Genomic DNA, 48,926 nt, shown 5'->3' with positions numbered 1-48,926 from the left:
GCCTGGAAGTCGCGCACCGAGCCGGGGTCGGTGGCCAGCACCTTCAGCACGTCGCCGCTGGCCATCTCGGACAGCGCCTTCTTCGCTTTCAGGATGGGCAGCGGGCAGTTCAGGCCACGCGTGTCGATTTCCTTCTGGGCTTGCATCGTCGGTCCGTGATCGGTAGAGAGAGTCAGGAGCGCTTCGGCCATTCCATGAAGCGCGGTTCATGGCCGCGTGAGCGCAGCCAGTCGGCCAGCGCATAGCCGGTGCCGGCAGGCCAGCACATCACATCGGCGGGCGCGTAGAGCTTGTATTCGGCCAGCTCGGGCGACAGGCGGATCTCGCCGCGCGCCAACACATGGTAGGCGATGATCACCTGGTTCATGCGCTGGAAGTCGTAGACGCCGATCAGCTTCGTCGTCACCGCTTCGAGCGCGGTTTCTTCGGCCACCTCACGTATCAGGCCTTCTTCGGGCGTTTCGCCGGCCTCCATGAAGCCGGTGATCAGGCCGAACAAACGCGCCGACCACGCCGCATTGCGCGCCAGCAAGAGCTGCCCGTCACGGTCGCCGCATTCGATCACCGCGGCGAGCACCGGCGTTGGGTTGTTCCAGTGGGTCCAGTCGCAGGCCGGGCAGCGCAGCCGGGTCTTCAGGCCACCGTCTTCGAGTGATTCGACTTCGGCGAGTGCCGTGGCGCAGTTGGGGCAGAAGCGGAATTGGTAGGCCATGCTGCAGCGGGCTCAGGCGGGGAAGACGCCGGTGGACAGGTATCGCTCGCCGCGGTCGCAGACCACGAAGACGATCGTCGCATGGCTGAGCGTCTGCGCCATGCGCAGCGCGACCCACGCAGCACCGGCAGCCGAGATGCCAACGAACAGGCCTTCTTCGCGGGCCAGCCGGCGCGCCATGTCCTCGGCATCGGACTGGCTGACCAGCACCAGTTCGTCCACCTGCGCCGGGTCGTAGATCTTCGGCAGATACGCCTCGGGCCATTTGCGGATGCCGGGGATGCGCGAACCTTCGGCTGGCTGCGCTCCGATGATGCGCACCGCGGCATTCTTCGACTTCAGGTAGCGCCCGACGCCGGTGATGGTGCCGGTGGTGCCCATCGCACTGACGAAATGCGTGACCCGGCCCTCGGTGTCGTGCCAGATCTCGGGGCCGGTGGTCTCGAAGTGAACGCGCGGGTTGTCGTCATTGGCGAACTGGTCGAGCACACGGCCCTTGCCATCCCGCTGCATCTGCTCGGCCAGGTCGCGCGCGTACTCCATGCCGCCCGAGCGCGGCGTCAGGATCAGTTCGGCACCGTAGGCCTTCATGGTCTGCGCACGCTCGATCGACAGATCCTCCGGCATGATCAGCACCATGCGGTAGCCGCGGATGGCGGCCGCCATCGCCAGCGCGATGCCGGTATTGCCCGAGGTCGCCTCGATCAGCGTGTCGCCGGGCTTGATGTCGCCCCGCTCTTCGGCGCGGCGGATCATGCTCATCGCCGGCCGGTCTTTCACCGAGCCGGCCGGGTTGTTGCCTTCGAGCTTGCCGAGGATGACGTTGCCGCGCGCTTCGGTCGCCGCGCCGGGCAGGCGCTGCAGGCGAACGAGCGGCGTGCGGCCGATCACATCCTCAATGGTCTGATAACTGGACATGGAACGCGGTACCTCCGAGGACCATTGTGTCAGCGCCCCGCGAACGCCGCAGAACCCCCATGCCATAATCCGCGCCCACGCTGCCTCTGGCGTGCGATCACGGCCCTCGTGACGAAATCGGTAGACGTAGCGGATTCAAAATCCGCCGCCGCAAGGCGTGCCAGTTCGAGTCTGGCCGAGGGCACCACTCCCCATCCGCTCCATGCCCCCCCTGCCACCGGTCACCCAGGCGCTGATGTTGATCTGCACGGCGATGTTCTGCCTGCAGCTGGTGCTGGCCCGCGTGCTGGACACCTTTCTGGCGCTCTGGCCCTTCAGCAGCGGCCTCTTCTGGCCCTGGCAGGTCCTCAGCTATGCCTTCTTGCATGGCGACTTCACGCACCTGCTCTTCAACATGTTCGGCCTGTGGATGTTCGGCGGCGAACTGGAGCGGCTGTGGGGCACCAAGCGCTACCTCCAGATGCTGCTGGCCAGCGTGCTCGCGGCGGCGGCGGCGCAACTGCTGGTCACCTGGCTGATGGGTTCGCGCGCCCCCACCGTGGGGGCCTCCGGCGCGCTGTTCGGCCTGCTGCTGTCGTTCGGCATGCTGTTCCCGAACCGGGTGATCATGCTGATCATCCCGCCGATCCCGATGAAGGCACGCACCTTCGTGGCGGTGTTCGGCGCGCTCGAACTGCTGCTGGGCCTGTTCGGCCCCGCGGGCGTCGCCCACTTCGCGCACCTGGGCGGCATGCTCGGTGCGTGGCTGATGATCAGCTACTGGCGCGGCCGCCTGCCCTTCGGCCCATCGCGGCGGCGCTGAGCCACCACCCCTAGTCCGAAATAACCCCGCGCTCGCCTTCGCGGCGGGAACGGATCATGCTGCGTTCATCCCATCACTTCGGGAGCGCAGTGATGAAACCTCGACTTCCCCGTGTCTCCGCGGTCGCCTGGACGGCGCTGCTGGCCGTCCTGGCGGCCTTCGTCCTGACTTGGTCGCAAGCGGCTCTGGCCGCCGACTCAGCCGACGCGACGGCCGATCTCAGCGACCGCTCGCGAGCGCTGCAGCGAGCCCAGAACGCCGTGGTCGGCGTGCAGGCGATGGCGGTGGAAGGTGCACGCTCGACCGCCACGCTGGGCCCGGTGCGCAACGGCTCGGGCGTCGTCATCGGCCCGGATGGGCTGGTGCTGACCATCGGCTACCTGGTGCTCGAAGCCGATCAGGTGCAGATCGTCACCGACGATGAGCGCACCATTCCCGCACGGGTGATCGGCTACGACGTGGCCACCGGTTTCGGCCTGGTGCAGGCGCTGGCGCCGCTGCGCATCGAGGCCGCGCCGCTGGGCCGCTCGGCCGCGCTCGCACCGCGCGAGGTGATGATGATCGCCAGCGGCGGCGAAGACGGCGCGGTGAGCCCGGCCTGGCTGGTGTCGCGACGAGCCTTCTCCGGCTATTGGGAGTACCACATCACCGGCGCGCTGTTCACCACGCCGCCGCGCCGCGATCACAGCGGCGCGGGCTTGTTCAACGCACAGGGTGAGCTGGTCGGCATCGGCTCGCTGGTGCTGGCCGATGCTGCGCCGCCGGAAGACCCGGACCGGGTGCCGGGCAACATGTTCGTGCCGGTGGACCTGCTGTCGCCGATCCTCGACGAACTGCGCCGCGTCGGCAGCAGCGCGTCGAGCCGGCGGGCCTGGCTGGGTGTCAACTGCGTCGAACAGAACGGTGATGTGCGCGTGGTGCGCGTCAACGACGACAGCCCGGCCGACGTGGCGGGCCTGAAGGCCGGCGACCAGATCCTGCGCGTCGATGGCACCGAGGTGCATGCGCTGGAGGCGCTGTGGACGACGCTGTGGTCCGGCGGTGCGCCTGAACGCGAGGTGGTGCTGGACATCCGCCGCGACGGCACGTCGCAGACGGTGAAGGTGTTCAGCGTGGACCGGATGAAGACGCTGAAGCGGCCGCGGGGGATTTGATGCCGGGCGAGCGCAAGCCCTGCTCGGCCCACAGCCCTTCGTGCACGGTCGGGTAACGCAGCCTGAGCTTCAACTCCTGCTTCAGGCGCCGGTTCTGCAAGCGGCGTGATTCGCTCATGAAGCTCAGCTGCACCGGCGACAACTGCTGCTGCGCCTGCTCACGCGAGATGCGGGGCGGTCGCGGCAGGCCGCCCAGATCGGCCGCCAGGTCGAAGTAGTCGCCCATCGTCAGCGTGCTGTCGTCGCTGGCGTGCACCACGCGCTGCGGCAGGCCGCGGTGCAGTGCCGCCACGCAGGCCCGCGCCAGGTCGTCGGCATGGATGTGATTGGTGTACACATCGTCTTCGGGGCGCAGCACCGGCGTGCCGCGCAACAGCCGCTCCCGCGGGTGGCCACCGGGCCGGTCCAGCGCATAGATGCCCGGAATGCGCAGCACCGTCACCGCCACGCCGAAGCCGCGTCCATACCAGCGCACACGCGCCTCGGCGTCGACACGCCGCAGCGCCCGCTCGGTGGCCGGCCGCACGGCACGCGTCTCGTCGAAGCAGGCACCGCCGGCATCGCCATACACCCCGGTGGTGCTGGCGTACACCAGACGCCGCACGCGCCCACTGCGGGCCAGCGCTTGCAGCAGCGCCTGGGTGCGTGAGTCGCTGCTGCCGCTGCCCGGGGGTGGCGCCAGGTGCAGCACGGCATCGGCCAGGCCGGCGAGCCGGGCCAGCGTGCGCGGTTCATCCAGGTTGCCTTGCAACGGCACGGCGCCCGCCGCGCGCAGTTCGCCCACACGCTCGACCGAAGAGCTCAGCACCAGCAGCCGCCAGCGCCCGCGCAGCAGGCGCAGCACGCGCAGGCCGATGTCGCCACAGCCCACCACCAGCAGGGTCGGGCGCCGCAGGGCGGATGGAGTCAAAGGCATGATGTCGCGGGTGCAGGAAAGCGAGGCCCTCTCGCGGGCATGGGCCGCCAGCCCCTGGCGGGCACAATGGCGGCAGAGTGTAGTGGCCCCATCATGACCTTCCGAGTGACCTTGCAGCCCGCCGACCGGCAATTCAATGTGGCGCGCGACGAACCGATCCTCGCCGCCGCAATCCGCCAGGGCATCGGCATGCCCTACGGTTGCCGCGATGGGGCCTGCGGATCCTGCAAGAGCCGGCTGATCGAGGGCCGCGTGCTGCATGGCGCCCACCAGGCCAAGGCCTTGTCGGCTGCCGAAGAAGACGCAGGGCTGATCCTGCCCTGCTGCGCCACGCCGCAGACCGATTGCATCGTCGAAGCGCGCAGCGTGCCCGGCGCCGGTGACTTTCCGATCCTGAAGATGCCCAGCCGCGTGATCAGCATCGAACGCGCGGCCCCGGATGTGGCGGTGCTGACGCTGCAGTTGCCGGCCAACCAGAGCTTCCAGTACCACGCTGGCCAGTACATCGAATTCCTGCTGCGCGACGGCGCGCGGCGCAGCTACTCGATGGCCAATGCGCCGGGCCGGCTGAACGACCCGCCGGCCATCGAACTGCACCTGCGGCACATGCCCGGCGGGCTGTTCACCGACCATGTGTTCGGTGCGATGAAGGCGAAGGAGATCCTGCGCATCGAAGGCCCGTTCGGCAGCTTCTACCTGCGGGAGGAGAGCCGCAAGCCCATCGTGCTGCTGGCCTCGGGCACCGGCTTCGCGCCGATCAAGGCCATCGTCGAACGCATGCAGGACCTGGGCCTCACGCGGCCCACGGCGCTGTACTGGGGCTGCCGCAGCAAGATCGATCTCTACCAGCAGGCCTGGGCTGAACAGGCCGCCGCCAGCCTGCCGTCGCTGCGCTACGTCCCGGTGCTGTCGGAGCCGCGGCGGGAAGACGACTGGCGCGGCCGGACCGGTTTCGTGCACGAAGCGGTGATGGCCGACCTGCCCGACCTGTCCGGTCACCAGGTGTATGCCTGCGGCGCGCCGGTGATGGTGGATGCCGCACAGCGCGATTTCGTCAGCCGCTGCGGCCTGCCGGCGGACGAGTTCTACGCCGACGCGTTCACCTCGGAACTCGACAAGCACTGAAGCGCATCGCGCTGCCAGCGGCATCGGCTCAGGCAGGTCCGCAGGACTGGCCTGCAGGCGCTGCACTATGCTGCGCGCATGTCCACACGTCGCACCACCCTGCTCTCCCTGGCCACCATCGCCGCCGGTGCCTTGATGGCACCATCGGCACGGGCGCAACCCGCCGCACGCCCCATCCGCCTGATCGTGCCCTACCCGCCCGGCGGTCCGCTGGACATCGTGGCCCGCGCGCTGGCCGCGGCGGTGAAGGATTCACTGGGCACCGTGGTGGTCGAGAACAAGCCAGGCGCCGGCGGCAATCTCGGCGCCGACCTGGTGGCCAAGTCGCCGCCGGATGGCCTGAGTCTGGTGATGGGTGCCGTCGCCACGCATGCGATCAATCCGTGGCTGTTCTCGAAGATGCCCTACGACCCGATCCGCGACTTCACGCCGATCACCCGCGTCGCCCAGGTGCCGAACGTGCTGGTGATGAACAGCGACACCGCGCAGCGGCTGGGCATCGGCAGCGTGCATGACCTGGTCGCCTATGCGCGCAAGAACCCCGGCAAGCTGAACTACGGCTCCGGCGGCAACGGCAGCGCGGGCCACCTGGCCGGCGAAATGTTCAAGGCGCAGGCACGGGTGTTCATGGTGCACATCCCCTATGCCGGCGGCAACCCGGCGCAGCTGGCCCTGCTGTCCGGCCAGGTGGACCTGAACTTCGACAACCTGGCCGCGGCGGCAGCGAACATCAAGTCCGGCAAGCTGCGGGCGATCGCGGTGAGCACGCCGCAGCGCGCCAGCGCGATGCCCGAACTGCCGACGATCGCCGACAGCGGCAAGGGCGACGGCCTGGGCCAGTTCGATGTCAGCACCTGGTTCGGCCTGTTCGGGCCGGCCAGGCTGCCAGCCGAGGTGTTAGCCCGCTTGAACAAGGCCTTTGTCGACGCGCTGGCCAGCGCCGAACTCAAGGCCCGCATGGCCACGCTGCTGGCCGAGCCGGCGCCCAGTACGCCGGAACAGTTCGCAGCCTTCGTGAAAACCGAACTGGCCAAGTACGAAACCGTCGTCAAGGCCTCGGGCGCCAAGGTCGACTGAAGCCTGCGGTCACACGAAAGAAAGGGCATCGCCGAACGGCTTCGTGCAATGACGGGCTGACGGCATGCCGTGGAGCGCCGTGTGGCCATGCCCCGCGCATCAGGCCGCGCTGGCCAGCGTGGACGTCTGGGTGAGGTTCGCCGCGAACTCGCCATAGGCCTTGAGCAACAGCTTGCTCAGCGATTCCACGCTGACCCCGCCGGCCGAATCGACCTGGCTCTTGAAGCTGCCGATCTCGCTGGCACTGACGGCGGCGTCTCCGTCGCTGTCCATCGCCGAGGCCAGCTCCTTCATCAGATCCGCGAGCTCGCCGGCGGCACGTTCGGCCGCCGAGACACTGCCGTCGCCGTTCGTGTCCAGCGGATCGGTGCTCGCCGAACCGTCGCTTGCCTCGCTGCCCGCCGGCGGTGGCGGGGGTGGCGGCATGCCGCCCGCACGCTGCTGCGCAAAATCCACCGTCGACGACGGCGGCGGCATCAGGCTCTTCATGCCGGCATCCAGCTCGTCCTTGCTGAGGCTGCCGTCGGCGTCACTGTCCATCTTGCTCAGCAACTCGTCCGCGCTGCCCAGCGAGGGGCCGCCCGTGCTGCTGATGTGGTCGAGCATGCCCTGCAGCTCGGTGGTGTCCACGGTGCCGCTGCTGTCGCTGTCGACCTTGGCGAACATCCTGTCCTTCATGGCGCTGGCGCGCGAACTGCTGACGTCGGACCATGCGCCGCTGGCGCCGCCGACTGCACTGATCATGCTCATCGTGCTTCCTTTCAATCGATGGGTTGAGAACAAACCGTGCCGCCTCCACAAGGCCGCTGACGGTCCTTCGATTCTTCGAACCCGCCGTCTCGTCGGCGTCTCCGCTTTGTATCGAACCGGACATGAAAGCCTGTTCGAGCCGATGAACAAAGGCGCAAAAACCCCGCTGCTCGACGGATCCGCGATGGCGCAATCGTGCCTCGACCAGCTGCTTGCGCCGGTTGATCCGGGCCTCGTCATCGGGCCGCACACTTTGTGCGATAGCGCCGGCACTGAACCTCGGCGCCGATGACGTCGATCAAGCGCTGGCGTTGTTGGAGCTGTCGCTCACGGCCCTTCCTTGCGGCGGATGAAGCCGGCGCGCTTGTCGTCTTCGGCGTACTGGAAGCGGATCTCACCCTTGCGCCACACGCCGAGCCAGATCATGTTGGTCGAAATGGCGTCGTGGTCATTCGCCGAAAACGGATGTTCGTAGGTGGTGACGACGCCGACATAGGGCTTGTCCAGCTGCTCCAGCGCCTGCTTCAGCTTCACCGCCGAGGTGTCGCCACGGGTCTGGAACAGCGCGCGCAGCATCAGGTGCAGCGCGTCGTAGGTTTGCGCGGCAGCCATCAGCGAGGCCACCGGCTCCTTGCCGGCGTGGCGCTTCAGGCGCGCGATGAACGAACTGCGGCGTTCGTTGGCCAGGTTCGGGATGATGGACTGCACCATCATCGCGCCCTCGGCGCCGCCATTCGAGCGTTCCCACACGGTGCGGAACGACATCGGCCACGGCCCGTACAGCAGGCCGTCGTAGCGGGCCTCGTTGCGGGCGCGCGCCAGCACCGCGAGTTCGGGGCCCACGGTGTAGCCGATCACGGCCTGCGCGCCGGTGGCCTTGGCTTGCTGCACCTCGGCGAGGAGGCTCGTCACGCCCAGGTCGAAGCGGCTCACCAGCACCGGTTCGACGCCGCGCTCGGCCAGGAAGCGCAGCACGTCCTTCAAGCCGCCCTCGCCGTAGCCGGTGCGGTCGGCAAACACGGCCACCTTGGTGAGCCCGCGTTTGACCAGGATGTCGTTGACGATGAAGCCGGCCTGCAGCGTGTCGCGCGGCGACATGCGGAAGATGAAGCTCTGCGCCGCCGGGTACTTGGCCGTCACCGCCGAGCCGGTGGACACCGGCACCATCAGCAGGTGCTGGTTGTCCTGGAACACGTCCAGCGCCTTCATCGCCACGCCGGTGTTGCAGAAGCCGATCGTGAAGGCCACTTTCTCCTTCAGCACCAGGCCCTCGGCCACCTGCCGCCCACGATCCGGGTTGGCCTGATCGTCGCGCTGCACCAGCTCGATCTTGCGGCCGAGGAAGCCACCGACCTCGTTGATTTCACGCGCCGCCAGTTCGGCGCCCAGCCGCGCGCTGTTGCCGAAATCGGCCGAGCCGCCGGTAGTCGGGCAGATGAAGCCCACGCGCAATGGCCCGCCATCCTGTGCTGCCGCACCCCCGCCTGCAGCGCAGCCCAGCGCAACAAGGGCGGCGCGGAACGCCAAGGTTCGCAGGCCGAGGAGTCGATACAGCATGGTCCATCTCCCGCGCCACCCCGGCGCGTGGCCGCGACGGTAACGGGCCGGACCTTAAAGCTGCCTTGCAGTTCGACCATGCCCAGGGTAAGCCCCAGGCCGGTGCGGGAGCCGGATGTCAGATCCGTCGCGGAAGGCGCCAGGCCGAAGTCAGGCGCCAGGCCTCATTCACCGAGGTAGGCTGCGCGCACTTTCGGGTCGTTGAGCAGCGCCTTGGCGTCGCCGCTCATCGTCACCTCGCCGGACTCCATCACGTAGCCGCGGTTGGCCAGCTGCAGCGCGCGGCTGGCGTTCTGCTCGACGAGCAGCACGGTGGTGCCGCGGCTGTGGATGTCGGCCACCACCTCGAAAATCTTGTCGACCATGATCGGCGACAGCCCCATCGACGGCTCATCCAGCAGCAGTACCTTGGGCCGCGCCATCAGCGCCCGGCCCATCGCCAGCATCTGCTGCTCACCGCCGGACATCGTGCCAGCCAGCTGCGCCGCGCGTTCCTTGAGCCGCGGGAAGATGGCAAAGACCTTGTCGATGTCGGCCTGGATCTCGGCGTCGTTGCGCACGTAGGCGCCCATCTGCAGGTTCTCGACGATGGTCATGCGGGCGAAGGTGCCGCGCCCTTCGGGCACCATCACCAGCCCCTGCTTGACCAGGTCCCAGGGGCCTTGGCCGGCGATGCTGCGGCCCATGAATTCGATCGTGCCGCCAGCCACCGCCTGCGTGCAGGTGATGGCCTTCAGCGTGGTGGTCTTGCCGGCACCGTTGGCACCGATCAGGCTGACCAGTTCACCCTGGCGCACTTCGAAGCTCACGCCCTTGACGGCCTGGATGCCGCCGTAGGCCACCTTCAGGCCGCTCACCTTGAGAAGTATGTCGCTCATCTGCTCGGTCCTGGCTCAGTGCGGTTTGTGGCCGGCGCCGAGGTAGGCCTCGATCACCTTCTCGTTCTTCTGCACGTCAGCCGGCGTGCCTTCGGCGATCTGCTTGCCGTAGTCGAGCACCGTGACGCGGTCGCACAGGCCCATCACCAGCTTGACGTCGTGCTCGATCAGCAGGATCGTGCGGCCGTCGTTGCGGATGCGGTCGATCAGTTCGCGCAGCACCACCTTCTCGGTGGCGTTCATGCCGGCGGCGGGTTCGTCCAGCGCAATCAGTTTCGGGTCGGTGGCCAATGCGCGTGCGATTTCGAGGCGGCGTTGATCACCGTAGCTCAGCGTGCGCGCCTTGTACTCGGCGTAGCGACCGATGCCGACATAGTCCAGCAACTCCTGCGCACGCTTGGCGATGGCCGCTTCTTCGGCCTTGAACTTGGCGGTGCGGAAGATCGCGCCCATCAGCCCGGAGCCGGAACGCACATGGCGGCCGACCATCACGTTCTCCAGTGCCGTCATCTCGGAGAAAAGCCGGATGTTCTGGAACGTGCGCGCGATGCCCGCCTTGGCCACTTCGTGCACCGCGCTGGGCTTGTAGGGCATGCCGCCCAACTCGAAGCTGCCGGAATCTGGTGTGTACAGCCCGGTGATGACGTTGAAGAAGGTGGTCTTGCCGGCGCCGTTCGGGCCGATCAGGCCATAGACCATGCCGGCGTTGATCGTGATGCCGACATCGGACAGCGCCTGCAAACCGCCGAAGCGCTTGGAGACATTGCCGACCTTGAGGACTGCTGCGCTCATGTTCCGTGATCCCTCAACTCTTGGTCGGCGTGGCCGCCGCCTTGCCGTGTTCGGGCGAAGGCCACAGCCCACGCGGCCGCGCCAGCATGATCGCGATCATCGCCAGGGCGATCAGCAGCTGGCGCAGGATGGCGGCGTCCAGCCGTCCGTCGGTCAGGCGTTGCAGGTCCAGCTCACCGGCCACCCATCGCAAGGCTTCGGGCAAGGCCGCCAGCAGCACGGCGCCCAGCACCACGCCCGGGATGTGGCCGATGCCGCCCAGTACCACCATCGCGACGATCATCACCGACTCCTGCAGCGAGAACGACTCCGGCGAGACGAAGCCCTGGAAGGTGGCGAACATCACGCCCGAGACACCGCCGAAGGTGGCGCCCATGCCGAAGGCCAGCAGCTTCAGGTTGCGGGTGTTGATGCCCATGGCCTTGGCGGCGATCTCGTCTTCGCGGATGGCCATCCAGGCGCGGCCGACGCGTGAACGCTCGAGCCGGTAGCAGATCACCACGCTGACGATCACCAGCAACAGGAACAGGTAGTAGTACTTGGTGACCGAGGACATCTCCAGCCCGAACAGCGAGCCCGGCTTGCCGAGGTCGATGCCGACGAAAGGAATCTTGATGCTGTCGATCTGCTGCAAGCCCTTCGGGCCGTTGGTGATGTTCAGCGGCCGGTCCAGGTTGTTCATGAACACGCGGATGATCTCGCCGAAGCCCAGCGTGACGATGGCCAGGTAGTCGCCGCGCAGCTTCAGCGTCGGCGCGCCCAGCAGCACGCCCGCGAGTCCCGCGATCGCCGCCCCCAGCGGAATCACCAACCAAACCGGCGAATGCAGGCCGCCGGGAAAGAGCCCCTTGATGCCCTCGAAGGTGTCGGTCAGGTGCGGCGATGCGAGCAGGCCGAACATGTAGGCGCCGACCGCGTAGAACGCGACATAGCCCAGGTCCAGCAGCCCGGCATAACCGACGACGATGTTCAGCCCCAGCGCCAGCAGCACGTAGAGCAGCGCGAAGTCGATCATGCGCACCCAGAAATTGCCGGCAGCCTGAGCGATGAAGGGCAGCACCAGCAGTGCGATGCCGGCGAGCAGGAAGACGACCAGTTTGTTCTTCATGAGGTGTGCTCCCCGGTGTCAGGCGCGATCGGCCACACGCTCGCCCAGCAGGCCCTGCGGCCGCACCGTGAGCACGAGGATCAGCACGATGAAAGCAAAGATGTCCTGGTACTGGCTGCCTAGCACACCGCCGGTGAGCGCGCCGATGTAGCCCGCGCCCAGGGCCTCGATCAAGCCCAGCAGCACACCGCCCACCACCGCACCGGCGAGGTTGCCGATGCCGCCGAACACCGCCGCGGTGAAGGCCTTCAACCCGGGCAGGAAGCCCATGGTGTGCTGCACCGAGCCGTAGTTGGCCGCATACATCACGCCGGCCAGCGCCGCCAGCGCGGCGCCGATGATGAAGGTGGCCGAGATCACCATGTCCGGCCGCACGCCCATCAGCGCGGCGACGCGCGGGTTCTCGGCCGTCGCGCGCATGGCCCGGCCGAGCTTGGTGTGGTTGACCAGGTACATCAGCCCGGCCAGCGTGACCGCGGTGACCGCCAGAATCAGGATCTGCGTCACGTTGATCACCGCGCCGCCGATCTCGAACGGTTCGGACGGCAGCAGGATCGGGTAGGACTTGGTGCTGGGCTTCCAGATCATCATCGCCAGCGTCTGCAGCAGCAGGCTCATGCCCATCGCGGTGATCAGCGGCGCCAGCCGCGGCGCGCTGCGCAGCGGGCGGTAGGCGATCTTCTCGATCGCGAAATTCAGCACCGAGCAGACGACGATGGCCGCCACCAGCGAGATCAGCAGCAGCAGCCAGCCGGGCAGGCCCAGCCCCTGCAGCGTGGTGACGATGGTCCAGCTGGTCAGCGCGCCCACCATCAGCACTTCGCCATGCGCGAAGTTGATCAGGTTGATGATCCCGTAGACCATCGTGTAGCCCAGGGCCACGAGCGCATACATGCTGCCCAGCACCAGACCGTTGATGATCTGCTGCAGAAAAGTATCCATCAGTGGGTCTCCGTCCGTCACCGCCTTGAATGGCGGCGCTTCTTCTGGCTGGTAGCAAGAACCCGGCCGCTCAAGCCTGAAACAGGCTGCGGCAGCGGGCTGGGCGGGATTGTAGGAGGGGGTCCCCAGCGCAAATGGGGGGAGATTCCCGCTGGGCGGCCGAACAATCGTCGGATTCGATGGCGATTCAGCGCGGGTTCTGCGGCGCGTCGTCCGGCGCGCTCGGCGCCTGCTCGTTCAGCCGGCGCAGCTCGGCCAGGCGGTCGGCGATGCGCTGTTCCAGGCCACGCCCCGCGGGCTGGTAGAAACGCTGAGGCCCCATGCCTTCTGGCCAATAGCTTTCGCCGGCCGCGAAGCCGCCGGCTTCGTCGTGCGCATAGCGATAGTCGCGGCCGAAGCCCAGGTTCTTCATCAACCGCGTCGGCGCATTGCGCAGGTGCAGCGGCACGGGCCGCGTGCCATCGGCCTTGACGAACTCGCGCACCGCACCCCAGGCTTTGTAGACGGCGTTCGACTTCGGCGCCACCGCCAGGTAGACCACCGCTTGGGCCAGCGCCAGTTCACCTTCTGGCGAGCCCAGGCGCTCGTAGACTTCGGCGGCTTGCAGCGCCAGCTGCTGGCCACGCGGATCGGCCAGGCCGATGTCCTCGCTGGCCATGCGGATCACGCGGCGGGCCACATAGCGCGGGTCGACCCCGCCATCGAGCATGCGCGCCAGCCAGTACAGCGCCGCATCGGGGTCGGAGCCGCGCACCGACTTGTGCAGCGCCGAGATCGCGTCGTAGAACTGGTCGCCGCCCTTGTCGTAGCGGCGCAGCATCTCGCCCAGCGCCTGCTCCAGCAGGGCTTCGTCGATCGGCTCGCTGCGCTCGGTGCCGGCCAGTTCGGCGAGCGTTTCGTAGGCGTTGAGCAGCCGGCGGGCGTCGCCATCGGCATAGCCGATCAGCCTGTCGCGTGCAGCGTCGGTGAGCGGCGGCGCCTGCATGGTGACCTGCGCGCGGGCGATCAGCTGCACCAGGTCGTCGGCCTCCAAAGGCTTGAGCACATGCACGGTGGCGCGGGACAGCAGCGCCGAGTTCACTTCGAACGAGGGGTTCTCGGTGGTCGCGCCGATGAAGGTGAACAGGCCCGACTCGACATGCGGCAGGAACGCATCCTGCTGGGCCTTGTTGAAGCGGTGCACCTCATCGACGAAGACCACCGTGCCGCGGCCGTTCTTGCGCTCGGCCTTGGCCTGCTCGACCGCATCGCGGATGTCCTTGACGCCGGCCAGCACGGCCGACAGCACGATGAAACGCGAGCGCACGGCGCCGGCCACCAGTCGCGCCAGCGTGGTCTTGCCGACGCCCGGTGGGCCCCACAGGATCATCGAATGCAAGCGGCCGGTCTCGAAGGCCACGCGCAGCGGCTTGCCCGGGCCCAGCAGGTGGATCTGGCCGATCACTTCGTCCAGCGTGCGAGGGCGCAGGCGTTCGGCCAATGGAGCGTCGGGCGCCACCGGGGCCGCAACGCCGGCGGCCGGTTCGTCATCGTCGAACAGCGAGTCCTGGGCGGTCATGCGCCCGATTGTCTCAGCCGTGTCGGCACTCCCGAAATGCAGCACCCGCACCGGCCTTTTTGCCCGATCGGTGCGGCAGGGGCTGCCGGACACTGGCTGCGCTGCCATCCCGACAGCCCCTTCCGAACCGCAGGACACAGCCATGAGCGCCACCCCGACGATCGACTCCTCACCGGCCCTGATGAATCCCGCCGTGGCGGCGGCTGCCGTGCATGGCACGCCGCGCGAAGTGCTCTCGTTCAAGCTTGGCGCCGAGGAATACGGCATCGACATCCTGAAGGTGCAGGAGATCCGCGGCTACGAACAGCCGACGCGCATCGCCAACGCACCCGGCTTCATGAAGGGCGTGGTCAACCTGCGCGGCGTGATCGTGCCGATCGTCGACATGCGCATGCGCTTTGCGCTCGAGGACGTCAAGTACGACGCCTTCACCGTCGTGATCATCCTCAACGTGGTCGGCCGCACCGTCGGCATCGTGGTCGATTCGGTCAGCGATGTGCTGGAGTTGCGCACCGACCAGATCAAGCCGGCGCCGGAGTTCAATGGCCAGGTCGATTCGACCTACATCACCGGCCTGGGCACCGTGAAGTCCGGCGACACCGAGCGCATGCTGATCCTGATGGACATCGAACAGATGATGAGCAGTGCCGAGATGGGCCTGATGGACATGGTGATGCACTGAGCGCGCAGCGCCAGCACAGCTGCCCCCACGCGATGAAAACCCTGCATTGGCGGATGGCCGCGGCCGGCTGCGCCCTGTTGGCCTGCGCCTGCGGCCGCGCGGCCGAGCCAGCGCCGGCTGCACTGCAGCTGAGCATCGCCATGCCCAGCACCACGCTCAGCGGCAGCGCCGCGCCGGGGCTGCGGCACTACGCCGCGAGCGCCAGCGCGGAACTGGCGCCGCGCTGGCGCAGCTTTGCGACCGTGGCTGGCCAGCGCAGCGGCGACACCAGCGGCATGCCCGGCAGCACCGACCTGCAGGCCCGCGTGCAAACCGGGCTGGCCTGGGACGGTGACAACGGCGGCACGCTCAGCGTCGCCGTTCAGCGCGGCCTGACGCGCGCCGAACCCGCGCGTGCGCTGGTGCTCGGCTGGACGATGAAGTACTGAACGCCCCCAAACCTGCCGCTTCGCGTCAGGCCCCCCGAGGGGGTATGAGTCAAGTGGCAGAGCCACATTGACTCATGAGCGCGTCCTTCAGGGCTGCTCGATCACGTCGACGCCCTTGGGCACGACGAACCTGAAGGTGTCCTCGGGCAGCTTCGGGTTCACCACCACGTCCTTGAACTGCAGCAGCGATTTCGTGCCGAAGGCATCGACGATCTCCAGCGCCGCGAGCGTCTTGCCACGGAAGCCGACTTGCAGCTGCTTCACAGTGCTTTCCTTCGCACGCGGCATGGCCTGCACCCAGTCCAGCCCATCACGGGCCGGCTGAGCGCTCAGCTCGAAGTCCTTGTCCAGCTCGGCACCCGCCAGCAAGGCCGCCGGCGTCGCGCCCAGCGCCTGGGCCGCAGGCCGCACCGAGACCTGGTTCAGGTCAACATCGTGCAACCAGACCTTACGGCCGTCGGAGACGATGGTCTGCTCGAAGGGCTTGGCATAGGTGAAGCGAAAGCGCTCGGGCCGCGCGAACTCGAAGCTGCCATGCGAACTCTTCTTCTTCGCACCATCGGGCGAGGTGACGGTCTGCGTGAAGGCCGCGCGGCCGCTCTTGGCGTCGCGGGCGAATTCGCGCAGCGCATCGACGGCATCGGCCCGCGCGGTCGCTGCAGCCAGCAGCAGCATGGTGCTCAGCGCGGCAAGCGCGGCGGTGTGGGGTGTCCAGCGCATCATTCGTCCCGTCGCGGCACCAGCAGGTCGCGGTTTCCGTTGGTGGCCATGGCCGATACGAGCCCGGTCTTTTCCATTTGTTCCAGCAGCCGCGCCGCCCGGTTGTAACCAATGCGCAGATGGCGCTGCACCAGCGAGATCGAGGCCTTCTTGTGCTGCAGCACGATGGCCACGGCCTGGTCGTACATCGGGTCGTCTTCGGCGTCAGCGCCACCGCCGCCAGCCCCGGGCGCGCCATCGGCATCGCCATCGAGCACCCCGCCTTCGAGAATGCCTTCGATGTAGTTCGGGTCGCCCTGTGACTTCAGGTACTCGACGACGCGGTGCACCTCGTCGTCGCTGACGAAAGCGCCATGCACGCGAACCGGGATGCCGCCGCCCGGCGTCAGGTAGAGCATGTCGCCCTGGCCCAGCAGCGCTTCGGCGCCCATCTGGTCGAGGATGGTGCGGCTGTCGATCTTGCTCGACACCTGGAACGACAGGCGGGTCGGGATGTTGGCCTTGATCAAGCCGGTGATCACGTCGACGCTGGGCCGCTGCGTGGCCAGCACCAGGTGGATGCCGGCGGCGCGCGCCTTCTGCGCCAGGCGGGCGATCAGTTCCTCGATCTTCTTGCCGACCACCATCATCAGGTCGGCCAATTCGTCGATCACGACGACGACGAAGGGCAGGCGCTCCAGCGGCTCCGGCGCCTCGGGCGTCAGGCTGAAGGGGTTGGGCAGCTTCTGCCCGGCTTCAGCCGCTTCGGCGATCTTCTTGTTGTAGCCGGCCAGGTTGCGCACGCCCAGCTTGCTCATCAGCTTGTAGCGCCGCTCCATTTCGCCGACACACCAGTTCAGCGCGTTGGCGGCCTGCTTCATGTCGGTGACCACCGGGCACAGCAGGTGCGGGATGCCTTCGTAGACGCTCATCTCGAGCATCTTCGGGTCGATCAGGATCAGCCGCACATCACGCGCCTCGGCCTTGTAGAGCAGGCTCAGGATCATCGCGTTGATGCCCACCGACTTGCCCGCGCCGGTGGTGCCGGCGACCAGGCAGTGCGGCATCTTCGCCAGGTCGGCGACCACCGGCGCGCCGATGATGTCCTTGCCCAGGCCCATGGTCAGTTGCGACGCGGCATCGGCATAGATCTGCGAGCCCAGGATCTCGGCCAGGCGGATCATCTGGCGCTTGGCGTTCGGCAACTCCAGCGCCATCGTCGTCTTGCCAGGGATCGTCTCGACGACGCGGATGCTCACCAGCGACAGCGAACGCGCCAGGTCCTTGGCCAGGTTCACCACCTGCGCGCCCTTGACGCCGGTGGCCGGCTCGATCTCGTAGCGGGTGATCACCGGGCCGGGCGAAGCGGCGACCACACGTACTTCGACACCGAAGTCGCGAAGCTTCTTCTCGATCAGCCGCGAGGTCATCTCCAGCGATTCGGGCGTGACGCTCTCGACGCGGTTGGTCGGCGCCGCATCGAGCAGGTCGACCTGCGGCAGCTTGGTGTCGGAGAGTTCGACGAACAGCGGCTTCTGCCGCTCCTTCGCGACCCGGGTGGACTTGGGCACCTCGACCATCGGCACCTCGATGACGATCGGCGCGTGGTCTTCGACCCCGGCCCGCTCGACCTCGACGACCTTCTCGCGCTCGCGCACGGCCTGCTCGCCGATGCGTTGGTCTTCCATGCGCTCACGCGCTTGCACGCGGCGTGCACCGATGCCTTCGATGGCGGCGCCCAGCGTCTCAGCGACACGCGCCCAGGAGAAGCGCAGGGCCAGCGACAGGCCCAGCACCATGCCGGCAATCCACAGCACGCCGGAGCCGGCGAAGCCCAGCCATTTCATCGACAGGCCGCCGAGCAGCGTGCCCAGCACACCGCCGGCCTGCCCGCCCGGCAGTGCCGTATCGAATCGGTACAGCCTCGTCCATTCCAGCGAACAGCTGGCCACCATCAACAACAGTAGGCCAAGCCAGAACACCCAGCGCGGGGGCAGGTCACTGTCGGCCGGCGTGCCGCGCAACCAGTGCGCCAACGCGGCCAGCCAGGCCCGCAAAGCCACCAGCATCAACCACCAGGCCGAGTAGCCGAAGGCAAACAGCAGCAGATCCGACAACCAGGCGCCCAGCAAGCCGGCGCGGTTGTGGATGGCAGCGCCCTGGCCGGAGGTCGAAAAGCCGGGATCAACAGCGCTGTGCGTGGCCAGCGCCAGCAGCACCAGCAGCCACAGCACCGCGGCCGCTGCCAACACCACCTGCCGCGGCCAGCGCCACGCCGGAGATGCGGCAGAGGCCGGCGGCGACCGGCGGCGCGACCGGGGCACGCCGGCCGTACCGGCCGCACCGTCTGCACGCAATGAACCGAGCGGAAAGGTCATGCGGGTGATTGTGGCGCATCGGTTCGGCGCCGATGCCGGCACGCCGCCCGGAGGATCACTCGGGCTGCGGTGCGCGCTCCTTGATGATCACCGAGCCGTTTTCCTGCGTCTCGATGACGCCGCGCTCTTCCAGGTCCTTCATCACGCGGCTGACCATCTCGCGCGAGGCGCCAACGACCTTGGCCATGTCCTGGCGCGAGACCTTGCCGCGGATGATCTTCACGCCGTTCACTTCCTCGGCCATCTCCAGCAAGGTGCGCGCGACCCGGCCATACACATCGAGCAAGGCCAGCGATTCGATCTGGCGGTCGGCATGGCGCAGCCGGCGCACCAGGCCGCGCAGGATGGCGTAGGACAGCGTGGAGTTCTCCGGCAGGCAGCGCGCAAAGTCGGCGCGGCCGAGGATCAGCATGTCGGTCTGGATCTCGCAGCGCACGGTGGCCGAATGCGCTTCGTTGTCGATCAGGCTCATCTCGCCAACGTAGTCACCCGACTCCAGCACTGCCAGGATCACCTCGCGGCCGCGTGTATCGGAGGTCAGCACGCGGGCGCGGCCATTGAGCAGGATGAACAGGGCGTTGCTCTTGCGGCCTTGTTCGACCACCAACTCGCCGCGGCGAAAGCGGCGCTTGACCACGCTGTCGGCAATCGACTGGGCCTGCTCGTTGGTGAGCATCGAGAACAGCGGTACACGGCGAATCAAGTCGAGATTCGTCAGCATCGACATCGTGGGATCCCCTTTACTTCATCGATTTGTTGTTCGGCGCCGAACAACCCGGCCTGGCACCCGAAAGTGCCAGAGGGCCCACCCGGCACCCGTCGGCAATATGCCGCATTTCTGATCAATTTCACTATTGTGCCGATTGACAGGCTTACGGGTATACCCAACGACCCCCATGTGACAATCTCCCGTCACCGCGGCGCGACACTGCGCGCCCACTGAAACACCACCCTCCCATGAGCTCCACACCCCTGCATGCCCGCGTCCTGATTCTCGGCTCCGGCCCCGCCGGCTATTCCGCGGCGATCTACGCTGCCCGTGCCAACTTGAAGCCGGTGCTGGTGACCGGCATGGCCCAGGGCGGCCAGCTGATGACCACCACCGATGTCGACAACTGGCCGGCCGATGTGATGGGCGTGCAAGGGCCCGAGCTGATGCAGCGTTTCCAGGAGCATGCCGAACGCTTCCAGACGCAGATGGTGTTCGACCACATCAACGAGGTCGACGTGTCGAAACGGCCGTTCCACCTGAAGGGCGACAGCGGCGAATACACCTGCGATGCGCTGATCATCGCCACCGGCGCCAGCGCCAAGTACCTGGGCCTGCCTTCGGAAGAGACCTTCATGGGCCGTGGTGTCAGCGGCTGCGCCACCTGCGACGGCTTCTTCTACAAGAACGAAACCGTGGCCGTGGTCGGCGGTGGCAATACCGCGGTCGAAGAAGCGCTGTACCTGTCGAACATCGCCAGCAAGGTGCATTTGGTGCACCGGCGCGACAAGTTCCGCGCCGAAGCGATCCTGATCGACAAGCTGCACGAGAAGGTGGCCGCGGGCAAGCTGGTGCTGGAGCTGTACGAAACCTTGGACGAAGTGCTGGGCGACGCCTCGGGCGTCACCGGCATCCGGCTGAAGCATGCCCAGACCGGCGCCACCCGCGAGCTGACGCTGAAAGGCTGCTTCATCGCCATCGGCCACCAGCCGAACACTGACATCTTCAAGGGCCAGCTCGAGATGAAGGACGGCTACATCGTCACCCGCTCGGGCCTGAGCGGCATGGCGACGATGACCAGCGTGCCCGGTGTGTTTGCCGCCGGCGATGTGCAGGACCACGTCTACCGCCAGGCCATCACCTCGGCCGGCACGGGCTGCATGGCGGCGCTGGATGCACAGCGCTTCCTCGAGCAGCAAAGCTGAGCGACCGGACGCGGGCAAAGTCTGGCTATAATCGCGGTCTTTGCCGAAAGCGGCTAAAGCGCTGACGTGCCAAGCACGCGGCGCACGCGCTGCGGAAACTTCGAAGGGCAGCCATCAGGCGGCGTATCAAATCCGAGGAGTTGATCTCATCGGATTCAGACACCAACCCCCTGCTCTGGTTGCCGAGCCTGCAACAGTCAAGAGTCTGGAGAAGCGTCATGGCACGCGTCTGTCAAGTCACGGGTAAGCGCCCGATGGTGGGAAACAATGTCTCCCACGCCAACAACAAGACCAAGCGCCGCTGGTTGCCCAACCTGCAATACCGCCGGTTCTGGGTCGAGAGCGAAAACCGCTGGGTTCGTCTGCGTGTCACCAGCGCCGCGCTGCGCCTGATCGACAAGGTGGGCATCGACAAGATCGTTGCCGACCTGCGCGCCAAGGGCGAGCTCTAATCACCCCGCACATCAGGAGCACTGACCATGGCAGCCAAAGGCGGACGCGAAAAGATCAAGCTGGAATCCTCTGCAGGAACCGGCCATTTCTACACCACCAACAAGAACAAGAAGACCACGCCCGGGAAGCTCGAATTCATGAAATTCGACCCGAAGGCGCGCAAGCATGTGCTGTACAAGGAAACCAAGCTAAAGTGATCGGCTGAGGTTTCAGTACCCGACGAAGCCCGCCCTGTGCGGGCTTTTTGCCGTCTGCGCGCGCACCACTCATTCATGGTCAACATCGACCGACATGAAAACGGGCCCCGCAGGGCCCGTTCGTTCAGCGTGGCCGTGCAGGCAGGCGGCTCAGATCGCGCGCGCAGCCCGCAACTTCAGCGAGAACTGTTCCAGCGAGACGATGCCGCTGGCCTCGGCCTTCTTGCACCAGGCCTGCAGGTCCGACACCAACTGCTCGGCCGACACATTGGTGCGCGTCCAGAGCTGGCGCAGTTCTTCGCGCATGGCCACCAGCTTCGCGAGCTGGGGGCTGTCGCTGATCGCGCTGGCCAGTTGCGGCTTCACGGCGGTGGGAATCTTCTCGTCGTCGCGGTGCAGCCAGCGCTTGGCCAGTTGCAGATCGGCCAGACGGGCCGAGTTCTTGGCACCCTGGCTTTTCAGGTGCTGCAGTTCGGCGGCACAGGCCGCGCGCAGGTCCTTGGCGTACTTGGCCATCACCTCGTAGCGGTTGGCGATGATGGCTTCCAGTGTCTTGGCATCCGCCTGCGGCTTGATCGGGCCCAGTTGCAGTTGCGGCGCGGTCTTGCGCACCTTGGCCAGGCCCAGGATCTCGAGCGCGCGGATGTAACCCCAGGCGATGTCGAACTCGAAAGGCTTGACCGACAGCTTGGCCGATGTCGGATAGGTGTGGTGGTTGTTGTGCAACTCTTCGCCACCGATGATGATGCCCCAGGGCAGCACATTGGTCGACGCATCGGTGGCTTCAAAATTGCGGTAGCCCCAATAGTGGCCGATGCCGTTGATGATGCCGGCCGCGGTGATCGGGATCCACAGCATCTGCACTGCCCACACCGTGGCGCCGATGGCGCCGAACAAGGCCAGGTTGATGATCAGCATCAGACCCACGCCCTGCCAGCTGTAACGCGTGTACAGGTTGCGCTCGATCCAGTCGTCCGGCGTGTTGTGGCCGAACTTCTGGATGGTTTCCTGGTTCTTGGCCTCGCCGCGATACAACTCGCTGCCGGTCAGCAGCACCGTCTTGATGCCCTTGACCACCGGGCTGTGCGGATCGTCAACGGTTTCGCACTTGGCGTGGTGCTTGCGGTGGATGGCGACCCATTCCTTGGTCACCATGCCGGTGGTCAACCACAGCCAGAGGCGGAAGAAGTGCGAGGGGATGGCGTGCAGTTCGAGCGCACGGTGCGCCTGGGCCCGGTGCAGGAAGATCGTGACCGATGCGATCGTGATGTGGGTCATGCCCAGGGTGACCAGCAGGATCTGCCACCACGACGCCTGGGACCACAGGCCGTTGGCCAGCCAGTTGATCAGCGCATCCCACAAGGTCATCATCACAGTCATTGTTCAGCCTTCCCGCGTGAAAACAGCGGGTTAGGGATTGTAGGTGACACCCCTTCGCTGTCTGTTGTGGAAACTGCCTAACAAAAGCAGCACTTTCGAACAGATGGGGCCGACAAGCTCGCTGGCAAGCGGCGCGCCCGGCGGGCTAGCTGAATACCCGCATCAGGTCCGCTGCCAGACGGCGGCGAAGAAGCCGTCGGTGGCATGCCGGTGCGGCCACAGGCGCATGAAGCCTTCTTCGGTGGTCAGCGTCGCGGCATCGACCACGTGAGCACCGGCCAGCACCTCGGCGGCCGGCAGCAGCACGAAGTCCTTGTGCGCTTCAGAGAATTCCTTAGCGATGTCCTCGTTCTCAGCACGCAGCAGGCTGCAGGTGGCATAGACGAGGCGGCCACCGGACTTCACCAGCCGCGACGCGCTGGCCAGGATGGCCTGCTGCTTCGCGCGCAGCTCCTGAACCGCCTGCGGCGACTGGCGCCACTTCAAGTCAGGGTTGCGACGCAAGGTCCCCAGGCCGGAACATGGCGCATCGATCAGCACGCGGTCGATCTTCCCGCTCAGCCGCTTGACGCGGTCGTCGCGCTCATGCGCGATGTGCGCCGGATGCACATTCGACAAGCCGCTGCGCTTGAGCCGCGGTTTCAGCGCTTCGAGCCGGTGGCCCGACACGTCGAAGGCATACAAGCGCCCGGTGCTGCGCATGGCCGCCCCCAGCGCCAGCGTCTTGCCGCCGGCGCCGGCACAGAAATCGACCACCATCTCGCCGCGCTTGGGATCGACCAGTAAGGCCAGCAGCTGGCTGCCTTCGTCCTGCACCTCGACGCCGCCGTGCGTGTACAGATCCAGCTTGTTCAGTGCCGGTTTGCCGTGCACCCGCAGGCCCCAGGGCGAATACGGCGTGGTCAGCGCTTCGATGCCGGCTTCGGCCAAGGTACGCTGCATGTCCTCGCGCCGGCCCTTCAGCGTGTTGACGCGCAGGTCCAGCGGCGCCACCTGTTCTAGCGTGGCCACCAGCGCCCAGAACTCGTCGTCCGGCAATTGCGCGCGCAGCGCGCCGGACAGCCAATCCGGCAGGTTGTGGCGCAATTTCTCCGAAAACCCGGCGCGGTCGATCGAATTGACCTGGTTGCGCCACTGCAACTCATGGGCGCCCATTGCGCCGCGCAGCAAAGCGTCAGGCCCCTGCCAGCCCAGGATGGCCAGCCGGCGCTCCAGTGCACCACTGCCACTTTGCGACAGGTGCATCAGCATCGTGCGCCGCCGCAGCACGTGGTAGGCCGTTTCGGCCAGCGTGTGCCGCTCGCGGGGACCAAGTTCGCGGTGCTTGCGGAAATAGGCCGAGACGATGGCGTCGGCCGGCATGTCGAGCTTCAGAACGGACTTCAGCAGTTCGGTGACCAGGTCCAGCAAGGCGGTAGGGTGCATGCAGCGATTATCCCCGCCACGTCCCGCGGGGCCTTGGCGGCCTCAGCCGATCAACAGCTGGGCTGCGCCGTCTCGTTGAAGAACCCGCCCTTCGGTGAACTGCAGCGCGCCCTCGACGAACCAGCGCACCGCCTGCGGATAGATCACATGCTCGGTGGCCAGCACCCGCGCCGACAGCGCCGCTTCATCGTCACCCGGCAGCACCGGCACGGCCGACTGCATGACGATAGGCCCATGGTCAAGTTGCGGGGTCACGAAATGCACCGTCGCACCGGCCAGCTTGCAGCCCGCCAGGATGGCCTGCCGATGCGTGTGCAGGCCCGGAAAGGCCGGCAGCAGCGACGGGTGGATGTTGAGCATGCGGCCTTCGTAGCGCTGCACGAACGCATCGCCGAGGATGCGCATGAAACCGGCCAGCACCACCAGATCGGGCGCAAAACCATCGATCACCCGCGCCAGTTCGTCGTCGAACGCTGCGCGCGAGGCCTGCTGCTTGTGATCGACCACTGCGGTGGCAATGCCCTGCGCCGCCGCAAAGGCCAGGCCCTTGGCGTCCGGCCGGTTGGCGATGACCGCCGCCACCGTGGCCGGCCAGCCTTCAGCGGCGCAGCGCTGCACGATGGCCTCCATGTTGGAGCCGCGGCCGGAAATCAGGATGACGATGCGCTTCATGACGGGGGCGGAGTTTACGTCTTGGCACTGAGCGAGAATGGCCGACCCCGCAACCGAAACCACCCGCCATGCGACCCCGCGTACTTTCCGGCATGCGCCCCACCGGCGCCTTGCACCTCGGCCATTACCACGGCGCGCTGAAGAACTGGGTGCGCTTGCAGGAACAGTACGACTGCTTCTACTTCGTCGCCGATTGGCACGCGCTGACCACGCACTACGAAGACCGCGAAGTCATTGAGCGCAATGTCTACGACATGGTGATCGACTGGATCGCCGCCGGCCTGGATCCCGAGAAGGCCACGATCTTCATCCAGAGCCGCCTGCCCGAGCATGCCGAGTTGTTCACGCTGTTGGCCATGGGCACGCCGCTGGGCTGGCTGGAGCGCGTGCCGACCTACAAGGACCAGATCGAGAAGCTGAAGGACCGCGACCTCGCGACCTACGGCTTCCTGGGCTACCCCTTGCTGCAGGCGGCCGACATCCTGATCTACAAGGCGGCCTACGTGCCGGTGGGCGAAGACCAGGCCTCGCATGTGGAGCTGACGCGCGAAGTGGCCCGCCGCTTCAACCACCTGTACGGCCGCGGCGCCGGCTTCGAAGCGCAAATCGCTGCGGCACTGACCAAGCTGGGCAAGGACGATGCGCGCTACTTCGAGAAGCAGCGTAAGGAGTTCGGCCAGAACGGCACGCCTGAGGCCCTGGCGAAGGGGGAATCGGTGGTACGCAAGGCCGCCGCCGTGCTGACGCCCGAAGAGACCGAGCAGCTGCTGGGCCACCTGAAGGGCAGCGGCCGCACCATCCTGCCCGAGCCGCAGGCACTGCACACCGAGGTGACCAAGCTGCCCGGCTTGGACGGCGCGAAGATGAGCAAGAGCTACGGCAATACCATTGCAATGCGGGAGGAGCCGGCGATGGTTGAGCAGAAGCTTCGACGCATGCCCACCGACCCGGCACGCGTGCACCGCAGCGACCCCGGCAATCCGGAACGCTGCCCGGTGTGGCAGTTCCATCAGGTGTATTCGGATGCCGCGACCAAGGACTGGGTCGTCAAGGGCTGCACCACCGCCGGCATCGGCTGCCTCGAATGCAAGCAGCCGGTGGTCGATGCAGTGCTGAAGGAGCAACAACCCTGGCGCGAACGCGCCGAGGCCTACCTCGCCAATCCGAAGCAGGTGCACTGGATCGTCGAGATGGGCACCGAGCGGGCGCGCACCGTCGCGCGCCAGACCATGAAGGACGTGCGCGACGCGATGGGCCTGAACTACTGACCGCCCTCAGCCGCCCTCGCTGAGGCGGCCTCTCCAGCGTGTAGAAGGTCTCGCCGCCGCGTCACCGGCATCAGCCGGAGCGCTTGGCCTTGGCCCGCATGGCGCCCTCGCGGCCGCGCGCCTTCCACACGGCCAGTTGCTCGCGACGCTCCAGCACCGTCATCGCATCGCGGCGGGCTTCGCGCAGCAGCTTCTGGAAGTTGCGCAGTCGCTCCGGCGGCACCGCCTCGCGCACTGCGCAACCCGGCTCGTCCTGGTGCCGGCAATCACGGAAGCGGCATGACGCGGCCCACCGCGCCACATCGCCGAAGACCTCGGACAGCTGCTCCTCGTCGCCGACATCCAGGCGCAACGCACGCAGGCCCGGTGTGTCGATGATGCAGGCACCGGCCGCTGTGCGCCGCAAGGTGCGCACCGTCGTCGTGTGCCGCCCGCGGCTGTCATCGGCGCGCACGGCCCCGGTGAACTGGCCGCCCTGGCCGCTCTGCAGCCCGGTCAAGGTGTTGGTCAGCGTGCTCTTGCCGGCGCCGCTGGAGCCCAGCAGCACCAGCGTCTGCCCGGCCCCGACCCAGGGCTGCAGCGCTGAGGCGGCCCGGGCATCGCGGCTGTCCAGCGCCAGCAGGCTCATCGCGGCCGGCAGGCAGTCGCGCGCCTGGGCCGTGCGCCGCGCCAACTGGGCCACGTCCACCGTGTCAGCCTTGGTCAGCACCAGCAGCGCGTCAACGCCGGCCAGCCGCACCAGTGCCAGGTAGCGCTCCAGCCGCCGCAGGTTGAAGTCATGGTCCAGGCCCATGACCAGCAAGGCCGTGTCGACGTTGCTGACAAGCACTTGCCGCCGCGGGCTGCCGCGACCGTCGTTGACGCGGCGGGCCAGTTGCGTCAGCGGCGCCAGGCGCTCGGTGATGTGGCCGCCGCCCTGGCCATCGGGTCGAACCAGCACCCAATCGCCGACGGCCACCGCGTCGTCATCCTGCTGCAGCCGATCCACCAGCGCCGTGGCCAGGCGGCCGCGCTGCTCGGCCTGGCCATCGTGCAGCAGCAGGTGTTCACGTTGCACTTCCACCACGCGCAGCAAGCGCGTGTTCTCGTCGAGGTCCAGCGAAGGCAGTTGCTGGCGCATGGGCGTCGTCAGCCCGATGCTGCGCAACGCCTCGAAATCAAGCGAATCCATCATGTCGGATCAATCCGTTCCAAACCCGGAAGGGGCCGGCCGGCAGAGCGGCCAAGCCCGAGCACCGGCGCGGCCCTGCGGCAGCACCAGCGGCAATCAGCGGTGTCGGCACGCGCCGCGAGGGCGCGCTATCGGGGGTCCGTCCAGGAACGGCGGCCAATCACCAGGGATCGGCCAGCCGGGCAGCAACGCTGGATCAGCGTGCGCGGGCCGACGAAGGGGTGGTGACAAGGGCAGTCATGGCAGTCCTCCTTCGACAGTCGGGTTGAGACAAGGCCGCGAGTGTGATCGGCTGCGGCCGCAGCGTCAATCTCCTTTGCAGCCGGCCGAGAGGGCCATGTGCCGAGGCCGAGTGTGTGCGCTAGTCCACAGTCCCCAGCACGGCTTACCCCTAGGGTTTACCCGTTGATTGGTATAAACCCTATACTGCACTGCACAAACACGAATCCAAACCGGGTTCGGTTCTTTTCGATTGGAGTACACACATGTCCGCATCCATGACATTCGGCCGCGCTACCCGCACGACCATTCCGCGTGGTTCCCGCATGTTCGCCAATGGCGCCGCCGTGATCATCGGCCTGCTGCGCCGCATGGACACCTGGCAACTCAAGCAAGCCAAGACCGAGCCGCAAACGGCCCAACAAGTGCTGGACTGGGCGCGTCGCATCGAGACCACGGACCCCGGCTTTGCCGCCGACCTGCGCGCCGCGGTCTACCGTTCGCAAGAACAGCAGTGAGTCCCGGGGCCCGGTTGAGCCGCTCCAGACGGAGCGGAAACAACCGATAACATGCTGGTCGAGGCCGCGGCCCGGTGCATCGCGCCGGTTGCCGGGGCCCGTATCTGGCAAGGATGTTGTGCATGGCCCCGCTGCTTTCCGACCGGCTCGTTGGCATGGATGCCCCCGTTGAACGCCGGGCCTGCCTGCGGCAGTTGCTGGGATTGGGCGCGATCGGCCTGAGCGGTTGCGCCAGCCCGCGCATCCAGGGACCGGCAGATTCCAGCGAAGGGGTGCCTGCGTTCTCCGCATCCCCCATGGGCAGCACGCAGCCGACCGGCTGGCTGCCTTATGTGATCCGGCGCGACAAGGCCGCCACGCAGTACACCATCGTTCCCGGCAACGATCGCCCGGTGCTGCATGCGCGGTCCAGCGCCGCGGCCAGTGGCATGCGCTGCGCCGTGCGCATCGACCCGCACCGTGCGGCGCAGCTGCGCTTCAGCTGGCGGGTGCAACAGATCTCGTCGCCGCCCGCGGTCGACACGCCGGAGCGCGACGACTCGCCCGCCCGCGTGATCCTGGCTTTCGACGGCGACCACGCGAAGCTGTCGCTGCGTGACCGGCTGCTGTTCGATCAGGTCGAACTGTTCACCGGGCATCGTGTGCCCTACGCCACGCTGATGTACGTGTGGGACGGCACGCTGCCGCCGGAGACGGTGGTGCACAACCACCGCACATCCCGCGTGCGCTACCTGACGGTGGAAAGCGGCGCCGGCCGCTGGTTGCACTATGAACGGAACGTGGTGGCCGATTTCCAGCGCGCATTCGGCGAAGCGCCCGGCCTGATCACCAGCGTGGGCGTGCTGACCGACAGCGATGCGACGAAGCACGACTTCCAGACCTGGTACGGCGATATCAGCCTCAGCCGGCGACGCGGCGCTTGAGCCACCGCCTCAAACACCGGCGGCCGCCGGCGCGCCCGGCAGCGGCAAACGCAGCGTGACCTCCAGCCCCGGCTGCGCGTTGCGGAAGCGCAGCTCGCCGCCGTGCGATTGCGCCACCAGCCGGCACAGGTACAGCCCCAGCCCCACGCCACCGCTGCTGCGAGTGCGCGCCGTGTCCGGCCGGTAGAACGGCTGGGCCAGCCGCGCCAGATCGGCGTCGGCCACGCCTGGTCCATGGTCCCGCACCACCAGGCTCAGCGCCTGCGCGTCCGCACTGCTCAGTACCTGCACAGGCCGCGTCGATCCAGCGCTATGCCGCAGCGCATTGTCGAGCAGGTTGCGCAGCAGCATCTGCATGCGGGCCCGGTCCAGCGGCAGGCGCGGGAGCGCGGGATCCAGGCGCAACGCAAAGGCCTGGCCGGAAAAATGCTGTGCAACCACCTCCCGCAGCAAGGCCTGCAGGTCGCTGTCCTCGCGCTGCAACGCGGCATGGCCGCCGGCCAGGCGCTCACTTTCCAGCAGGTCGCTGACCATGTCGCGCATCAGCGCCAGGTCACGCAGCAGCGCATCCCGCGCCTCGCCCTCGGCCACCAGTTCGGCATTCAGCCGGGCTCGCGTCAGCGGCGATCGCAGTTCGTGGCTGATCGCCAGCAGCAAGCCGCGCTGGCCTTCCAGCAGCTGCTGCAGACCACTGGCCATGCCGTTGACCTGGGCCGCCAGGTCCCCGAGCTCGTCGTTGCGCCGCAGTGGGATCGGCTGCGAAAAGTCGCCGCCGCCGTAGCGCAGCGCGCCGGCGCGAATGTCATCGAGCGGCCGGAACAGGTGGCGCACATAGGCAAAGGCCAGGCCCAGCAGCAGCAGCAAACCGGTGAGCGCGACGCCCACCACGACATGGCGCCGGTCGTCGGTGTGCCACTCGCCCAGGCCGAAGCGGACCACATGGCCGTCGGCGGTAGTTCGGCTCAGAAACGTCTGCACGGCGGGGTCGTAACCGCTGCGCACGCGTACATGCGAGGCCCAGTTCACCGTGGGCCCTTCGATGCGCACGGCAATCGGCAGGCGTTGCACCAGCGCCTGCGCGCGCACGATGTCGGGCGGGCTGCCGATCTCGGCGGCCAGCCGATCGACGTAGTCCTTGAACAGCGGTTGCACCAGCTCGCGCCAGCCAGTGGCAATGACCTGGCGGGTGCCGCCGATGAAGACCAGCGTGGTGCCCAGCGCCAGCAGCAGGAACAGCGCCACCAGCCGCCAGCGCAGCGAATGGCGGAAGCGGCGATGCCATTCGCGGTGACGGTGGCGGTGCCAGGGCGGCAAGCAGGGCTCCGGCTCGCGGCTCAAATGCTGCGCGCCAGCGCGAACGTGTAGCCGGCGTTGCGCAAGGTCTTGATGCAGGCCACCGGCTCCAGCTTGCGCCGCAAGCGGCTGACCAGGATGTCGACCGCGCGGGTGTACAGATCGGCATCACGGCCGCGCAGGCGGTTCAGGATGTCGTCGCGGCTCCACACCTTGTGCGGCTCGCGCGCCAGCAGCAGCAACAGCTCGAATTCAGTGCCGGTGAGCTCGATGGCCTCGCCCTGGCGCCGCACTTCGCGACGCTCGGTGTCGATCAGCAGGCCGTCGAAGCGCAGCTGCGTGGCGGGCGGCTCCGCCGCCGCCGGTCGCACGCGCCGCAGGATGGTCTGGAGGCGCGCGGCCAGTTCACGCGGCTCGAAGGGCTTGGGCAGGTAGTCGTCGGCGCCGAGTTCGAGGCCGACGACACGGTCGGTCAGGTCACCGCGCGCGGTGAGCATCAGCACGGGGATGTCGCTGTCGCGGCGGATGCGCCGGCAGACCTCGAAGCCGTCCATCTCCGGCAGCATGACGTCCAGGATCACCGCATCGACACCGCCTTCGGCCAGCCGCGCCAAGCCGTCGCTGGGGCGCAGCGCCGACAACAGCTCGAGGTCAAAACGCCGCAAGTAAGCGGCCAAGGGTGGCGCCAGGTGTTCGTCGTCGTCGATCAGCAGGATGTGGTGCATGAAGGCGGTTCACAGCCAGCGCCGGACGCTGGCCGCATAGTCACTGTACCAACCGCCGAACACCTGCCGCAGCCGCTGCTCCTCGAAGGGCACGTGCACCCACGCGACGATGCTGAAGAACAGCAGCGCGGCCAGCACCAGCAAGGGCGAGCCCAGCGCCACCGCCAGGCCGGCGATGGCCACGGTGAGGCCCAGGTACATCGGGTTGCGGCCGAAGCGGAACGGGCCTTCGTCGACCAGCATGGTCGGCATGCCGGTCGGGAAGATCGTCGTCTGCGCCTGGCGGAAGCACCAGGCGGCCCACAGCATCCAGGCCATGCCGGCCAGCGCCAGCCCGGCGCCCAGCGCGGGCAGCCGGCCCAGCGGCGCGGCCGTGCCCCACAACATCAGGTGCCCGGTGAGTGCGAGCACGCCCAGACCCTGCGCCAGCCGTGGCGGACGCAGGCTCACCCATCGTGCGGCCACCATGATGGCCTCAGCCTTGCCAATGCCCGTGACGGCCGTGACGGCCGCGGGCCATGAACTCGCGCAGCTTCTGCTGCTGCTCCGGACGCAGGCTGTCGTAGAAGTCGCCGAAGGCCGTCACCAGCACCGGCGAGTGTTCGCGCACCGCGCTGGTCTTGCCTTCTATCAGCGCCTGGGCCTTGGCGCGGTCGAACTGCGCCCCGGCGACCAGCGCTTGCAGATCCGCGCGCGGGTTCGGCGTGCCGGCCACCAGCGCGTTGCGTTGCGCTTTCACCGCGTCGGCCAGCACACCCAGCCGGGTGCGCTGCGCGTCGTCGAGCTGCAGTTCGCGGCTGGCCTTGTCGATGACCCGTTCGCGCAGCTTGGCGGCGTCGGCCTCGCTCATCGGCCAGCTGCCATGGCCATAGCGGTGGTGGGAACATGCAGCCAGGCCGCCACCGACCAGCAAGGTGGCGCCGAAGAGGCCGATCAGGGTGCGTTTGAGCCAGCGTCGCATGGTGTGTGCTTTCGATCCCGTGTTGAACATGGCCCGCATCGTCGCCGGGCGGCTCGCGGCGGTCTTCTCACCGCGGTATCGGCGTGTATCGTTTCTTTTCATCGCTATGCTGGCGCCGTGACATTGCCGCCGCTGATCCACGCCGACGACGCGCTGTTGGCCGTCGACAAACCCGCCGATCTGCTGGCGGTGCCAGGCCGGGGCCCGCAGAACGCCGATTGCGTTTCGGTCCGTGTGCAGCGGGTGTATCCCGACGCGCTGATCGTGCACCGCCTCGACATGGCCACCTCGGGTCTGCTGCTCTTGGCGCGCGGGCCGGTGGTACAGCGCGCGCTGAGCGTCGCGTTCGCCGAACGCCGCGTCGACAAGACCTATGTCGCGGTGGTGGATGGCCTGATCGCCGACGACAGCGGCGAAATCACGTTGCCCCTGATCGCCGATTGGCCGAACCGGCCACGCCAGAAGGTCGACATCGACCACGGCAAGCCTTCATTGACGCGCTGGCACGTGCTCTCGCGCGACGAGGCGAGTGGCCGCACGCGCGTGGCACTGCACCCTTTCAGCGGCCGCTCGCATCAGCTGCGTGTGCACCTGATGGCCATCGGCCACGCCATCGTCGGCGACACCCTGTACGCACCACCCACAGTGGCCACCGCCGCAGCGCGGCTGCTGCTGCACGCCAGCCGGCTGCAGCTGGCGCATCCGCTCACCGAACAAGCCCTGGACTTGCGCAGCGCGCCGCCGTTCTGAACCCGGTGCTGCGACAGGTCCTGCTGCTCGCCGGCCGGCCCCAGGCCTGACGTATGCTGCGCCGCATGGCTCAACACCTCTTCATCGTTACCGGCTCATCACGCGGTGTTGGCGCCGCACTGGTCGAGCAATTGCTGCAACCCGGCCACATCGTGCTCGGCATCGCGCGGCACGCGAATGCCACGCTGCAGGCCCGCGCCGACGCGGCAGGCTGGCGGCTCGAACAATGGGAGTCCGATCTCGGCGACCCACTGCCGGTGGCCGACACGCTGCGCCGATGGCTGGCGGCGTTCGACCCCGCGCTGTTGGGCAGCGCCAGCCTGATCAACAACGCCGGCGCCATCGGCGGTGGTGCGCCGCTGGGCCGGATCCCGTTGCCGGTGCTGTCGAATGCGCTGCGTGTCGGGCTCGAAGCAGCGCTGTTGCTGTGCGCGGCCTTCCTCGACGTCACTGCCGATTGGCCAGGCCAGCGCCGGGTGATGAACATCTCGTCCGGCCTGGGCCGGCGCGCCATGGCCGGCAGCGCGGCCTACTGCGCCGCCAAGGCCGGCATGGACCACCTGAGCCGCGTTTTGGCGCTGGAACAGGCCACGCTGCCGAACCCGGCGCGCGTGGTGGCAATGGCCCCCGGCGTGATCGACACCGACATGCAAAGCGAACTGCGGGCGATGGACCCGGTGGCCTTTCCGGACCGCGAGCGCTTCGTGCAGCTGAAGGCCGCGGGCCAGTTGCTGAGCCCGCAAGCCTGCGCCGAACAGCTGCTGAAGCGGCTGCACGCACCCGATTTCGGCACCGACGCCGTGGCGGACCTGCGAACGTAGAATCCGCGCCCCGGCTCGCAATCGTCACATGATTGCGTTGCCCGGCACACCCCCATGACCTTGTCCCGCCTGATCGGTGGCTTCGTGCTTCGGCATTGGCGCGCTTATGCCGCGTCAGGGGCGATGTTGTTCATGATTGCGCTGCTGATCGTCTGGCTGCCGCGACAGATCGGCCGCATGGTCGACGGGCTGGTGTCGCAAGGCCTGTCGGGCCCGGCGCTGTGGCGTGAAATCGCCTGGCTGCTGGCCGCCGGCGTATTGATCTACGGCCTGCGGGTGGCCTGGCGCATCCAGCTCTACTCGGCCGCCTACCGCATGGGCGTGGAGTTGCGCACACAGCTGTACCAGCGCCTGGCGCTGCAAGGTCCGCGCTTCTACCAGACGCGCCGCACCGGCGATCTGATGGCCCTGGCCACCAACGATGTCGATGCGGTAGAGATGGCCGCCGGCGAGGCCATGCTCGCCGGCTTCGACGGCACGCTGACCTTGCTGCTGGTGGTGGCGACGATGGCGCTCGGCGTCGACTGGCGCCTGGCGCTGGTGGTGCTGCTGCCGTTCCCAGCGATGGCGCTGTCGTTCTGGTGGATCTCGGGCCACGTGCACGACGCTTCGCGCGAGGCGCTGGACGCCTTCAGCCACCTCAACGACCATGTGCAGGAAACCCTGTCGGGCGTGCGCACCCTGCGCGCGCTGGGGCTGGAAGCGCGCAGCAGCCGGCGCTTCGCCGAACTGGCCGATGCGGCGGCCATCACCAGCCTGAAGGCCCAGCGCTGGGAAGCCACCTACGAGCCCGCGGTGGGTTTCACCTTGACCGCCGCCATCGTGCTGTCGCTCGGCTTCGGCGGCTGGCTGGTCTGGCGCGGCGAGATGACGGTAGGCCAGCTCACCAGCTTCGGCATGTACCTGGGCCAGCTGATCTGGCCGATGTTCGCCACCGGCTGGGTGCTGTCGCTGATCGAACGCGGCCGCGCGGCCTGGGGCCGGCTGGCACCGGTGCTGGCCGAGCCGCTGGCCATCGACGACCACGGCAGCGTCGAACGTGTGACGCCCGGCACCATCGAGGCCCGCGGCCTGCGCTTCAGCTACCCCGGCCAGTCGCAGCTGGCGCTGAAGGATGTGTCGCTGACCCTGCCGGCCGGCCGCACGCTGGGCCTGGTCGGCCCCACCGGCGCGGGCAAGAGCACCTTGCTGAAACTGCTGCTGCGCCAATGGGCGCCGCAGCACGGCAGCCTCCACTGGAGCGGCGTGGCCGTGGCCGACCACAGCCTGGCCGCACTGCGCGCCGGCATCGCCTGGGTGCCGCAGGAGGCCTTCCTGTTCTCGGCCAGCGTCGCCAATAACATCGCATTGGCGCGGCCTCAGGCCACGCGTGCGATGGTCGAGCAGGCCGCGCGGCAGGCCTGCGTGCACGACGACATCCTGCAGCTGCCGCAGGGCTACGACACGCCGGTGGGCGAGCGCGGCGTCACGCTGTCCGGCGGCCAGCGCCAGCGCGTGGCCATCGCCCGCGCACTGCTGGCCGATGCGCCGCTGCTGCTGCTGGACGACGCGCTGTCGGCGGTGGACACCGAGACGGAGAGCCGCATCCTCGCCGCGCTGCGCGAGGCGCGCCAGGGCCGCACGGTGATCATCGCCAGCCACCGGCTGTCGACGCTGCTCGATGCCGACCAGATCGCCGTGCTGCGCCACGGCCAGGTCAGCGAACTCGGCACGCACCACGAACTCGTCGAGCACGCGGGCTGGTACGCCACGCAATGGCGCGTGCAGCAACTCGAGGCCTCGCTCGATGAAGCCTGAACCGGCACCGGCCGACGAACGCCGCGCCGCATTGGCGCTGCTGCTGCGCGCCGCGGCGCCGGAGAAGGCGCTGCTGCGCACGTCCCTGCTGTGGCTGACGATCGCCACCGCGCTGGAAGCCATCGGCCCGGTGCTGGGCAAGGCCTTCATCGACCGTTACCTGTTGCCGCGCCATGCCGACATCCCGGCCATCGCCGGCCTGCTGGGCGGTGCGCTGGTGGCGGGCTGTCTCGCCGGCTGGCTGCGCTATGGCCAGCTGGTGCGGCTGGCCGGGCTGGCGATGCGCTCGGTGCAGCGCATCCGCGAATCCGTCTACGGCCATGTGCTGCGGCTGCCGATGAGCTTTTTCGATCGCGCAATCACCGGCCAGCTGGTCAGCCGCGTCACCAACGACACCGAGGCGGTGAAGGGCCTGTACGTGCAGGTGCTGTTCGTGATGCTGGACAGCGTGATCATGCTCACCGGCATGATGGTGGTGATGGCGCTGCTGGATTGGCGGCTGATGCTGATCGTGGCCACGCTGGTGCCGGCCGTGTTCGGCATCGTCTGGCTCTACCAGCGCTGGTCGGCGCCGGCGGTGACCAAGAGCCGCGCACTGCGCAGCGACATCAACGCGCAGGCGGCCGAGTCGATCGCCGGCATGCCGGTGATCCAGGCCGCGGGCGCCGACGGCAGCTTCAGCGCCCGCTTCGCGGCAACCAACGCCGCGCACTACGCCGCCCGCCGCGACGAGTTGCGCGCCAATGCCTGGCTGCTGCGGCCGGCGCTGGACTTCCTGAACGTCGCGATGCTGGGCGCGGTGATCGCGGTTTACGGCCACCGCGTCGAAGGCGGCGCCGGTGCCGCGATGAGTGCGGTGCAGGTCGGTGTGCTCTACGCCTTCGTCAGCTACATCGCCCGCGTCGTCGAGCCGCTGATCCAGATCACGATGCAGTTCTCCCAGCTGCAGCAGGCGATGGTGGCTGCCGCGCGCGTGAACACGCTGCTGGACGAAGCCGAAGCGCCCGCGGCGCAGGCCGCCGGCACGGTGAGCGCCGGCGCGATCAGCGTGCGCCAGCTGGACTTCGGCTACCTGCCCGGCCGGCCGGTGCTGCACGGGCTGAACCTGGAGATCGCACCGGGCAGTTTCGTCGGCATCGTCGGCCACACCGGCAGCGGCAAGAGCACGCTGCTGTCGCTGCTGCTGCGCTTTTATGTCGCGCCGCCGGGCACCCTGGTGATCGACGATCAGCCCGTCACCGAGATCGGCGATGAGGCCTTCCGCCGCGCCGTCGGCCTGGTGCCGCAGGAGCCCTTCCTGCTGGCCGCCAGCGCCGCGGAGAACATCGACATGGGTCGCGGCCTGAGCCCCGCCGAGATCGAAGCCGCCGCCCGCGCGGCGCATGCCGACGGTTTCATCCGCCGCCTGGAGCAGGGCTATGCGACACCGCTGGGTGAAGGCGGCGCGCGGTTGTCGGTCGGCGAGAAGCAACTGATCGCCATCGCCCGCGCACTGGCTGGCCGGCCGCGCATCCTGTTCCTCGACGAGGCCACCTCGCACATCGACAGCGAAACCGAAGCCGTGGTGCAGCAGGCGCTCACCGCGCTGCACGGCCGCGTCACGGTGGTGGCCATCGCGCACCGGCTGTCGACGATCCGCGAGGCCGACGAGATCGTCGTGCTGAACCATGGCCGCATCGCCGAGCAGGGCAGCCACGCCGCGCTGATGGCCATCGCCGGCGGCCTGTACCAGCGCCTGGTGCAACTGCAGCAGCTCGAATCGCTGGACAGCGACGCGGCAGACGACGAGGACCTGGCCGCATGAATTCCGATGCCTCACCGCTGCTGCGGCAGCCCGACTTCCTGCGCTTCTGGTGCATGCGCATGGCCGGCACCGCCGCCGGCCAGATGACGATGGTGGCGCTGGGCTGGCAGATGTACGAGCTCACCGGCAGCGCCTGGGACCTCGGCCTGGTCGGCCTGGCGCAGTTCGTGCCGGCGCTGCTGCTGGCGCTGCCGGCTGGCCACACCATCGACCGCAGCGACCGCCAGCGCGTGCTGGCCATCGCCACCGCGGTGCAGATGGCGGTGGCCATCGCGCTGGCCGCGGCCACGCACCAGCAGGTGCTGGGCCGCAACGGCGTGCTGCTGCTGTCGGTCGTGCTCGGTGCCGTGCGGGCCTTCCACATGCCGGCCTCGCAGGCCCTGCTGCCCCAGCTGGTGTCATTCGTGCAGCTGCCGCGCGCGCTGGCGCTGTCGGCCACCGCACTGCAGGGCGCGGTGATCGCCGGGCCGGCGCTCGGCGGCCTGCTGTATGCGGTGCGGCCGGACGTCCTGGTGGCGCTGCGAGCCACCGGCGCCGTGCTGGTCTACGGCGTCTCGGCGCTGTGTTTCGCCGGGGCCTGGCTGGCCGTGGCCGGCCTGCGTCCGCGGCCCGTGCAGCGCGCCAAGGAGTCAGCGTCGCTGCGCTCGCTGTTCGCCGGCCTGGCCTTCATCGCCCAGCGCAAGGTGATGCTGGGTGCGGTTTCGCTGGATCTGTTTGCGGTGCTGCTGGGCGGCGCCACCGCGCTGCTGCCGATCTTCGCCAAGGACATCCTGCAGGTCGGCCCGGCCGGCCTGGGCCTGCTGCGCGGCGCGCCGGCGGTGGGCGCGCTGCTGATGTCGCTGGCGCTGGCCCGCTGGCCGGTGCAGCGCCGCACCGGCGCCTGGCTGCTGGGCGCGGTGGGCGTGTACGGGCTGACGATGGTGGTCTTCGGCCTGTCGACCGCGTTCTGGCTGTCGCTGGTGGCGCTGGCCGTCTCCGGCGCCGCCGACATGATCAGCGTGGTGATCCGCCAGACGCTGGTGCAGCTGGAGACGCCGGACGAGATGCGTGGCCGGGTCAGCGCGGTGAACTCGGTGTTCATCGGCGCCAGCAATCAGTTGGGAGAATTCGAATCCGGCGCTATCGCTGCGTGGCTGGGACCGGTAGCATCCGCGGTGTCGGGAGGCATCGGCACGCTGCTGGTTGTGGTGTCGTGGATGCGGCTGTTCCCTGCCCTTGCGCAGCGTGATCGGCTGGTCCGTGCCGACGACGCGTCGCATCCGGGGGGAACAAAGGCTTGAAAGAGGCTGATTTCCATGCGCTTGCGCAGCTGCTGGAAGGCTTTGGTCTGGGCTTCAGCCTGGCCGACGCCAACGGCCGCGCCCTCGTCGCCAACCGCCACCACCGTGGCCACGCGTCCACCCGCGGCAGCCAGCTGAGCTTGAGCGACGGGCGCCGCATCTCGGTCAGCAAGCGCGCCGAAGCCGAGGCCGACACCCGCTTCAAGCTGCTGGCCGAACACTCGATCGACCTGATCGTCGCGGTGGATGCCGACCTGGCGATCTGTTACGCCTCGCCGGCCACCGAATGCCTGCTCGGCTGCGCACCGCGCGAGCTGAACGGCCACACGCTGGCCGAGTTGTTCGTGCCCGAGGAGCGCGCGGCCTTCATCGCCCGCCACTTCACGAAATCCGCGCAAGGCGGGCGCGGGCCCGACCTGTTCCGCGCGCTGCGCCTCGACGGCAGCACGCGCTGGGTGGAAGCGCGCGTGGCGCCGCTGCCGCCGGGCAACGGCCTGGGCGACTACCTGGTCACGCTGCGCGATGCCGACCAGCGCAAGCATGCCGAAGAAGCGCTGGGCCAGGCCAATGCCGAGTTGTCGGCGCTGGCCTCCACCGATGCACTCACCGGCCTGCCCAACCGCCGCCAGTTCGACAGCACGCTGCAGAAGGAGTGGTACCGGGCGCTGCGCGACGGTACGCCGCTGGCCCTGATGATGATCGACGTCGACCGCTTCAAGCAGCTGAACGACCTGTTCGGCCACCAGACCGGCGACGGTTTCCTGGCGCGGGTCGGCCGCATCATCCGCGACAACGTGCGCCGCGCCGGCGACATGGCCGCGCGTTATGGCGGGGAGGAATTCGCGGTGGTGCTGCCCGGCACGGCGGCCTCGGGTGCGCTGGAGATGGCCGAGCTGATCCGCCGCGCCGTGGCCTCGGCAGATTGCAGTGCGATGGTCGAAGGCGGTTATCCCATCAGCGTCAGCATCGGCGTGGCCGCCAGCGTGCCGCTGGCCGGCGCCGGCGCCACGGCGCTGGTGCACAACGCCGATGCCGCGCTCTACCAGGCCAAACGCAACGGCCGCAACCGCGTCGAGATCCTGCAATGACCACGCCGCAAGACCTGCTGCTCACCGAAGTCCACCCCGCCGGCTACGCGGTGCTGACGCTGAATCGGCCGCAGGCCATGAACGCACTATCACGCAGCCTGCTGACCGCGCTGGCCGACGAGATCGACCGGCTGGCCACCGATCCCGGCGTGCGGGTGCTGATCCTGACCGGCGCCGGCCGCGCCTTCTGCGCCGGGCTGGACCTGAAGGAGATCGGCGCCGGCGAAGGCAGCGTCGGTGGCCTGAAGCCTTCGGGCCAGCGCGCCAAGGACCCGGTGCAAGCCCTGGCCCGCTTCGACGGCCCGGTGATCGGCGCAATCAATGGCGCGGCGGTCACCGGCGGCTTCGAACTGGCGCTGGCCTGCGACATCCTGCTGGCCAGCCCGGAGGCGCGCTTCGCCGACACCCATGCCCGCGTCGGCATCGCGCCGGGCTGGGGTCTGTCGCAGAAGCTGTCGCGGGTGATCGGGCCGTACCGCGCGCGTGAAGTCTCGTTCACCGGCAACTGGGTGCCGGCCGAGCAGGCCGCCGCCTGGGGCCTGGTGAACCGCGTGGTGCCGGCCGACGATCTGCTGACGCAGGCCCGCGCGCTGGCGCAGGACATGCTGGGCACGCTGCCGGCGATGTTGAGGCGCTACAAGGCCATCATCAATGAAGGCTACGCCCTGCCCTTGGGTGAAGCCCTGGCACTGGAACGCCAGCGTGCCGCGGCCTTCAACAGCGAAGTGGATGCGGGTGGGGTGGAGCAGCGCCGCGAAGCGGTGCGGGAACGCAACCGCCGCAGTTAGGGCAAAAAAGAACCCCTGGCGCCTGCGCACCAGGGGTCAATGCTCCTCATCGCTTCGCCGCTGCAGACGCCGGAAGCATCGGTTCCAGCACAGCGACATGCGCAGACTACGCCCCCGCGGCCCAACTGGCATCCGTAGAAAACCACAGGAACTTTCCGGGGCATGCAAGATTCCACACCAGTTGACTTTGGTCAGCCGCTTGAATCAATGTGGCTCTGCCACTTGACTCAACCCCCTTGGGGGGCCTGACGCGAAGCGGCAGGTTTGGGGGCTCTCTCACGCGCCTGACCCGGCCCCCAGCCAGCTTGCCAAGTCGGTCTTCAACTGGGCCAGATCGGCAGTGCGGGTGTAGAACATGTGGCCGGCGTCGTAGTAGCGGTGCGTGATGCGCGCCAGCACCTCGGCCGGCGCATCCACCTGCGCCAAGGACCAGTCCGACGCCGAATACGGCGTGCCCAGGTCGTAGCGCCCGCTGGCGACGAACACCCGCAGGTGCGGATTGCGCCGCAGGGCCCGCGCCAGGTCGGTGCTGGTGCAGGTGAAGCCATTCGCCTCGCGCACGCCCTCGGCGCTGCCGCGCCCCCAGTTCCAGGCCTTGTTCACCTCCAGCGACAGCACCTCGTAGCGCGCATCGGTCGGGATGCCCAGCGAAGCGAAATAGGCCAGTGACGCGGTGGTGTAGGGCGCCACCAGCGCCTCGATGCCGGGGTCGAACTCCCACTCACGCGTGCGGCTGGCCGCCATCGGCCCGGTGACCCGCGCCTCGAGCCGGCCGACGATGCGGCCCTCATCGCGCAGCGCGTCGAAGAAGAAGCACTGGTCGTTGATGCGCAGGTTCTTTTCCTGCACCAGCGCCGGCGGCAGGCCGGTGAGTTCGGCGATGCGCTTTTCGATGCGGCTGCGTGCGCGGCCGTCCAGCCGGGAGCCGGCGTGCAGCGCGGTCAGGTAGTCTTCGGCGACAAAGGCCTCGGCAGCGGCGCGCGCCGCCTCGGGCGACGCGGCCAATGCGCCCTTCAAGCGGCCGTGGTATTGCGCCACGTTGGCAAAACCCGGCAAGTACAGTGCATACGGCAGGTCGTTGCGCGGCGCGAAGATCAGGCTCTGCAGGTCCATCGCGCAGGACACCAGGATCACACCCTCGAAGCCCAGGCCATGGGCTTGCATCTTGTCGGCCAGCGCAGCGCCGCGCGTTGTGCCATAGCTCTCGCCGGCCAGGTACAGCGGAGCGCCGAAGCGCCCGTTGCTGGCCAGCCAGCCGCGCATCACCTCGGCCAGCGCATCGACATCCCCGTCCACCGACAGCAGGGTTTTGCGCGCGGCATCGCTGGCGGACAACGAGAAGCCAGTGTGCGGCGGGTCGATGAACACCAGGTCGAAGTGTTCCAGCCAGGTCAGCGGGTTGTCGACCACCGCATAGGGCGCCCGCGGCATCGAGCCGTCGTCGTTCATCGGCACGCGCTTCGGGCCCAGCGCGCCCAGGTGCAGCCAGATCGAGGCCGAACCGGGCCCGCCGTTGAACACGAAACACACCGGGCGCGGCGTACCGTCGCCGGCCGGCACGCTGTAGGCGATGGTGAACACCGCCGCCTGCAACTCGCCGCGCTGCGCATCGATGCCGCCCTGCGTCACCGGCACGAAGGCCGCGCGCACGGCGTAGTCCAGCCGCCGGCCGCTGGCCAGCGTCACGCCGCCGCTGGCCAGCACCGGCGCACGGGCCAGCAGTTGTTCGGCCCGCTCGCGCTGGCGCTTGTCGCCGTCGGACTCGGGCTTGGTGCTGGTGGCGGGGCTGTCGCTCATCGGGTCTCCAGGTGGGTGGTGTGCAGGAACTGTGCATAACGCGCGAGATCCACGTTACCGCCCGACAGGATCACGCCGACGCGCTGGCCGCGCAGGTCGACCGCACCCTCGAGCACCGCCGCCGCGGCCAAGCAGCCGGTGGGCTCCACCACCTGCTTCAAGCGCTCGGCAAAAAAGCGCATCGTCGTGATCAGCTGCGCGTCGCTGACCGTCAGCACGCGCGCCACCAGCGCCTGGATCACCGGGAAGGTATGCTGGCCGCTGGCCTGGGTCTGTGCGCCGTCCGCAATGGTCTGCGGCACATCGATGTGCACGATCTCGCCGCGCGCCAGGCTCTGCTGCGTGTCGTTGCCGGCTTCGGGCTCGACACCGATGACCTGGATGTCCGGCAGCCGGTGCTTGGCCGCCACCGCGCAGCCGGAGATCAAGCCGCCGCCGCCGACACAGACCAGCAGCGCATCGAGCGTGCCGACCTCATCGACCAGCTCAAGGGCCGCCGTGCCCTGCCCGGCCATCACATGCGGATGGTCGTAGGGCGGGATCAGCGTCAGCCCGCGTTCAGCGGCAATGCGCCGTCCTATCGCCTCGCGGTCTTCGCGGTAGCGGTCGTAGAGCACCACCTCGCTGCCCGGCTGCTCGGCCTGGTACTCGCGCGTGGCGGCCAGCTTGGCGGCCGGCGCGTCCTGCGGCATCACGATCACCGAGGGCATGTCCAGCAGGCGGGCCGATAGCGCAATCGCCTGCGCATGGTTGCCGGAGCTGAAGGCCAGCACGCCGCGCTGGCGCTGCGCCGGTGTGAACTGCGACAGCGCGTTGTACGCGCCGCGGAACTTGAAGGCGCCCATGCGCTGCTGGTTCTCGGCCTTGAAGAACAGCTGCGCGCCGGTGCGTGCATCGGCCGTGCGCGAGCGCAGCACGGGCGTGCGGTGAGCCACGCCGGCCAGGCGGGCGGCAGCGGCTTCGACGTCGGCAAAGCCGATGGCAAGAGGGTTCATCGTGTGCTCGGGCTCAGTGGGGAACAGGCGGATCAGCGGGGCGCGTCCGGGCCCTGGAAACCGCCCTGGCGGAAGGTCAGCACCAGCGTGTCGCGGTGGCCGCCGGCGGCCGCATCGACCGGCTGGATCGGCGTGCTCTCGTGGATCACGCGCGCATCGTCCAGCAGCAAGGCGCTCCACGGCTCGCTCAGCGTGAAGCGCACGCCTTGCGGGCCGCGCGCGTCGAACACCCGCGTCTCGCCGCCCTTCACGCCGCTGCGCCCGACCATCAGCACGGCCACCAGGTCGACGCCGTCGCGGTGTGCCCCTTCGGGCGTCGGGCGGCCGATGCCGTCGGTGGTGTCGATGCGGAACGGGTGCGCTTCGACATACCAGCGCGCACCCGGTACACCGCGCAGCCGGCCGGCCAGATCGGCCAGCGCCGCCAGCAACTGGGCCCACGGCGCGTCGTGTGTCATCGCCGGGTGCATCGGCTCGAACCAGCGCTCGATCCCGCCGTGCAGCGCGTTGTAGTCCAGCGGCTGCCAGTGCGCCCGGTTGGGCACCGGCTGCAGGCGTTGACCTGCCTGCGCGCCACCGGGCGCCACCGTGAAGCAGGCGTGGCGCCGGCGGCGGTAGCGGCCGCCGTCGCGCAAGTAGCCGTCGGGCGGCAGGTCGTCCCAGCAGGCATGCCAGGCCTCGAAGGCCTGCGGCGCCGCACCGGCCAGCCGCGCCAGCGAGGCCGCGTCCAACACGGCATAGCCGCTGGCCGCCAGCTGGGCGTCCAGGTCGGTCAAGGCGGTCAGGGGCGGCGGCAAGCTCATGCTCGGGGTCCTCGTGTCGGATGGGGCGGTGCGCGAAATAGTCTGACTAGTCTGTCAGCGCAGATCGGCCTTGCCGCGTTAGGGGAAGGCCGATTCTGACCTCTGATGAACAGCCGCGAATCCTCTGCCCTGCCCAGCCTGCTCGACTGGGTCGATTTCAAATGGCTGATGGCCTCCCAGGGCCGCCGGGTCGACGTGGATCGGCTGCAGTGCGACAGCGGTTATGCCGAACAATGCGTGGCCCTGGCGCTCACCCTGCCCTCCGAACTGCTGCGCCGCCTGGCGCTGAAACTGCGGCGCCAGGCCGCCGCCGCGCCGCGCTGAGTCCGGCTCGCCGGCCCCCGTGGATGCAGGGTGATCCCTGGTTTTTGCACGGCCCGCTCGGACATTCACGCCGTTAGACTGCGGCACCTCGTCGTGCCTGGCCCTGCCGGTGCGGCCCGCCCGCAGCAACCCCCGCCACGATGACCTTGCCGCCCGCGCCGCCGGCCATGCCGGCCATCGCCGCTTACGAGCTGCTCGACCTGCCGGTCGCCCTGGCCGATGCCCAGGGGCGCGTGCAGGCCGTCAATGGCGCGTTCATGGCGTTCACGCACATCGCGGAAGCGGCGGCGGTGGGCCAGCGTTTCGATGAACTGCTGTGCGGGCCCGCGACCGACCCGGTGATGCGGCTGTGGCTGGGCCAGCGCCTGAAGTCGGCCCAGGGTTTTGCCCCCGTGGATTTCACCGGGCGCGATGCCCGCGGCCAGCCCTTGCATTGCCGGCTCGGCATGCGCAGCGCCGAGCGCCAGGGCAGCACCGGCCTGGTGCTGTCGCTGCAGCCCACGGGCCGCCAACACCAGTTGCAACAGGACAACCAGCACCTGGCCGGTTTGATGGAGATGGCACAGGACTATGGCCGCCTCGGCGTCTGGGAGCGCGACTTGCGCACGCGCGAGGGCCGCTGGGACCGCCATGTCTGGCAGCTGTGGGGCTTGACGCCGCGGGACGGCGCGCTGCCCTTCGAGCAGGCCGTTCAGAGCGTGCTCGCCGAAGACCGCGAAGCGCTGCGGGCCGCCTACGCCGAATCGGCGCAGCGCTGCGGCATGCATTCGATGCGCTTCCGGGTGCGCGCGGCCGATGGCAGCCTGCGCCATCTGCGTTCGCAATGGCAGACCCACCCGGGTGCCGATGGCCGGCCCGAACGCGCGCAGGGCATCCTGATGGACGACACCGAGGCGTTCCGCCTGGCCCAGTCGCACGGCGAAACCCATGCCCAGCTGCGCCTGGCGATGGAGCTGGCCGACATCATGGTCTGGCGCTACGACCATGCGCAGCGCCGGCTGTTCACCAGCGACAGCGGCTGGGCCCTGCTGCACCGCGCGCCGCAGCCCGAAGGCATCGCCGTCGAGTCGCTGGGTCCCTTCGTCCACGCCTCTGATCTGCCCGAGGTGCTGGCCCGCATCCGCCGGGCCGAAACCCAGGACGGCCCGGTCGAGGTGGGAACACGCTACCAGCGCGGCGACGGCCAGATGCGCTACCTGCTCACCCGCTGCATCGCGCAGCGCAACGAGCAAGGCGAGTTCACCGGCTACCTCGGCGTGGCGCTGGACCTGACCGAGCGCTTCGTGCAATCGCAGCGCGAGATGGAGCTGGCGCGCCGGCTGGAGATGGCCACCAGCGCGGCCGGCGTGGCGATCTGGACGCAGGACATCGACACTGGCGAGATGCACTGGGACGACCAGATGCGGCTGCTGCACGGCGGCCGTGATGCCGCCGTGGCCACCAGCATGGACGATTACCGTGCCCGTTATCTGCACCCGGACGATCACGCGTCGGCGCTCGAAGCCATCCGCACGCTGCTGAGCCGCAAAAGCGGGATGGTGGACCTGGACCTGCGCATCCGGCGCTCCGACGGCACGATGCGGCGCGTGGCCTCGCGCACCTCGATCGAGAGCGGCTCGCACGGCATCACGCTGTATGGCGTGATGCTCGATGTCACCGAGCGCCACGCCGCCGAACGCCGGCTGCGCGACGCCTCGGAGCGCGTGGCACTGGCCACGCGCGGCGCCGGCATCGGCACCTGGGAGACCGATCTCGACGGTGAAATCGGCGTGTGGGACGAGCAGATGTTCCGCCTGCGTGGCCGCGAGCCACGCGCCGCGCCGGTGGGTCGCGCGGAGCGCAACACCTGGATCCATCCGGATGACCTGGCCGCGACGCGGGGCGAGTTGGTGAACGCGATTGCCGAAGGCCGACCCTCGGACGCGGTGTTCCGCGTGATCTGGCCCGACGGCAGTGTGCACTGGCTGGCCTCGCGCTCGGTGCCGGTGGACGACGAGCATGGCCGCGGCGTGCGCCGCATCGGCATCAACTGGGACGTGACCGACGCCCATGCTGCCGCCCAGGCGCTGCAGGACAAGCAGCTGGCGCAGCGCGAGAGCCAGGCCAAGTCGCAGTTCCTCGCGCGCATGAGCCACGAGTTGCGCACGCCGCTGAATGCCGTGCTCGGTTTCGCGCAGCTGCTGCTCACCGATGGCCCGGCCCAGGACGAAACGCTGCGCCGCCGCCGCGTCGAGCACATCCACGCCGCCGGCGAGCACCTGCTCTCGCTGATCAACGACGTGCTGGACCTGTCCAGCCTGGAGTCCGGCGAGCTGCCGCTGCAGCTGGCACCGGTGGCGCTGCCGGCGCTGCTGCAATCGGTGCTGCCGCTGGTCGAGAACCTGGCCCACCAGCACGGCGTGCAACTGCGCCTCGGCGAACTGGACTTTGCCGTGCGCGCCGATCCGATGCGGCTGCGCCAGGTGCTGATCAACCTGCTGAGCAACGCCATCAAGTACAACCGGCCCGATGGCCATGTGCAGGTGGAAGCCCGGCGCGAAGACGGGACGATCGTGCTGCAGGTGCGGGACAGCGGCCGCGGCATGAGCGCCCAGCAGCTGCAGCACGTCTTCGAGCCCTTCAACCGCCTGGGCGCGGAGCGCGAAGGCATGGCCGGCACCGACATCGGCCTGGCCATCGCGCAGGCTTCCATGCAGCACATGGGCGGCAGCGTGACGGCGGGCAGCGACGTCGGTGTCGGCAGCTGCTTCACGCTGCACCTGCCGGCCGCCGAACCCGGCCACGACACGGTTGGTGTCCTCGAACCGGTGCTGCCGGCCCCCCCTGCGCTGCACCACCTGCTCTACATCGAGGACAACCCGGTCAATGTGATGATCGTCAGCGAGCTGATCGGCCGGCGGCACGACCTGCAGCTGGAGTCCGCGCCCGATGGCCGCAGCGGCATCGAACTGGCCCGCGCATCAGCGCCCGAGCTGATCCTGGTCGACATGCAGCTGCCGGACTTCGACGGCCACGAGGTGCTGCGCCGCCTGCGCGCCGACCCCGCAACGGCCGGCATCCGCTGCATTGCGCTGTCGGCCAACGCGATGCCGGAAGACATCCGCCACGCGCTGGCCGCCGGATTCGACGACTACTGGACCAAGCCGCTGGACTTCCGGCGCTTCATGGGCGCGCTGGATCAGCTGTTCGGCGCAGAGCCATAGAGATGGCGCACCCGATCAATCCAGCAATCCTCGATCGCGCAGCATCGGCTCGATGCGTGGGTCGCGGCCGCGGAAGGCCCGGTAGGCCTCGCCCGGCTCGATGCTGTCGCCGCTGCCGTAGATGTAGCGCCGCAGCCGCGCCGCCACCTCGCGGCTGAACACGTCGCCGGCTTCGACGAACGCGTCGTGCGCATCGGCGTCCAGCACCTCGGCCCACAGGTAGACGTAGTAACCCGCGGCGTAGCTGGAGCCGGAGAACAGGTGCTGGAAATGCGGCAGGCGGTGGTTCAGGCCCACGCCCTGCGGCAGGCCGCGTTCGGCCAGCACGCGGGCTTCGAAGGCGACGATGTCGTCGATCGGCTCCGGGCTCTCGTGCGCTGCCATGTCGACGATGGCGCTGGCGGTGTAGCGCACGGTTTCGTATCCCTGGCCGAACTTGCGCGCGGCCTCGATGCGCTCGATCAACGTATCGGGAATCGGCTCGCCGGTGACGGCATGGCGCGCATGCGCCTTCAGCACCACACGCTCCTGCGCCCAGTGCTCGAACAGCTGCGAGGGCAGCTCGACGAAGTCGCGTAGCACCTGGGTGCCGGACAGGCGCTCGTAAGCCACGTCGGACAGCAGGCCATGCAGGCCATGGCCGAACTCGTGGAACAGCGTGCGCACATCGTCCAGCGACAGCAGCGTGGCCTGGCCCGGCGCGGCCTTGGCGAAGTTGTTGTTGTTCAGGATCACCGGCTGCGAGCGCTCGGCCCCCGGCGCGCCGTTGCGGTGCTGCCAGCGCAGCGAGCTCATCCAGGCGCCGCTGCGCTTGGCCGGGCGCGAGAAGTTGTCGTGCAGAAACAGGCCGATCGGCTGACCGGCGCTGTCGCTCACTTCATAGGCCAGCACGTCGTCGTGGTAGGCGGCCAGGTCTTCGCGGCGCTTGAACTGCACGCCGAACAGGCGCTGTGCGCAGTCGAACACCGCGGCCACCATGTTGGGCAGCGCGAAGTACGGCTTCAGCTCGGCCTCGTCCAGCGCGTAGCGGGCCACGCGCACTTTCTCGGCCCAGTAGCGCCAGTCCCAGGCCTCGATGGGCCCGCTCGCGCCGGCGGCGGCCATCGCTTCGGCGGCCATCGCGCGTTCGCGCTCGACCGCCGGCAGCGCGCGCTGCCACACCTCGTCGAGCAGGGCCCACACCCGTTCGCGGCTGCGCGCCATGGTGTCGGCCAGCGCGAAGTCGGCATAGCTGGCATAGCCCAGCAGTTGGGCCTGTTCGCGGCGCACGGCCAGGATCTCGCGGGCCATCGGCCGGTTGTCGTGCTCGCCAGGCTGCTCGCCACGGCCGACCCAGGCGCGCCAGGCCAGCTCGCGCAGGTCGCGCCGCTCCGAGAAGGTCAGGAAGGGCACGATCAGCGAACGCGACAGCGTGATCACCGCCCCGCCGGGCTGGCCGCGCTCGGCCGCCGCCTGGCGCGCCGCGGCACGCAGGAACTCGGGCAGCCCGGCGAGCGACGCTTCATCGGGCAGCGGCAGCATGAAACTGGCTTCGTCGTGCAGCACGTTCTGCGCGAACGAGGTGGTCAGGCCCGCCAGGCGCTGCATCAGTACGGCATAACGCGCACGCTGTGCGGCCGGCAGCTGCGCGCCGGCGCGCACGAAGCCGGTGTGCGTGCGCTCGACCAGGCGCAGCTGCTCGGGCGTCAGCCCCAGGTTCTGGCGCTGCATGTGCACCGCGTCGATGCGTGCAAACAGCGCGGCATCCTGGTACACCGCACTCCAGTGCGCGGCCAGCGGCGCGGCCATCTCGCGCTGCACGGCCTGCAGCGCCGGCGAGGTGGCCGAGGCCGTGAGGTTGTAGAACACCGCCTGGATGCGCCCCAGCAGCGTGCCGGCGCG

Annotated in this window: 48 protein-coding genes and 1 tRNA gene; 23 read left to right on the top strand and 26 right to left on the bottom strand. The window is 68.6% G+C overall.

Features of this window, described 5'->3' with window-relative positions; genetic code table 11:
* From VLK61_RS27245 to cysM, 3 genes are all read right to left on the bottom strand, one after another.
* On the bottom strand, nucleotides 1-146 hold a 146-nt coding region (locus tag VLK61_RS27245), incomplete at its 3' end, for a sulfurtransferase TusA family protein (protein WP_325425958.1).
* A gap of 26 nt (nucleotides 147-172) precedes the next feature.
* Nucleotides 173-712, bottom strand: coding sequence for an NUDIX hydrolase (locus VLK61_RS27240; protein ID WP_325425952.1), 540 nt, complete (start codon nucleotides 710-712; stop codon nucleotides 173-175).
* A gap of 12 nt (nucleotides 713-724) precedes the next feature.
* Nucleotides 725-1,630 carry a cysteine synthase CysM gene (cysM, locus tag VLK61_RS27235; RefSeq protein ID WP_325425950.1) on the bottom strand — a complete coding sequence of 302 codons (906 nt, stop codon included), beginning with the start codon at nucleotides 1,628-1,630 and terminating at the stop codon, nucleotides 725-727.
* Nucleotides 1,631-1,732: 102 nt separating this feature from the next.
* On the opposite strand from cysM, the gene VLK61_RS27230 reads away from it, so the two are divergent.
* The 3 genes from VLK61_RS27230 (at nucleotide 1,733) to VLK61_RS27220 (ending at nucleotide 3,586) form a co-directional block, all read left to right on the top strand.
* A tRNA-Leu gene (locus VLK61_RS27230) sits at nucleotides 1,733-1,817 on the top strand.
* A 15-nt stretch (nucleotides 1,818-1,832) separates the two neighbouring features.
* Complete coding sequence (locus VLK61_RS27225) at nucleotides 1,833-2,432, top strand: rhomboid family intramembrane serine protease (protein WP_325425948.1); 600 nt, start codon at nucleotides 1,833-1,835, stop codon at nucleotides 2,430-2,432.
* A gap of 92 nt (nucleotides 2,433-2,524) precedes the next feature.
* Nucleotides 2,525-3,586 carry a S1C family serine protease gene (locus tag VLK61_RS27220; RefSeq protein WP_325425946.1) on the top strand — a complete coding sequence of 354 codons (1,062 nt, stop codon included), beginning with the start codon at nucleotides 2,525-2,527 and terminating at the stop codon, nucleotides 3,584-3,586.
* Here the strand turns inward: VLK61_RS27220 and VLK61_RS27215 are convergent.
* Entirely contained in the window at nucleotides 3,540-4,502 is a 963-nt protein-coding gene (locus VLK61_RS27215; RefSeq protein ID WP_325425944.1) for an NAD-dependent epimerase/dehydratase family protein, read from the bottom strand. The two genes, VLK61_RS27220 and VLK61_RS27215, sit on opposite strands and share 47 nt — an antisense overlap.
* Before the next feature lie 93 nt (nucleotides 4,503-4,595).
* Here VLK61_RS27215 and VLK61_RS27210 point away from each other — a divergent pair, with 93 nt between their 5' ends.
* Both VLK61_RS27210 and VLK61_RS27205 read left to right on the top strand, forming a co-directional pair.
* Entirely contained in the window at nucleotides 4,596-5,627 is a 1,032-nt protein-coding gene (locus VLK61_RS27210) for a CDP-6-deoxy-delta-3,4-glucoseen reductase (protein ID WP_325425942.1), read from the top strand.
* Between the two features lie 78 nt (nucleotides 5,628-5,705).
* Complete coding sequence (locus tag VLK61_RS27205) at nucleotides 5,706-6,704, top strand: Bug family tripartite tricarboxylate transporter substrate binding protein (protein WP_414636873.1); 999 nt, start codon at nucleotides 5,706-5,708, stop codon at nucleotides 6,702-6,704.
* A gap of 99 nt (nucleotides 6,705-6,803) precedes the next feature.
* Here VLK61_RS27205 and VLK61_RS27200 read toward each other — a convergent pair whose 3' ends face one another.
* Entirely contained in the window at nucleotides 6,804-7,370 is a 567-nt protein-coding gene (locus VLK61_RS27200; protein WP_325425940.1) for an EF-hand domain-containing protein, read from the bottom strand.
* Between VLK61_RS27200 and VLK61_RS27195 the strand changes: the two genes are divergently transcribed.
* Nucleotides 7,360-7,746 (top strand): hypothetical protein, encoded by a 387-nt coding sequence (locus VLK61_RS27195; RefSeq protein ID WP_325425938.1) that lies wholly within the window; start codon nucleotides 7,360-7,362, stop codon nucleotides 7,744-7,746. The two genes, VLK61_RS27200 and VLK61_RS27195, sit on opposite strands and share 11 nt — an antisense overlap.
* A gap of 35 nt (nucleotides 7,747-7,781) precedes the next feature.
* On the opposite strand, the gene VLK61_RS27190 is transcribed toward VLK61_RS27195, so the two are convergent.
* From VLK61_RS27190 to VLK61_RS27165, 6 genes are all read right to left on the bottom strand, one after another.
* Nucleotides 7,782-9,011: an ABC transporter substrate-binding protein gene (locus VLK61_RS27190; protein WP_325425936.1), complete on the bottom strand. Its 1,230-nt coding sequence runs from the start codon at nucleotides 9,009-9,011 to the stop codon at nucleotides 7,782-7,784.
* 164 nt (nucleotides 9,012-9,175) lie between these two features.
* Nucleotides 9,176-9,889: an ABC transporter ATP-binding protein gene (locus VLK61_RS27185; RefSeq protein WP_325425934.1), complete on the bottom strand. Its 714-nt coding sequence runs from the start codon at nucleotides 9,887-9,889 to the stop codon at nucleotides 9,176-9,178.
* Nucleotides 9,890-9,904: 15 nt separating this feature from the next.
* A complete protein-coding gene (locus VLK61_RS27180) occupies nucleotides 9,905-10,681 on the bottom strand; it encodes an ABC transporter ATP-binding protein (RefSeq protein ID WP_325425932.1) in 777 nt (258 codons plus the stop codon).
* Nucleotides 10,682-10,694: 13 nt separating this feature from the next.
* A complete protein-coding gene (locus VLK61_RS27175) occupies nucleotides 10,695-11,789 on the bottom strand; it encodes a branched-chain amino acid ABC transporter permease (RefSeq protein ID WP_325425930.1) in 1,095 nt (364 codons plus the stop codon).
* Between the two features lie 18 nt (nucleotides 11,790-11,807).
* On the bottom strand, nucleotides 11,808-12,731 hold the full coding sequence (locus VLK61_RS27170; protein WP_325425928.1) for a branched-chain amino acid ABC transporter permease: 924 nt from the start codon (nucleotides 12,729-12,731) through the stop codon (nucleotides 11,808-11,810).
* A gap of 187 nt (nucleotides 12,732-12,918) precedes the next feature.
* A complete protein-coding gene (locus VLK61_RS27165) occupies nucleotides 12,919-14,289 on the bottom strand; it encodes a replication-associated recombination protein A (RefSeq protein WP_325425926.1) in 1,371 nt (456 codons plus the stop codon).
* 142 nt (nucleotides 14,290-14,431) lie between these two features.
* Between VLK61_RS27165 and VLK61_RS27160 the strand changes: the two genes are divergently transcribed.
* Complete coding sequence (locus tag VLK61_RS27160; protein WP_414636872.1) at nucleotides 14,432-14,971, top strand: chemotaxis protein CheW; 540 nt, start codon at nucleotides 14,432-14,434, stop codon at nucleotides 14,969-14,971.
* Between the two features lie 32 nt (nucleotides 14,972-15,003).
* Nucleotides 15,004-15,399, top strand: a complete 396-nt coding sequence (locus tag VLK61_RS27155; protein ID WP_325425924.1) for a hypothetical protein — start codon at nucleotides 15,004-15,006, stop codon at nucleotides 15,397-15,399.
* Nucleotides 15,400-15,486: 87 nt separating this feature from the next.
* Here VLK61_RS27155 and lolA read toward each other — a convergent pair whose 3' ends face one another.
* The 3 genes from lolA to VLK61_RS27140 are packed head-to-tail and all read right to left on the bottom strand — an operon-like array spanning nucleotide 15,487 to nucleotide 19,203.
* On the bottom strand, nucleotides 15,487-16,119 hold the full coding sequence (gene lolA, locus VLK61_RS27150; protein WP_325425922.1) for an outer membrane lipoprotein chaperone LolA: 633 nt from the start codon (nucleotides 16,117-16,119) through the stop codon (nucleotides 15,487-15,489).
* Complete coding sequence (locus VLK61_RS27145; RefSeq protein WP_325425920.1) at nucleotides 16,119-18,476, bottom strand: DNA translocase FtsK; 2,358 nt, start codon at nucleotides 18,474-18,476, stop codon at nucleotides 16,119-16,121. Before VLK61_RS27145 ends, lolA begins: the two co-directional genes overlap by 1 nt.
* Nucleotides 18,477-18,531: 55 nt before the next feature.
* The gene (locus VLK61_RS27140; RefSeq protein WP_325425918.1) at nucleotides 18,532-19,203 is read right to left on the bottom strand and encodes a Crp/Fnr family transcriptional regulator; all 672 of its coding nucleotides are present in this window, start codon (nucleotides 19,201-19,203) and stop codon (nucleotides 18,532-18,534) included.
* A gap of 230 nt (nucleotides 19,204-19,433) precedes the next feature.
* Here VLK61_RS27140 and trxB point away from each other — a divergent pair, with 230 nt between their 5' ends.
* The 3 genes from trxB to rpmG all read left to right on the top strand — a co-directional run bounded on the left by trxB (nucleotide 19,434) and on the right by rpmG (nucleotide 21,040).
* Nucleotides 19,434-20,390, top strand: coding sequence for a thioredoxin-disulfide reductase (gene trxB / locus VLK61_RS27135; RefSeq protein ID WP_325425916.1), 957 nt, complete (start codon nucleotides 19,434-19,436; stop codon nucleotides 20,388-20,390).
* Between the two features lie 218 nt (nucleotides 20,391-20,608).
* Nucleotides 20,609-20,842: a 50S ribosomal protein L28 gene (gene rpmB, locus VLK61_RS27130; protein ID WP_325425913.1), complete on the top strand. Its 234-nt coding sequence runs from the start codon at nucleotides 20,609-20,611 to the stop codon at nucleotides 20,840-20,842.
* 27 nt (nucleotides 20,843-20,869) lie between these two features.
* Nucleotides 20,870-21,040, top strand: a complete 171-nt coding sequence (gene rpmG / locus VLK61_RS27125) for a 50S ribosomal protein L33 (protein WP_325425911.1) — start codon at nucleotides 20,870-20,872, stop codon at nucleotides 21,038-21,040.
* A gap of 150 nt (nucleotides 21,041-21,190) precedes the next feature.
* On the opposite strand, the gene VLK61_RS27120 is transcribed toward rpmG, so the two are convergent.
* The 3 genes from VLK61_RS27120 to purN all read right to left on the bottom strand — a co-directional run bounded on the left by VLK61_RS27120 (nucleotide 21,191) and on the right by purN (nucleotide 24,517).
* Nucleotides 21,191-22,408, bottom strand: coding sequence for a DesA family fatty acid desaturase (locus tag VLK61_RS27120; protein ID WP_414636874.1), 1,218 nt, complete (start codon nucleotides 22,406-22,408; stop codon nucleotides 21,191-21,193).
* Between the two features lie 174 nt (nucleotides 22,409-22,582).
* Nucleotides 22,583-23,845, bottom strand: a complete 1,263-nt coding sequence (locus tag VLK61_RS27115) for an RsmB/NOP family class I SAM-dependent RNA methyltransferase (RefSeq protein ID WP_325425907.1) — start codon at nucleotides 23,843-23,845, stop codon at nucleotides 22,583-22,585.
* A gap of 42 nt (nucleotides 23,846-23,887) precedes the next feature.
* Nucleotides 23,888-24,517 carry a phosphoribosylglycinamide formyltransferase gene (purN, locus tag VLK61_RS27110; protein ID WP_325425905.1) on the bottom strand — a complete coding sequence of 210 codons (630 nt, stop codon included), beginning with the start codon at nucleotides 24,515-24,517 and terminating at the stop codon, nucleotides 23,888-23,890.
* Between the two features lie 68 nt (nucleotides 24,518-24,585).
* On the opposite strand from purN, the gene VLK61_RS27105 reads away from it, so the two are divergent.
* A complete protein-coding gene (locus VLK61_RS27105; protein ID WP_325425903.1) occupies nucleotides 24,586-25,785 on the top strand; it encodes a tryptophan--tRNA ligase in 1,200 nt (399 codons plus the stop codon).
* A 70-nt stretch (nucleotides 25,786-25,855) separates the two neighbouring features.
* Here the strand turns inward: VLK61_RS27105 and rsgA are convergent, their stop codons facing one another.
* A complete protein-coding gene (gene rsgA / locus VLK61_RS27100) occupies nucleotides 25,856-26,956 on the bottom strand; it encodes a ribosome small subunit-dependent GTPase A (RefSeq protein WP_325425901.1) in 1,101 nt (366 codons plus the stop codon).
* A 485-nt stretch (nucleotides 26,957-27,441) separates the two neighbouring features.
* On the opposite strand from rsgA, the gene VLK61_RS27095 reads away from it, so the two are divergent.
* Both VLK61_RS27095 and VLK61_RS27090 read left to right on the top strand, forming a co-directional pair.
* On the top strand, nucleotides 27,442-27,693 hold the full coding sequence (locus VLK61_RS27095; protein ID WP_325425899.1) for a hypothetical protein: 252 nt from the start codon (nucleotides 27,442-27,444) through the stop codon (nucleotides 27,691-27,693).
* Between the two features lie 122 nt (nucleotides 27,694-27,815).
* Entirely contained in the window at nucleotides 27,816-28,616 is an 801-nt protein-coding gene (locus VLK61_RS27090; RefSeq protein ID WP_325425897.1) for a DUF3047 domain-containing protein, read from the top strand.
* Nucleotides 28,617-28,625: 9 nt separating this feature from the next.
* On the opposite strand, the gene VLK61_RS27085 is transcribed toward VLK61_RS27090, so the two are convergent.
* The 4 genes from VLK61_RS27085 to VLK61_RS27070 are packed head-to-tail and all read right to left on the bottom strand — an operon-like array spanning nucleotide 28,626 to nucleotide 31,595.
* Entirely contained in the window at nucleotides 28,626-29,930 is a 1,305-nt protein-coding gene (locus VLK61_RS27085) for a HAMP domain-containing sensor histidine kinase (RefSeq protein ID WP_325425895.1), read from the bottom strand.
* Nucleotides 29,931-29,950: 20 nt separating this feature from the next.
* A complete protein-coding gene (locus VLK61_RS27080; RefSeq protein WP_325425893.1) occupies nucleotides 29,951-30,634 on the bottom strand; it encodes a response regulator transcription factor in 684 nt (227 codons plus the stop codon).
* 9 nt (nucleotides 30,635-30,643) lie between these two features.
* Nucleotides 30,644-31,102, bottom strand: coding sequence for a methyltransferase family protein (locus VLK61_RS27075; RefSeq protein ID WP_325425891.1), 459 nt, complete (start codon nucleotides 31,100-31,102; stop codon nucleotides 30,644-30,646).
* A gap of 7 nt (nucleotides 31,103-31,109) precedes the next feature.
* Nucleotides 31,110-31,595, bottom strand: a complete 486-nt coding sequence (locus tag VLK61_RS27070; RefSeq protein ID WP_325425889.1) for a Spy/CpxP family protein refolding chaperone — start codon at nucleotides 31,593-31,595, stop codon at nucleotides 31,110-31,112.
* Nucleotides 31,596-31,712: 117 nt separating this feature from the next.
* Between VLK61_RS27070 and VLK61_RS27065 the strand changes: the two genes are divergently transcribed.
* The 7 genes from VLK61_RS27065 (at nucleotide 31,713) to VLK61_RS27035 (ending at nucleotide 39,923) form a co-directional block, all read left to right on the top strand.
* Complete coding sequence (locus tag VLK61_RS27065; RefSeq protein ID WP_325425887.1) at nucleotides 31,713-32,345, top strand: RluA family pseudouridine synthase; 633 nt, start codon at nucleotides 31,713-31,715, stop codon at nucleotides 32,343-32,345.
* Between the two features lie 65 nt (nucleotides 32,346-32,410).
* The gene (locus VLK61_RS27060; RefSeq protein ID WP_325425885.1) at nucleotides 32,411-33,166 is read left to right on the top strand and encodes an SDR family NAD(P)-dependent oxidoreductase; all 756 of its coding nucleotides are present in this window, start codon (nucleotides 32,411-32,413) and stop codon (nucleotides 33,164-33,166) included.
* A gap of 54 nt (nucleotides 33,167-33,220) precedes the next feature.
* On the top strand, nucleotides 33,221-34,963 hold the full coding sequence (locus tag VLK61_RS27055) for an ABC transporter ATP-binding protein (protein ID WP_325425883.1): 1,743 nt from the start codon (nucleotides 33,221-33,223) through the stop codon (nucleotides 34,961-34,963).
* Nucleotides 34,953-36,767 (top strand): ABC transporter ATP-binding protein, encoded by a 1,815-nt coding sequence (locus VLK61_RS27050; protein ID WP_325425881.1) that lies wholly within the window; start codon nucleotides 34,953-34,955, stop codon nucleotides 36,765-36,767. The genes VLK61_RS27055 and VLK61_RS27050 overlap by 11 nt, the downstream gene beginning before the upstream one ends.
* Nucleotides 36,764-38,047, top strand: coding sequence for an MFS transporter (locus VLK61_RS27045; protein WP_325425879.1), 1,284 nt, complete (start codon nucleotides 36,764-36,766; stop codon nucleotides 38,045-38,047). The genes VLK61_RS27050 and VLK61_RS27045 overlap by 4 nt, the downstream gene beginning before the upstream one ends.
* The gene (locus tag VLK61_RS27040; RefSeq protein ID WP_325425877.1) at nucleotides 38,044-39,135 is read left to right on the top strand and encodes a GGDEF domain-containing protein; all 1,092 of its coding nucleotides are present in this window, start codon (nucleotides 38,044-38,046) and stop codon (nucleotides 39,133-39,135) included. Before VLK61_RS27045 ends, VLK61_RS27040 begins: the two co-directional genes overlap by 4 nt.
* Nucleotides 39,132-39,923, top strand: a complete 792-nt coding sequence (locus tag VLK61_RS27035) for an enoyl-CoA hydratase (protein WP_325425875.1) — start codon at nucleotides 39,132-39,134, stop codon at nucleotides 39,921-39,923. Before VLK61_RS27040 ends, VLK61_RS27035 begins: the two co-directional genes overlap by 4 nt.
* Nucleotides 39,924-40,199: 276 nt before the next feature.
* Here the strand turns inward: VLK61_RS27035 and VLK61_RS27030 are convergent, their stop codons facing one another.
* Genes VLK61_RS27030 through VLK61_RS27020 form a run of 3 tightly spaced genes read right to left on the bottom strand, consistent with a single transcriptional unit; the run spans nucleotide 40,200 to nucleotide 43,518 of the window.
* Nucleotides 40,200-41,720, bottom strand: coding sequence for a S10 family peptidase (locus VLK61_RS27030; RefSeq protein ID WP_325425873.1), 1,521 nt, complete (start codon nucleotides 41,718-41,720; stop codon nucleotides 40,200-40,202).
* Entirely contained in the window at nucleotides 41,717-42,715 is a 999-nt protein-coding gene (locus VLK61_RS27025; RefSeq protein WP_325425871.1) for a threo-3-hydroxy-L-aspartate ammonia-lyase, read from the bottom strand. The genes VLK61_RS27030 and VLK61_RS27025 overlap by 4 nt, the downstream gene beginning before the upstream one ends.
* A gap of 32 nt (nucleotides 42,716-42,747) precedes the next feature.
* Nucleotides 42,748-43,518 carry a 2OG-Fe dioxygenase family protein gene (locus VLK61_RS27020; RefSeq protein ID WP_325425869.1) on the bottom strand — a complete coding sequence of 257 codons (771 nt, stop codon included), beginning with the start codon at nucleotides 43,516-43,518 and terminating at the stop codon, nucleotides 42,748-42,750.
* A 105-nt stretch (nucleotides 43,519-43,623) separates the two neighbouring features.
* On the opposite strand from VLK61_RS27020, the gene VLK61_RS27015 reads away from it, so the two are divergent.
* Together VLK61_RS27015 and VLK61_RS27010 are read left to right on the top strand one after the other, a co-directional pair.
* Nucleotides 43,624-43,842: a hypothetical protein gene (locus VLK61_RS27015; protein WP_325425867.1), complete on the top strand. Its 219-nt coding sequence runs from the start codon at nucleotides 43,624-43,626 to the stop codon at nucleotides 43,840-43,842.
* Nucleotides 43,843-43,982: 140 nt separating this feature from the next.
* Nucleotides 43,983-47,045 carry a PAS domain-containing protein gene (locus tag VLK61_RS27010; protein WP_325425865.1) on the top strand — a complete coding sequence of 1,021 codons (3,063 nt, stop codon included), beginning with the start codon at nucleotides 43,983-43,985 and terminating at the stop codon, nucleotides 47,043-47,045.
* Between the two features lie 15 nt (nucleotides 47,046-47,060).
* Here VLK61_RS27010 and VLK61_RS27005 read toward each other — a convergent pair.
* On the bottom strand, nucleotides 47,061-48,926 hold a 1,866-nt coding region (locus tag VLK61_RS27005), incomplete at its 5' end, for a M3 family metallopeptidase (protein ID WP_325425863.1).

The organism is Aquabacterium sp. (assembly GCF_035476535.1).
Lineage (GTDB): Bacteria > Pseudomonadota > Gammaproteobacteria > Burkholderiales > Burkholderiaceae_C > Pseudaquabacterium.
Note: the sequence above shows the minus strand (reverse complement) of the source record. Positions and strands in the feature narration are given on the sequence as shown.

Excerpts from the sequence above, each read along its gene's own strand:
- VLK61_RS27240 (WP_325425952.1), bottom strand. The coding sequence starts at position 712 with ATGGCCTACCAATTCCGCTTCTGCCCCAACTGCGCCACGGCACTCGCC.
- cysM (WP_325425950.1), bottom strand. The coding sequence starts at position 1,630 with ATGTCCAGTTATCAGACCATTGAGGATGTGATCGGCCGCACGCCGCTC.
- VLK61_RS27225 (WP_325425948.1), top strand. The coding sequence starts at position 1,833 with ATGCCCCCCCTGCCACCGGTCACCCAGGCGCTGATGTTGATCTGCACG.
- VLK61_RS27220 (WP_325425946.1), top strand. The coding sequence starts at position 2,525 with ATGAAACCTCGACTTCCCCGTGTCTCCGCGGTCGCCTGGACGGCGCTG.
- VLK61_RS27215 (WP_325425944.1), bottom strand. The coding sequence starts at position 4,502 with ATGCCTTTGACTCCATCCGCCCTGCGGCGCCCGACCCTGCTGGTGGTG.
- VLK61_RS27210 (WP_325425942.1), top strand. The coding sequence starts at position 4,596 with ATGACCTTCCGAGTGACCTTGCAGCCCGCCGACCGGCAATTCAATGTG.
- VLK61_RS27205 (WP_414636873.1), top strand. The coding sequence starts at position 5,706 with ATGTCCACACGTCGCACCACCCTGCTCTCCCTGGCCACCATCGCCGCC.
- VLK61_RS27200 (WP_325425940.1), bottom strand. The coding sequence starts at position 7,370 with ATGTTCGCCAAGGTCGACAGCGACAGCAGCGGCACCGTGGACACCACC.
- VLK61_RS27190 (WP_325425936.1), bottom strand. The coding sequence starts at position 9,011 with ATGCTGTATCGACTCCTCGGCCTGCGAACCTTGGCGTTCCGCGCCGCC.
- VLK61_RS27185 (WP_325425934.1), bottom strand. The coding sequence starts at position 9,889 with ATGAGCGACATACTTCTCAAGGTGAGCGGCCTGAAGGTGGCCTACGGC.
- VLK61_RS27180 (WP_325425932.1), bottom strand. The coding sequence starts at position 10,681 with ATGAGCGCAGCAGTCCTCAAGGTCGGCAATGTCTCCAAGCGCTTCGGC.
- VLK61_RS27175 (WP_325425930.1), bottom strand. The coding sequence starts at position 11,789 with ATGAAGAACAAACTGGTCGTCTTCCTGCTCGCCGGCATCGCACTGCTG.
- VLK61_RS27170 (WP_325425928.1), bottom strand. The coding sequence starts at position 12,731 with ATGGATACTTTTCTGCAGCAGATCATCAACGGTCTGGTGCTGGGCAGC.
- VLK61_RS27165 (WP_325425926.1), bottom strand. The coding sequence starts at position 14,289 with ATGACCGCCCAGGACTCGCTGTTCGACGATGACGAACCGGCCGCCGGC.
- VLK61_RS27160 (WP_414636872.1), top strand. The coding sequence starts at position 14,432 with ATGAGCGCCACCCCGACGATCGACTCCTCACCGGCCCTGATGAATCCC.
- VLK61_RS27155 (WP_325425924.1), top strand. The coding sequence starts at position 15,004 with ATGAAAACCCTGCATTGGCGGATGGCCGCGGCCGGCTGCGCCCTGTTG.
- lolA (WP_325425922.1), bottom strand. The coding sequence starts at position 16,119 with ATGCGCTGGACACCCCACACCGCCGCGCTTGCCGCGCTGAGCACCATG.
- VLK61_RS27145 (WP_325425920.1), bottom strand. The coding sequence starts at position 18,476 with ATGACCTTTCCGCTCGGTTCATTGCGTGCAGACGGTGCGGCCGGTACG.
- VLK61_RS27140 (WP_325425918.1), bottom strand. The coding sequence starts at position 19,203 with ATGTCGATGCTGACGAATCTCGACTTGATTCGCCGTGTACCGCTGTTC.
- trxB (WP_325425916.1), top strand. The coding sequence starts at position 19,434 with ATGAGCTCCACACCCCTGCATGCCCGCGTCCTGATTCTCGGCTCCGGC.
- rpmB (WP_325425913.1), top strand. The coding sequence starts at position 20,609 with ATGGCACGCGTCTGTCAAGTCACGGGTAAGCGCCCGATGGTGGGAAAC.
- rpmG (WP_325425911.1), top strand. The coding sequence starts at position 20,870 with ATGGCAGCCAAAGGCGGACGCGAAAAGATCAAGCTGGAATCCTCTGCA.
- VLK61_RS27120 (WP_414636874.1), bottom strand. The coding sequence starts at position 22,408 with ATGACCTTGTGGGATGCGCTGATCAACTGGCTGGCCAACGGCCTGTGG.
- VLK61_RS27115 (WP_325425907.1), bottom strand. The coding sequence starts at position 23,845 with ATGCACCCTACCGCCTTGCTGGACCTGGTCACCGAACTGCTGAAGTCC.
- purN (WP_325425905.1), bottom strand. The coding sequence starts at position 24,517 with ATGAAGCGCATCGTCATCCTGATTTCCGGCCGCGGCTCCAACATGGAG.
- VLK61_RS27105 (WP_325425903.1), top strand. The coding sequence starts at position 24,586 with ATGCGACCCCGCGTACTTTCCGGCATGCGCCCCACCGGCGCCTTGCAC.
- rsgA (WP_325425901.1), bottom strand. The coding sequence starts at position 26,956 with ATGGATTCGCTTGATTTCGAGGCGTTGCGCAGCATCGGGCTGACGACG.
- VLK61_RS27095 (WP_325425899.1), top strand. The coding sequence starts at position 27,442 with ATGTCCGCATCCATGACATTCGGCCGCGCTACCCGCACGACCATTCCG.
- VLK61_RS27090 (WP_325425897.1), top strand. The coding sequence starts at position 27,816 with ATGGCCCCGCTGCTTTCCGACCGGCTCGTTGGCATGGATGCCCCCGTT.
- VLK61_RS27080 (WP_325425893.1), bottom strand. The coding sequence starts at position 30,634 with ATGCACCACATCCTGCTGATCGACGACGACGAACACCTGGCGCCACCC.
- VLK61_RS27075 (WP_325425891.1), bottom strand. The coding sequence starts at position 31,102 with ATGGTGGCCGCACGATGGGTGAGCCTGCGTCCGCCACGGCTGGCGCAG.
- VLK61_RS27070 (WP_325425889.1), bottom strand. The coding sequence starts at position 31,595 with ATGCGACGCTGGCTCAAACGCACCCTGATCGGCCTCTTCGGCGCCACC.
- VLK61_RS27060 (WP_325425885.1), top strand. The coding sequence starts at position 32,411 with ATGGCTCAACACCTCTTCATCGTTACCGGCTCATCACGCGGTGTTGGC.
- VLK61_RS27055 (WP_325425883.1), top strand. The coding sequence starts at position 33,221 with ATGACCTTGTCCCGCCTGATCGGTGGCTTCGTGCTTCGGCATTGGCGC.
- VLK61_RS27050 (WP_325425881.1), top strand. The coding sequence starts at position 34,953 with ATGAAGCCTGAACCGGCACCGGCCGACGAACGCCGCGCCGCATTGGCG.
- VLK61_RS27045 (WP_325425879.1), top strand. The coding sequence starts at position 36,764 with ATGAATTCCGATGCCTCACCGCTGCTGCGGCAGCCCGACTTCCTGCGC.
- VLK61_RS27035 (WP_325425875.1), top strand. The coding sequence starts at position 39,132 with ATGACCACGCCGCAAGACCTGCTGCTCACCGAAGTCCACCCCGCCGGC.
- VLK61_RS27030 (WP_325425873.1), bottom strand. The coding sequence starts at position 41,720 with ATGAGCGACAGCCCCGCCACCAGCACCAAGCCCGAGTCCGACGGCGAC.
- VLK61_RS27025 (WP_325425871.1), bottom strand. The coding sequence starts at position 42,715 with ATGAACCCTCTTGCCATCGGCTTTGCCGACGTCGAAGCCGCTGCCGCC.
- VLK61_RS27020 (WP_325425869.1), bottom strand. The coding sequence starts at position 43,518 with ATGAGCTTGCCGCCGCCCCTGACCGCCTTGACCGACCTGGACGCCCAG.
- VLK61_RS27015 (WP_325425867.1), top strand. The coding sequence starts at position 43,624 with ATGAACAGCCGCGAATCCTCTGCCCTGCCCAGCCTGCTCGACTGGGTC.
- VLK61_RS27010 (WP_325425865.1), top strand. The coding sequence starts at position 43,983 with ATGACCTTGCCGCCCGCGCCGCCGGCCATGCCGGCCATCGCCGCTTAC.